The sequence below is a fragment of the Streptomyces sp. NPDC020996 genome (assembly GCF_040641355.1).
GTDB lineage: Bacteria > Actinomycetota > Actinomycetes > Streptomycetales > Streptomycetaceae > Streptomyces.
The window spans coordinates 1-55,377 of record NZ_JBFADM010000018.1; the positions used below are offsets into that span (position 1 = coordinate 1).

54 protein-coding genes, 2 tRNA genes and 2 pseudogenes (1 of these 58 only partly in view) are annotated in these 55,377 nt (G+C 71.8%); 39 read left to right on the forward strand and 19 right to left on the reverse strand.

Translation table 11 applies throughout. The features are described 5' to 3' along the window. Positions 1-161 precede the first annotated feature (161 nt). On the reverse strand, positions 162-1,502 hold the full coding sequence (gene murA, locus AB0G63_RS15365; protein ID WP_360749939.1) for a UDP-N-acetylglucosamine 1-carboxyvinyltransferase: 1,341 nt from the start codon (positions 1,500-1,502) through the stop codon (positions 162-164). A gap of 251 nt (positions 1,503-1,753) precedes the next feature. Here murA and AB0G63_RS15370 point away from each other — a divergent pair, with 251 nt between their 5' ends. The 6 genes from AB0G63_RS15370 to AB0G63_RS15395 all read left to right on the forward strand — a co-directional run bounded on the left by AB0G63_RS15370 (position 1,754) and on the right by AB0G63_RS15395 (position 10,058). Continuing rightward, positions 1,754-2,326: a YqgE/AlgH family protein gene (locus AB0G63_RS15370; RefSeq protein ID WP_360749942.1), complete on the forward strand. Its 573-nt coding sequence runs from the start codon at positions 1,754-1,756 to the stop codon at positions 2,324-2,326. A gap of 29 nt (positions 2,327-2,355) precedes the next feature. Beyond that, on the forward strand, positions 2,356-2,637 hold the full coding sequence (locus tag AB0G63_RS15375; protein WP_324784140.1) for a DUF3039 domain-containing protein: 282 nt from the start codon (positions 2,356-2,358) through the stop codon (positions 2,635-2,637). 284 nt (positions 2,638-2,921) lie between these two features. Further along, on the forward strand, positions 2,922-4,547 hold the full coding sequence (locus tag AB0G63_RS15380; RefSeq protein WP_360750182.1) for a beta-N-acetylhexosaminidase: 1,626 nt from the start codon (positions 2,922-2,924) through the stop codon (positions 4,545-4,547). Between the two features lie 254 nt (positions 4,548-4,801). After that, a complete protein-coding gene (locus tag AB0G63_RS15385; RefSeq protein ID WP_360749945.1) occupies positions 4,802-5,695 on the forward strand; it encodes an FAD binding domain-containing protein in 894 nt (297 codons plus the stop codon). Then, positions 5,692-7,752: a 2Fe-2S iron-sulfur cluster-binding protein gene (locus AB0G63_RS15390; RefSeq protein WP_360749948.1), complete on the forward strand. Its 2,061-nt coding sequence runs from the start codon at positions 5,692-5,694 to the stop codon at positions 7,750-7,752. The genes AB0G63_RS15385 and AB0G63_RS15390 overlap by 4 nt, the downstream gene beginning before the upstream one ends. After that, the gene (locus AB0G63_RS15395) at positions 7,749-10,058 is read left to right on the forward strand and encodes a molybdopterin cofactor-binding domain-containing protein (protein ID WP_360749951.1); all 2,310 of its coding nucleotides are present in this window, start codon (positions 7,749-7,751) and stop codon (positions 10,056-10,058) included. The genes AB0G63_RS15390 and AB0G63_RS15395 overlap by 4 nt, the downstream gene beginning before the upstream one ends. Positions 10,059-10,249: 191 nt before the next feature. Here the strand turns inward: AB0G63_RS15395 and AB0G63_RS15400 are convergent, their stop codons facing one another. Further along, positions 10,250-10,888, reverse strand: coding sequence for an RDD family protein (locus AB0G63_RS15400; protein WP_360749954.1), 639 nt, complete (start codon positions 10,886-10,888; stop codon positions 10,250-10,252). A gap of 349 nt (positions 10,889-11,237) precedes the next feature. On the opposite strand from AB0G63_RS15400, the gene AB0G63_RS15405 reads away from it, so the two are divergent. Then, entirely contained in the window at positions 11,238-11,870 is a 633-nt protein-coding gene (locus tag AB0G63_RS15405) for an SUKH-4 family immunity protein (RefSeq protein WP_360749957.1), read from the forward strand. Positions 11,871-11,946: 76 nt separating this feature from the next. Here AB0G63_RS15405 and AB0G63_RS15410 read toward each other — a convergent pair. From AB0G63_RS15410 to AB0G63_RS15420, 3 genes and pseudogenes are all read right to left on the reverse strand, one after another. Beyond that, positions 11,947-12,048 (reverse strand): annotated as a pseudogene (locus tag AB0G63_RS15410) (DUF397 domain-containing protein); the annotation flags it as partial. Beyond that, positions 12,047-12,421 (reverse strand): annotated as a pseudogene (locus AB0G63_RS15415) (helix-turn-helix transcriptional regulator); the annotation flags it as partial. The pseudogenes AB0G63_RS15410 and AB0G63_RS15415, both read right to left, overlap by 2 nt. Positions 12,422-12,705: 284 nt before the next feature. Continuing rightward, a tRNA-Cys gene (locus tag AB0G63_RS15420) sits at positions 12,706-12,780 on the reverse strand. 185 nt (positions 12,781-12,965) lie between these two features. Here AB0G63_RS15420 and AB0G63_RS15425 point away from each other — a divergent pair. The 6 genes from AB0G63_RS15425 (at position 12,966) to AB0G63_RS15450 (ending at position 18,961) form a co-directional block, all read left to right on the forward strand. After that, on the forward strand, positions 12,966-14,432 hold the full coding sequence (locus AB0G63_RS15425) for an MFS transporter (RefSeq protein ID WP_360749959.1): 1,467 nt from the start codon (positions 12,966-12,968) through the stop codon (positions 14,430-14,432). A 12-nt stretch (positions 14,433-14,444) separates the two neighbouring features. Continuing rightward, positions 14,445-14,642, forward strand: coding sequence for a hypothetical protein (locus tag AB0G63_RS15430; protein ID WP_360749962.1), 198 nt, complete (start codon positions 14,445-14,447; stop codon positions 14,640-14,642). Then, positions 14,642-15,010 carry a Fic family protein gene (locus AB0G63_RS15435; protein ID WP_360749965.1) on the forward strand — a complete coding sequence of 123 codons (369 nt, stop codon included), beginning with the start codon at positions 14,642-14,644 and terminating at the stop codon, positions 15,008-15,010. The genes AB0G63_RS15430 and AB0G63_RS15435 overlap by 1 nt, the downstream gene beginning before the upstream one ends. A 142-nt stretch (positions 15,011-15,152) precedes the next feature. After that, the gene (locus AB0G63_RS15440) at positions 15,153-16,958 is read left to right on the forward strand and encodes a DEAD/DEAH box helicase (protein WP_360749968.1); all 1,806 of its coding nucleotides are present in this window, start codon (positions 15,153-15,155) and stop codon (positions 16,956-16,958) included. Positions 16,959-17,303: 345 nt separating this feature from the next. Continuing rightward, positions 17,304-17,945 (forward strand): helix-turn-helix domain-containing protein, encoded by a 642-nt coding sequence (locus tag AB0G63_RS15445; RefSeq protein WP_351885781.1) that lies wholly within the window; start codon positions 17,304-17,306, stop codon positions 17,943-17,945. A 224-nt stretch (positions 17,946-18,169) separates the two neighbouring features. Continuing rightward, positions 18,170-18,961 carry a S16 family serine protease gene (locus AB0G63_RS15450; RefSeq protein ID WP_360749971.1) on the forward strand — a complete coding sequence of 264 codons (792 nt, stop codon included), beginning with the start codon at positions 18,170-18,172 and terminating at the stop codon, positions 18,959-18,961. 207 nt (positions 18,962-19,168) lie between these two features. Here the strand turns inward: AB0G63_RS15450 and AB0G63_RS15455 are convergent, their stop codons facing one another. After that, positions 19,169-19,639: an Lrp/AsnC family transcriptional regulator gene (locus tag AB0G63_RS15455; protein WP_360749974.1), complete on the reverse strand. Its 471-nt coding sequence runs from the start codon at positions 19,637-19,639 to the stop codon at positions 19,169-19,171. Positions 19,640-19,766: 127 nt separating this feature from the next. Between AB0G63_RS15455 and hppD the strand changes: the two genes are divergently transcribed. The 3 genes from hppD (at position 19,767) to AB0G63_RS15470 (ending at position 23,417) form a co-directional block, all read left to right on the forward strand. After that, positions 19,767-20,912, forward strand: coding sequence for a 4-hydroxyphenylpyruvate dioxygenase (gene hppD / locus AB0G63_RS15460; RefSeq protein WP_360749977.1), 1,146 nt, complete (start codon positions 19,767-19,769; stop codon positions 20,910-20,912). A 114-nt stretch (positions 20,913-21,026) separates the two neighbouring features. Continuing rightward, positions 21,027-21,896: a Teichoic acid biosynthesis protein C (Precursor) gene (locus tag AB0G63_RS15465; RefSeq protein WP_360749979.1), complete on the forward strand. Its 870-nt coding sequence runs from the start codon at positions 21,027-21,029 to the stop codon at positions 21,894-21,896. A gap of 114 nt (positions 21,897-22,010) precedes the next feature. Then, complete coding sequence (locus AB0G63_RS15470; protein ID WP_360749982.1) at positions 22,011-23,417, forward strand: FAD-linked oxidase C-terminal domain-containing protein; 1,407 nt, start codon at positions 22,011-22,013, stop codon at positions 23,415-23,417. A 161-nt stretch (positions 23,418-23,578) separates the two neighbouring features. Here the strand turns inward: AB0G63_RS15470 and AB0G63_RS15475 are convergent, their stop codons facing one another. Beyond that, entirely contained in the window at positions 23,579-23,992 is a 414-nt protein-coding gene (locus AB0G63_RS15475; protein WP_360749985.1) for an SsgA family sporulation/cell division regulator, read from the reverse strand. 241 nt (positions 23,993-24,233) lie between these two features. Between AB0G63_RS15475 and AB0G63_RS15480 the strand changes: the two genes are divergently transcribed. Both AB0G63_RS15480 and AB0G63_RS15485 read left to right on the forward strand, forming a co-directional pair. Continuing rightward, positions 24,234-25,907, forward strand: a complete 1,674-nt coding sequence (locus AB0G63_RS15480; protein ID WP_360749988.1) for an RDD family protein — start codon at positions 24,234-24,236, stop codon at positions 25,905-25,907. A 102-nt stretch (positions 25,908-26,009) separates the two neighbouring features. After that, complete coding sequence (locus tag AB0G63_RS15485; protein WP_360749991.1) at positions 26,010-26,684, forward strand: RDD family protein; 675 nt, start codon at positions 26,010-26,012, stop codon at positions 26,682-26,684. A gap of 66 nt (positions 26,685-26,750) precedes the next feature. Here the strand turns inward: AB0G63_RS15485 and AB0G63_RS15490 are convergent, their stop codons facing one another. After that, positions 26,751-27,077 (reverse strand): hypothetical protein, encoded by a 327-nt coding sequence (locus AB0G63_RS15490; protein WP_360749994.1) that lies wholly within the window; start codon positions 27,075-27,077, stop codon positions 26,751-26,753. Positions 27,078-27,475: 398 nt separating this feature from the next. Here AB0G63_RS15490 and AB0G63_RS15495 point away from each other — a divergent pair, with 398 nt between their 5' ends. Both AB0G63_RS15495 and AB0G63_RS15500 read left to right on the forward strand, forming a co-directional pair. After that, positions 27,476-29,815, forward strand: a complete 2,340-nt coding sequence (locus AB0G63_RS15495; RefSeq protein ID WP_360749997.1) for an immune inhibitor A domain-containing protein — start codon at positions 27,476-27,478, stop codon at positions 29,813-29,815. A 121-nt stretch (positions 29,816-29,936) separates the two neighbouring features. Further along, positions 29,937-30,269: a hypothetical protein gene (locus tag AB0G63_RS15500; protein ID WP_360750000.1), complete on the forward strand. Its 333-nt coding sequence runs from the start codon at positions 29,937-29,939 to the stop codon at positions 30,267-30,269. 58 nt (positions 30,270-30,327) lie between these two features. Here AB0G63_RS15500 and AB0G63_RS15505 read toward each other — a convergent pair whose 3' ends face one another. The 4 genes from AB0G63_RS15505 to AB0G63_RS15520 all read right to left on the reverse strand — a co-directional run bounded on the left by AB0G63_RS15505 (position 30,328) and on the right by AB0G63_RS15520 (position 33,983). Beyond that, positions 30,328-31,119 (reverse strand): hypothetical protein, encoded by a 792-nt coding sequence (locus AB0G63_RS15505; RefSeq protein ID WP_360750003.1) that lies wholly within the window; start codon positions 31,117-31,119, stop codon positions 30,328-30,330. Between the two features lie 30 nt (positions 31,120-31,149). Continuing rightward, positions 31,150-31,752, reverse strand: a complete 603-nt coding sequence (locus AB0G63_RS15510) for a hypothetical protein (RefSeq protein WP_360750005.1) — start codon at positions 31,750-31,752, stop codon at positions 31,150-31,152. 159 nt (positions 31,753-31,911) lie between these two features. Then, positions 31,912-32,505: a nicotinamidase gene (locus AB0G63_RS15515; protein ID WP_360750008.1), complete on the reverse strand. Its 594-nt coding sequence runs from the start codon at positions 32,503-32,505 to the stop codon at positions 31,912-31,914. Positions 32,506-32,645: 140 nt separating this feature from the next. Continuing rightward, positions 32,646-33,983, reverse strand: a complete 1,338-nt coding sequence (locus AB0G63_RS15520) for a nicotinate phosphoribosyltransferase (protein ID WP_360750011.1) — start codon at positions 33,981-33,983, stop codon at positions 32,646-32,648. Between the two features lie 90 nt (positions 33,984-34,073). Here AB0G63_RS15520 and clpS point away from each other — a divergent pair, with 90 nt between their 5' ends. The 7 genes from clpS to AB0G63_RS15555 all read left to right on the forward strand — a co-directional run bounded on the left by clpS (position 34,074) and on the right by AB0G63_RS15555 (position 39,064). Further along, positions 34,074-34,391, forward strand: coding sequence for an ATP-dependent Clp protease adapter ClpS (clpS, locus tag AB0G63_RS15525; RefSeq protein WP_200700717.1), 318 nt, complete (start codon positions 34,074-34,076; stop codon positions 34,389-34,391). Between the two features lie 191 nt (positions 34,392-34,582). Continuing rightward, entirely contained in the window at positions 34,583-35,185 is a 603-nt protein-coding gene (locus AB0G63_RS15530) for a DUF2017 domain-containing protein (RefSeq protein WP_360750015.1), read from the forward strand. A gap of 349 nt (positions 35,186-35,534) precedes the next feature. Further along, the gene (locus AB0G63_RS15535; RefSeq protein WP_360750017.1) at positions 35,535-36,959 is read left to right on the forward strand and encodes an amino acid permease; all 1,425 of its coding nucleotides are present in this window, start codon (positions 35,535-35,537) and stop codon (positions 36,957-36,959) included. A gap of 149 nt (positions 36,960-37,108) precedes the next feature. Beyond that, positions 37,109-37,531: a M67 family metallopeptidase gene (locus AB0G63_RS15540; RefSeq protein WP_360750020.1), complete on the forward strand. Its 423-nt coding sequence runs from the start codon at positions 37,109-37,111 to the stop codon at positions 37,529-37,531. 87 nt (positions 37,532-37,618) lie between these two features. Beyond that, entirely contained in the window at positions 37,619-37,714 is a 96-nt protein-coding gene (locus AB0G63_RS15545; protein WP_019759525.1) for a putative leader peptide, read from the forward strand. Positions 37,715-37,829: 115 nt separating this feature from the next. Next, positions 37,830-38,108, forward strand: coding sequence for a MoaD/ThiS family protein (locus AB0G63_RS15550; protein WP_324784107.1), 279 nt, complete (start codon positions 37,830-37,832; stop codon positions 38,106-38,108). A gap of 5 nt (positions 38,109-38,113) precedes the next feature. Continuing rightward, positions 38,114-39,064, forward strand: coding sequence for a cysteine synthase (locus AB0G63_RS15555; RefSeq protein WP_360750024.1), 951 nt, complete (start codon positions 38,114-38,116; stop codon positions 39,062-39,064). Positions 39,065-39,107: 43 nt separating this feature from the next. On the opposite strand, the gene AB0G63_RS15560 is transcribed toward AB0G63_RS15555, so the two are convergent. Beyond that, the gene (locus AB0G63_RS15560; RefSeq protein ID WP_360750027.1) at positions 39,108-39,629 is read right to left on the reverse strand and encodes a type II toxin-antitoxin system PemK/MazF family toxin; all 522 of its coding nucleotides are present in this window, start codon (positions 39,627-39,629) and stop codon (positions 39,108-39,110) included. A 204-nt stretch (positions 39,630-39,833) separates the two neighbouring features. Between AB0G63_RS15560 and AB0G63_RS15565 the strand changes: the two genes are divergently transcribed. Continuing rightward, a complete protein-coding gene (locus AB0G63_RS15565) occupies positions 39,834-40,586 on the forward strand; it encodes an MBL fold metallo-hydrolase (protein WP_360750030.1) in 753 nt (250 codons plus the stop codon). 167 nt (positions 40,587-40,753) lie between these two features. On the opposite strand, the gene AB0G63_RS15570 is transcribed toward AB0G63_RS15565, so the two are convergent. Further along, positions 40,754-42,007 carry a PTS transporter subunit EIIC gene (locus AB0G63_RS15570; RefSeq protein WP_360750033.1) on the reverse strand — a complete coding sequence of 418 codons (1,254 nt, stop codon included), beginning with the start codon at positions 42,005-42,007 and terminating at the stop codon, positions 40,754-40,756. Between the two features lie 219 nt (positions 42,008-42,226). Between AB0G63_RS15570 and AB0G63_RS15575 the strand changes: the two genes are divergently transcribed. From AB0G63_RS15575 to rdgB, 4 genes are all read left to right on the forward strand, one after another. Next, the gene (locus tag AB0G63_RS15575) at positions 42,227-42,460 is read left to right on the forward strand and encodes a PTS glucose/sucrose transporter subunit IIB (RefSeq protein WP_360750036.1); all 234 of its coding nucleotides are present in this window, start codon (positions 42,227-42,229) and stop codon (positions 42,458-42,460) included. Positions 42,461-42,534: 74 nt separating this feature from the next. Then, on the forward strand, positions 42,535-43,272 hold the full coding sequence (rph, locus tag AB0G63_RS15580; protein WP_360750039.1) for a ribonuclease PH: 738 nt from the start codon (positions 42,535-42,537) through the stop codon (positions 43,270-43,272). A 184-nt stretch (positions 43,273-43,456) separates the two neighbouring features. Continuing rightward, positions 43,457-43,864 carry a hypothetical protein gene (locus tag AB0G63_RS15585; RefSeq protein ID WP_360750042.1) on the forward strand — a complete coding sequence of 136 codons (408 nt, stop codon included), beginning with the start codon at positions 43,457-43,459 and terminating at the stop codon, positions 43,862-43,864. A 90-nt stretch (positions 43,865-43,954) separates the two neighbouring features. Beyond that, positions 43,955-44,557 carry an RdgB/HAM1 family non-canonical purine NTP pyrophosphatase gene (gene rdgB / locus AB0G63_RS15590; RefSeq protein WP_360750045.1) on the forward strand — a complete coding sequence of 201 codons (603 nt, stop codon included), beginning with the start codon at positions 43,955-43,957 and terminating at the stop codon, positions 44,555-44,557. 43 nt (positions 44,558-44,600) lie between these two features. Here the strand turns inward: rdgB and AB0G63_RS15595 are convergent. The 3 genes from AB0G63_RS15595 to bcp all read right to left on the reverse strand — a co-directional run bounded on the left by AB0G63_RS15595 (position 44,601) and on the right by bcp (position 46,405). Beyond that, positions 44,601-44,685: transfer RNA gene (locus AB0G63_RS15595), tRNA-Leu, on the reverse strand. A gap of 54 nt (positions 44,686-44,739) precedes the next feature. Beyond that, positions 44,740-45,792, reverse strand: coding sequence for an HNH endonuclease (locus AB0G63_RS15600; RefSeq protein ID WP_360750048.1), 1,053 nt, complete (start codon positions 45,790-45,792; stop codon positions 44,740-44,742). Between the two features lie 145 nt (positions 45,793-45,937). Beyond that, the gene (gene bcp, locus AB0G63_RS15605; protein ID WP_360750051.1) at positions 45,938-46,405 is read right to left on the reverse strand and encodes a thioredoxin-dependent thiol peroxidase; all 468 of its coding nucleotides are present in this window, start codon (positions 46,403-46,405) and stop codon (positions 45,938-45,940) included. Between the two features lie 94 nt (positions 46,406-46,499). Here bcp and AB0G63_RS15610 point away from each other — a divergent pair, with 94 nt between their 5' ends. Together AB0G63_RS15610 and AB0G63_RS15615 are read left to right on the forward strand one after the other, a co-directional pair. After that, positions 46,500-46,829, forward strand: a complete 330-nt coding sequence (locus tag AB0G63_RS15610; RefSeq protein WP_360750054.1) for a DUF3618 domain-containing protein — start codon at positions 46,500-46,502, stop codon at positions 46,827-46,829. Between the two features lie 55 nt (positions 46,830-46,884). Beyond that, the gene (locus AB0G63_RS15615; RefSeq protein ID WP_351885703.1) at positions 46,885-47,241 is read left to right on the forward strand and encodes a co-chaperone GroES; all 357 of its coding nucleotides are present in this window, start codon (positions 46,885-46,887) and stop codon (positions 47,239-47,241) included. A gap of 75 nt (positions 47,242-47,316) precedes the next feature. On the opposite strand, the gene AB0G63_RS15620 is transcribed toward AB0G63_RS15615, so the two are convergent. Then, positions 47,317-49,710 carry a transglycosylase domain-containing protein gene (locus AB0G63_RS15620; protein WP_360750058.1) on the reverse strand — a complete coding sequence of 798 codons (2,394 nt, stop codon included), beginning with the start codon at positions 49,708-49,710 and terminating at the stop codon, positions 47,317-47,319. A 202-nt stretch (positions 49,711-49,912) separates the two neighbouring features. Between AB0G63_RS15620 and AB0G63_RS15625 the strand changes: the two genes are divergently transcribed. From AB0G63_RS15625 to AB0G63_RS15640, 4 genes are all read left to right on the forward strand, one after another. Further along, on the forward strand, positions 49,913-50,713 hold the full coding sequence (locus tag AB0G63_RS15625) for an ABC-2 family transporter protein (RefSeq protein WP_360750061.1): 801 nt from the start codon (positions 49,913-49,915) through the stop codon (positions 50,711-50,713). Between the two features lie 145 nt (positions 50,714-50,858). Continuing rightward, a complete protein-coding gene (locus AB0G63_RS15630; protein WP_360750184.1) occupies positions 50,859-51,623 on the forward strand; it encodes an ABC transporter permease in 765 nt (254 codons plus the stop codon). Positions 51,624-51,625: 2 nt separating this feature from the next. Beyond that, on the forward strand, positions 51,626-52,591 hold the full coding sequence (locus AB0G63_RS15635) for an ABC transporter ATP-binding protein (protein ID WP_360750064.1): 966 nt from the start codon (positions 51,626-51,628) through the stop codon (positions 52,589-52,591). Between the two features lie 9 nt (positions 52,592-52,600). Beyond that, positions 52,601-53,461: a DUF1707 domain-containing protein gene (locus tag AB0G63_RS15640; RefSeq protein ID WP_360750067.1), complete on the forward strand. Its 861-nt coding sequence runs from the start codon at positions 52,601-52,603 to the stop codon at positions 53,459-53,461. Positions 53,462-53,506: 45 nt separating this feature from the next. Here the strand turns inward: AB0G63_RS15640 and AB0G63_RS15645 are convergent, their stop codons facing one another. Continuing rightward, a complete protein-coding gene (locus AB0G63_RS15645; protein WP_360750069.1) occupies positions 53,507-54,847 on the reverse strand; it encodes an SGNH/GDSL hydrolase family protein in 1,341 nt (446 codons plus the stop codon). Positions 54,848-55,034: 187 nt separating this feature from the next. Here AB0G63_RS15645 and AB0G63_RS15650 point away from each other — a divergent pair, with 187 nt between their 5' ends. Next, positions 55,035-55,377 carry the 5' end (the start) of a DUF445 domain-containing protein gene (locus AB0G63_RS15650; RefSeq protein ID WP_360750072.1) on the forward strand. It continues 1,088 nt past the right edge of the window, so 343 of the gene's 1,431 nt are visible here — the first part of the coding sequence; it begins with the start codon at positions 55,035-55,037; the stop codon falls past the right edge of the window.

A 55,377-nucleotide genomic window follows, 5' to 3' on the forward strand; every position in this document is an offset into this window, starting at 1 on the left:
GGCCGTCGTACGGCTGCTGCGCAAGGCCGGCAAGCCCGTCGTGCTGTGCGCCAACAAGGTCGACGGCCCCAGCGGCGAGGCCGACGCGGCCTACCCCACCGCACGCAGGTCTTCGCCGTGATCAAGCCCGGCAGCCGTCGGCCACGTCCGGGACCGAAGAACTAGCCGAGCGCCTTGCCCGGCAGTTCCACCTTCGCGCCGAGCTCGACGAGCTTCTCCATGAAGTTCTCGTAGCCGCGGTTGATCAGGTCGATGCCGTGGACGCGGGAGGTGCCCTGGGCCGCGAGCGCGGCGATCAGGTACGAGAACCCGCCGCGCAGGTCGGGGATGACCAGGTCGGCGCCCTGGAGCTTGGTGGGGCCCGAAACGACCGCGGAGTGCAGGAAGTTGCGCTGCCCGAAGCGGCAGTCGGAGCCGCCCAGGCACTCCCGGTAGAGCTGGATGTGCGCGCCCATCTGGTTGAGCGCGGAGGTGAAGCCGAGCCGGGACTCGTAGACCGTCTCGTGGATGATGGACAGGCCGGTCGCCTGGGTGAGGGCCACCACCAGCGGCTGCTGCCAGTCCGTCTGGAAACCGGGGTGCACGTCCGTCTCCAGGGCGATGGACTTCAACTGCCCGCCCGGGTGCCAGAAACGGATGCCCTCGTCGTCGATCTCGAAGGCGCCGCCCACCTTGCGGTAGGTGTTGAGGAACGTCATCATCGACCGCTGCTGGGCGCCGCGGACGTAGATGTCGCCCTCGGTCGCGAGTGCCGCGGACGCCCAGGAGGCGGCCTCCAGGCGGTCGGGCAGGGCGCCGTGGTTGTAGCCGCCGAGCCGGTCCACACCCGTGATGCGGATCGTGCGGTCGGTGTCCATCGCGATGATGGCGCCCATCTTCTGCAGGACGCAGATCAGGTCCTCGATCTCCGGCTCGACCGCGGCGTTCGACAGCTCCGTCACGCCCTCGGCGAGGACGGCCGTCAGCAGCACCTGCTCGGTCGTGCCGACGGACGGGTACGGCAGCCGGATCTTCGTGCCGCGCAGCCGCTGCGGCGCCTCCAGGTACTGCCCGTCGGCCCGCTTCTCGATCTTCGCGCCGAACTGCCGCAGCACGTCGAAGTGGAAGTCGATGGGCCGGCCGCCGATGTCGCAGCCGCCGAGGCCGGGGATGAACGCGTGCCCGAGCCGGTGCAGCAGCGGGCCGCAGAACAGGATCGGGATGCGGCTCGACCCCGCGTGGGCGTCGATGTCGGCCACGTTGGCGCTCTCGACGTGGGTCGGGTCGAGCACCAGCTCGCCCGGCTCCTCACCCGGACGGACCGTCACCCCGTGCAGCTGCAGCAGGCCGCGTACGACACGCACGTCACGGATGTCCGGCACGTTGCGCAGTCGACTCGGCCCACTGCCCAGCAGGGCGGCGACCATGGCCTTCGGCACGAGGTTCTTCGCACCGCGGACACGGATCTCGCCCTCCAGCGGGGTTCCGCCGTGGACAAGCAGGACATCGTCGTTGACGGTCATGTATCTCGCGTTCCGATGAGTGGGGCAGGGCCAGAAGGGAAAGGGTAATCGCCGCCCACCCCCCTTCAGTAAGCCCGAGAACGCCCCAGCCTTGTCATAGCTGTGTCACAACACGAACCGTTCCCCGCCGGGCACGCGCGGTCACCGCCCCGTTCGTGCGCCCGGCGTGCTCCGAACCGTCCTGAGGTGCGCTCACCCCCTTACCCGCATTGCCTCCCCACTCCGGCGGAAGATGCGGGATCATGTCTGGCATGACCGAGGTGTCCTCGCTCACAGGGCGGCTGCTCGTGGCAACGCCCGCCCTGGCGGACCCGAACTTCGACCGTGCGGTGGTGCTCCTTCTCGACCACGACGAGGAGGGCTCCCTCGGCGTCGTCCTCAACCGTCCGACCCCGGTGGACGTGGGCGACATCCTGGAGGGCTGGGCGGACCTCGCCGGCGAGCCCGGCGTCGTCTTCCAGGGCGGCCCGGTGTCGCTGGACTCGGCTCTCGGCGTGGCCGTCATCCCGGGCGGGGCGGCCGGGGAGCGGGCCCCGCTGGGCTGGCGCCGGGTGCACGGCGCGATCGGCCTGGTCGACCTGGAGGCGCCGCCGGAGCTGCTCGCCTCGGCCCTCGGCTCCCTGCGGATCTTCGCCGGGTACGCCGGCTGGGGCCCGGGCCAGCTGAAGGACGAGCTGGCGGAGGGCGCCTGGTACGTCGTCGAGTCCGAGCCCGGCGACGTCTCCTCGCCGTTCCCGGAGCGGCTCTGGCGCGAGGTGCTGCGCCGCCAGCGCAGCGAACTGGCGATGGTGGCCACGTACCCGGACGACCCTTCGCTCAACTGATGGGTGTGAGCTTCAGTACTCTTGGCGGCATGAGCACTCTCGAGCCCGAGCGCGGGACTGGTACGGGGACCCTCGTAGAGCCGACGCCGCAGGTGTCGCACGGCGACGGCGACCACGAGCGCTTCGCCCACTACGTCCAGAAGGACAAGATCATGGCGAGCGCTCTCGACGGCACCCCCGTCGTGGCGCTGTGCGGCAAGGTCTGGGTGCCGGGCCGTGACCCGAAGAAGTACCCCGTGTGCCCCATGTGCAAGGAGATCTACGAGTCCATGGGCAGCGGCGGCGACGACAAGGGCGACGGCGGCAAGTAGCCCGTACCGCCGGACGTTCGCGAGCCCCCCGGGGCGCGGTTCCGCGCGACCCGGGGGGCTTTCGCGTCTTCCGGCCATGAAGTGGTCGAGACCTCTTGTGGGCGCGTCGCCGGACTCCGTAGCCTCCGTTGAGCCTCCGTCGCGCAGAGCAGGCCTCGGTGGTGCCGAGCGAGCCTCCGTCGCGCGCAGCGAGCCTCCGTCGTACGCGGCGAGCCCCCGTCGCGCGCGGCGGCACGACGACGGCCGGTCTCCGGGCCGGGCGACAGCGGTGAAGGGCTGACGTGGTGGACCTGATTCCCGAACCCCGGCAGGCGACGGCCCGTGCGGACCGCTTCCTCGAACTCGGCCCGCGAACCGCGCTGGCCGCCGGGACCGGCACGGAGCGCACGGAACGCTGGCTGCGCGCGACGCTGGGCGCGGCCACCGGCCTGCCGCTTCCCCCCGGGGACCCGGGCGGGCCCGGCGTGCTCCGCCTGTCCGTCGACCCGCGGGTCACCGAGGACCTCGGCGCCGAGGGCTACCGGCTCGCCGTCACGCCGGACGGCGCGCACCTCGCGGGCGGCGGCCCCGCCGGAGTCTTCTGGGGCGCCCAGACGCTGCGGCAGCTGCTGGGTCCGGACGCCTTCCGGCGCGCCCCCCTCCCCGGCCGGCGGTGGCGCATCCCGCTCACCCGCGTCGAGGACTCGCCCCGTTTCGGCTGGCGCGGCCTCCTGCTCGACGTCGCCCGGCACTTCATGCCCAAGGACGACGTCCTGCGCTACCTCGACCTGATGGCCGCGCACAAACTCAACGTGCTGCACCTCCACCTGACGGACGACCAGGGCTGGCGCGTCGAGATCCTGCGGTACCCGAAGCTGACCGAGACCGGCGCCTGGCGGGCGCGCACGAGATTCGGCCACCGTGCCTCGCCGTTGTGGGAGCCGAAGCCGCACGGCGGTTTCTACTCGCAGGACGACATCCGGGAGATCGTCGCCTACGCGGCCGAGCGGCACATCACCGTCGTCCCCGAGATCGACGTGCCCGGCCACTCGCAGGCCGCCATCGCCGCGTACCCGGAACTCGGCAACACCGACGTCGTCGACACCGCCGCCCTCTCCGTCTGGGACGACTGGGGGATCTCCCCGAACGTACTCGCCCCCACCGACGACACCATCCGCTTCTACGAGGGCGTCTTCGAAGAACTGCTCGACCTCTTCCCCTCGCGGTTCGTCCACGTCGGAGGCGACGAATGCCTCAAGGACCAGTGGCGGCGGTCCCCGGCCGCGCAGGCGCGCATCAGGGAACTCGGACTCGCCGGCGAGGACGGGCTGCAGGCGTGGTTCATCGGGCACTTCGACGCGTGGCTGTCCGCGCGCGGGCGGCGGCTCATCGGCTGGGACGAGATCCTCCAGGGCGGCCTCGCCGAGGGCGCGGCGGTGTCGTCGTGGCGCGGCTACGCGGGCGGGGTGGCCGCCGCGCGGGCCGGCCACGACGTCGTCATGTGCCCCGAGCAGTACGTGTACCTGGATTACCGTCAGGCGCCGGGCGAGGACGAGCCGGTGCCGATCGGGTACGTGCGCACCCTGGAGGACGTCTACCGCTTCGAGCCGGTCCCGCCGCAGCTCACCGAGGAGGAGGCCCGCCATGTGCTGGGCGCCCAGGCGAACGTGTGGACCGAGGTGATGGAGGACCGCGCCCGCGTGGACTACCAGACGTTCCCGCGGCTCGCGGCCTTCGCCGAGGTGGCCTGGAGTCGCCTGCCGGCCCCCGGGCAGCGGGACCTGGCCGGCTTCGAGCGGCGAATGGCCGCGCATTATCGGCGACTTGACGCCCTGGGGGTCGCCTACCGGCCGCCCGCCGGACCACGGCCGTGGCAGCGGCGCCCCGGCGTGCCCGGGCGTCCGGTCGAGGGCACGCCCCCGAACAGGTAGCCGACCTCCCGAACGGAGGCGGGAAAAACATCGCAAGCATCACCGAAGGGCGCCAACCGGATTGCCCAGGTGATGCCGTGTGAAAACGGACCATCTCCCTGGTGAGGCGGGCGAATGCCTCCTAGCGGACCCCCGTCTTCGGGCCCTGCGAAGATGTGCCAGAGTTGCCACGTCCGCCCTGTCGGCACGTACCGTACGGCGCAACAGGCGGGACCAGCTGGGACCAGGTGGGGCAGCGGGAAGGGGCAGCCGGGTTGACCATGCACGCACCGCAGGCGGCGCAGGCCGTGACGCTGCCCGCGACGCTGGACGAGGCCGTGGCGGCGCTGACCGCCATGCCAGCCGCCGTGCCCGTCGCGGGTGGCACCGATCTCATGGCCGCCGTCAACTCCGGGCAGCTCAGACCCGCCGCGCTGGTCGGCCTCGGCCGGATCAGCGAGATCCGCGGCTGGCAGTACCAGGACGGCCACGCCCTGCTCGGCGCGGGCCTCACCCACGCGCGCATGGGCCGCCCCGACTTCGCCGCGCTCATCCCGGCGCTCGCCGCGTCCGCGCGCGCGGCGGGCCCGCCGCAGATCCGCAACGCCGGCACCCTCGGGGGCAACATCGCCTCCGCCGCGCCCACCGGGGACGCGCTTCCGGTGCTGGCCGCCCTGGAGGCGACGCTGATCATCGCGGGCCCGGGCGGAGCCCGCCGGGAGCTGCCGGTCTCGCACCTGCTGGCCGGCGTCGACATGCTGCGCGGCGGCGAACTCATCGGCTACGTACGGGTGCCGCTGCTGCACGCCCCGCAGGTCTTCCTCAAGGCCACCGGACGCACCGGCCCCGGGCGCGCCGTCGCGTCCGTCGCCCTGGTCCTCGACCCGGCCCGGCGCGGCGTCCGGTGCGCCGTCGGCGCCATAGCGCCGATGCCGCTGCGGCCCCTCGAGGCCGAGCACTGGGTCGCCCGGCTGATCGACTGGGACAACAACCGCGCGATCGTCCCGGAGGCGTTGGGCGCCTTCGGCGAGTACGTCGCCGCGGCCTGCATCCCCGACCCGGCCCCGGAGGCGGACGGCTCGGTGCCGCAGCTTCCGCCCGCCGTACTGCACCTGCGGCGCACCGTCGCCGCGCTGGCCCGACGAGCACTGGGGAGGGCGCTGTCGTGACCGACGACCAGCACGGACAGGACGCGCCCCAGGGCGGCGCGGGACGCTGGGACCCGCTGCCCCAGGGCGACTACGACGACGGCGCCACCGCCTTCGTGAAGCTCCCCGAGGGCGGCATCGACGAGCTGCTCGCCGCCTACGACACCCCCCTCGCCGCGCCGGGCCACGGCTACGTGCCCCCGCAGATAACGGCCACCCCCGCCCCCGGCGCCGGGGACCCCGCGGCGCCGGGCGCGTGGGCGGCGCCGGCCGACGGCGCCCCGTGGCCCGACCCGAACGCCGCCGCCCAGGGCGCGCCGGACGACCGGTTCACGTACCACCCGGGTGCCACGCAGCAGTGGAACTTCGGCGACAACGCCGGCCACGAGGCCCCGCCCGCCCCGCAGCCCGCGCCGGCGCCCGCGCCCGGCCAGGACGTGACCGGGGAGTGGTCGATCCCCGTCGCCGGGGGCGACCTGCCGGACGAGTCGGGCGAGTTCACCACGTCGTCGCTGGTCCAGCAGTGGGGCGGCACGCCCCCCGCCACCCTGCCCGGCGGCGCGCCCGCGCCGTGGGCGACCGAGGGGGCGGGCCAGGCGTGGGGCGCCGCCGTCGAGGGCGCGACGGACGAGCGGACGGCCCCGCACGCCGACCCCCGACGGCCGCACGAGCCGTACGAGCCGCACCGGCATCCGGGCCACGCACAACCGCCGGGCGCCGGGTACGCGCAGCCACCGGTGGACGCCGGGTACGCCTACGGGACGCCCGCACCGGGCCACGACGCCCAGCCGGCCGCGGACAGCCCGGCCGGGCACACTCCCGCCGGGCACGACTCCGCCGGGCACGACTCCGCCGGGCACGCTCCCGCCGGGCACGACGCCGCGGCGCCGGAGCACCCGGCGCACGAGCACCCGGCCGCGTCCGGCGAGCAGGAGCAGGACCCCGGGTCGCACGCGGCGGCGGAGGCGGCGCGTGCCGCCCAGGTCGCGGAGGCGGTCCAGAAAGCCGCACAGCGGGCTCAGGAGGCCGGCGAGGCCGCTGGGGCGGCTGAGGCCGCACAAGGCGCCGCCGCGGCCTCTGAAGGGGCCGTAGAGCCCTTCACGGAGCCCGCCGGAGAACAGCCGGCCGAGGAACCGCCGGCCGAGGAGCCGACGCCCGGAGAGCAGCCGGCCGAGGAACCGTCGGCCGGAGAGCAGGCCGGGCCGGCGGACGAACCCGCCGCGACCGCGCAGGAGAACCCGGAGGCCGACGGCCCCCCGCAGGCCCCCTCCGACCCCCGCCAGGCCGACTCCACGGACCAAGCGGACCAAGCGGACCACGCGGACGGCACGGTCGGCCCGGCCGGCCCGGCGGACGCCGCCGCCACGGACGACGGCCCGGCGCCCGTGCCCACCGGCGAGGAACACCCCCTCGCGTCCTACGTCCTTCGGGTGAACGGCGCCGACCGCCCCGTCGCCGACGCCTGGATCGGCGAGTCGCTGCTGTACGTGCTGCGCGAGCGGCTCGGTCTCGCGGGCGCCAAGGACGGCTGCTCGCAGGGCGAGTGCGGCGCGTGCAGCGTCCAGGTCGACGGACGGCTCGTCGCGTCCTGCCTGGTGCCCGCCGTGACGGCCGCCGGCAGCGAGGTCCGCACGGTCGAGGGGCTCGCCGTCGACGGGCAGCCCTCCGACGTGCAGCGGGCGCTGGCCCGGTGCGGCGCGGTGCAGTGCGGCTTCTGCGTGCCCGGCATGGCGATGACGGTGCACGACCTGCTGGAGGGCAACCCCGCGCCGACCGAGCTGGAGACGCGCCAGGCGCTGTGCGGCAACCTGTGCCGCTGCTCCGGCTACCGGGGCGTCGTCGACGCGGTCCAGGAGGTCGTCGCCGAACGCGAGGCGCACTCCGCGGCCGACGACGCGACGGACCACCAGGCGAAAGCCGAAACGCATGCCGGGACGCACGCCGACGAGGCGCGCATCCCGCACCAGGCGGGACCGGGCGCCGGCGGCGTCAACCCGTCGGCGTTCGAGTCACCCGGATCACCCGGATCACCCGGAACGCACGACCAGGCGTACGGACAGGACGGAGGCCAGGCGTGAGCAACGAAGCCGCCACCGCGACCACCGCCGCGGAGGCAGCACCCGCCCCGGAGCCGATCCCGCACGGCCTCGGCGCCTCCCTGCCGGCCGCCGACGCCCGGGCCAAGACCGAGGGCACGTTCCCCTACGCGGCCGACCTGTGGGCCGAGGGCCTGCTGTGGGCCGCCGTCCTGCGCTCACCGCACGCGCACGCGCGCATCGTGTCCATCGACACCTCCCACGCGCGCGAGATGCCCGGCGTGCGGGCCGTCGTCACGCACGAGGACGTCCCCGGCGCCCCGCTGCACGGCCGCGGCAAGGCCGACCGCCCGGTCTTCGCCTCCGAGGTCGTACGCCACCACGGCGAGCCCATCGCCGCCGTCGCCGCCGACCACCCCGACACCGCGCGCATGGCCGCCGCCGCCGTCATCGTCGAGTACGAGGTGCTCGACCCGGTGACCGACCCCGAGCAGGCCTTCGAGGCGGAGCCGCTGCACCCCGACGGCAACCTGATCCGGCACATCCCGCTGCGCCACGGCGACCCGGAGGCGGTCGGCGAGGTCGTCGCCGAGGGCCTGTACCGCATCGGCCGCCAGGATCCCGCCCCGATCGGCGCCGAGGCCGGCCTCGCCGTGCCGCGCCCCGACGGCGGCGTCGAGCTGTACCTGGCCTCCACCGACCCGCACGCCGACCGCGACGCGCTCGCCGCCTGCTACGGCCTGGCACCCGAACGCGTGAAGATCGTCGTCACCGGCGTGCCCGGCGCGACGGCCGACCGCGAGGACCAGGGCTTCCAACTCCCGCTGGGCCTGCTCGCCCTGAAGACCGGCTGCCCGGTGAAGCTGACGGCGACCCGCGAGGAGTCGTTCCTCGGCCACGCCCACCGGCACCCCACCCTGCTGCGCTACCGCCACCACGCCGACGCCGAGGGCCGGCTGGTGAAGGTCGAGGCGCAGATCCTGCTCGACGCGGGCGCGTACGCGGACACGTCGTCCGAGGCGCTGGCCGCCGCGGTGGCGTTCGCCTGCGGCCCGTACGTCGTGCCGAACGCCTTCATCGAGGGCTGGGCGGTACGCACCAACAACCCGCCCTCCGGGCACGTGCGCGGCGAGGGCGCGATGCAGGTGTGCGCCGCGTACGAGGCGCAGATGGACAAGCTGGCGAAGAAGCTCGGCGTCGACCCGGCGGAGCTGCGGATGCGCAACGTGCTGGCCACCGGGGACGTGCTCCCCACCGGCCAGACGGTGACCTGCCCGGCCCCCGTCGCCGAACTCCTCCAGGCGGTACGGGACTTCCCGCTGCCGCCGCTGCCCAAGGACACGCCGGAGGACGAGTGGCTGCTGCCCGGCGGCCCCGAGGGCGCCGGCGACCCGGGCGCGGTGCGCCGGGGCGTGGGCTACGGCCTGGGCATGGTGCACATGCTCGGCGCGGAGGGCGCCGACGAGGTCTCCACGGCGACCGTCCGCGTCCAGGACGGCGTAGCGACCGTGCTGTGCGCGGCCGTCGAGACCGGCCAGGGCTTCACCACGCTGGCCCGGCAGATCGTGCAGGAGACCCTGGGCGTCGACGAGGTGCACGTGGCTCCGGTGGACACCGACCAGCCCCCCGCGGGCGCCGGTTGCCGCGGCCGCCACACGTGGGTGTCCGGCGGCGCGGTGGAACGCGCGGCGAAGATGGTCCGCACCCAGCTCCTGCAGCCCCTGGCGCACAAGTTCGGCATGTCCACCGAACTGCTGCAGATCACCGACGGCAAGATCACGTCGTACGACGGCGTCCTGTCGACCACCGTCACCGAGGCCCTGGACGGCAAGGAGCTGTGGGCGACCGCCCAGTGCCGCCCGCACCCCACGGAGCCGCTGGACGACTCCGGCCAGGGCGACGCCTTCGTGGGCCTGGCGTTCTGCGCGATCCGCGCGGTCGTCGACGTCGACGTCGAGCTGGGCTCGGTGCGGGTGGTGGAGCTGGCGCTGGCGCAGGACGTGGGCCGGGTGCTGAATCCGGCGCAGTTGCACGCGCGCATCGAGGCGGGCGTCACCCAGGGCGTGGGCATCGCGCTCACCGAGAACCTCCGCACCGGCCGCGGCCTGATCCGCCACCCCGACCTGACCGGATACGCGCTCCCGACGGCCCTGGACGCGCCCGACATCCGCATCGTCAAGCTCGTCGAGGAGCGTGACGTGGTCGCGCCCTTCGGCGCGAAGGCGGTCAGCGCGGTCCCGGTCGTCACGTCCCCGGCGGCGATCGCCTCCGCGGTCCGCGCCGCCACGGGCCGCCCGGTCAACCGCCTCCCCATCCGCCCCCAGGCGGCGGTGGTGACGGGCCAGTGACCGCACCGGATCCCCACGAGCACGAACCGCCGCAGGCCCGGATCCTCGTCCGGATCCTCGCCGGTGCGGGACGCGCGCGGGTCGCCTGACGTCCTCCCCGGGCGCCGCACGGAACCCGAAGCCCGGTTGCCCCCGAGGATGATCGGGGCAACCGGGCTTCGTCGGACTCACAGGGGTCAACCGGAGACCGTTCAGGCCTCCTTGACCACCACGGTCTTCGCCGCCTTGTCATGGAAGCACTGCTGCAGCGGCTTGTCCCAGAGCAGCGACAGCACGTTCACCAGGGAGAACAACGAGCCAACCAGGTAGACCGCCTGGGGCAGGCCGAAGACCGCGCTGCGGATCCAGAGCTCGTTGTCGGAGGGACGGCCACCGTGCGCCGCTGAGACCACCCGCAGCTTCATCACCTTCTTGCCGATCGACTGCTGGTTCTGGGTGAGCATCATCACACCCTCGTAGCCGAAGACGAGTGCGGCGCCGATGACGCCGGCCACGATCGAGCCGACCGCGACCGCGATGGTGAATTGGACCAAGATCAACGGAATCAGCAGGATGCCGAAGTCGATCAGGCGGGCCAGGAAGCGGTCGCCGGGACTGGCCAGGGTAGGGGTGCCGGGCGGCGGCGGGCCGTACGGGCCGGCCTGGCCGAGCCACGGCGGGAGCTGGCCGGCGCCCTGCGGGTAACCGGGCGGCGGCGGGGGCGGGTAGCCCGGGCCGGGCTGCGAGTCGTACGGGCCCTGCGGGGCGCCGTAGCCGGGCGCAGGCTGCTGGCCATAGGGGTTCTGGTTCTGGTCTGACGGGTAGCCGTAGCCGGGAGGTTGGTTCGTCATCGTCCTGCTTGTCTCGTGTGTGACTTACCCCTGAGGTTTACGGCCCCGGCGATCGTTTAGGAATACTTTGAGACCGACTGTTACGTGAATACTGATGATTCGCGATCTCGTCACGACCGCTCCAGGCCGGCGATCGCACCGAGGCCGACAGCCGGCAGTGATCTCGGAGGTGCGTCCTCACGATGCACACCGCTCAATGGGCCGTTGGTCAATGGACCGTAAGTCGGTGGGGCGTTGTCAGTGGGGCGGCGTAGTGTTCTGGCAGTGGGGACGGCGGCCTCCGGCCGGAGACCGGACGGCGACGTGGCCGTTCCCCGCACGGGGACGAGCAAGCACATCCGGGGGAACCATGAGCACGACCGACACCGCCGTCGCGGCGACCGCGTCGATCGACGACCATACGAATCCGCAGGCGTTCGACGACCGCCTGAACCCGCAGGCGTTCGGGGGCCTGCTGCGCCCGGCCGGCCTGCGCGGCCGGCCCGGCGACGCGGACGCGCCCCGCCCGCTGACCCGGTCCGCCGTCACCCCCACCGTCTCCGGCCTCGCCCTCGACCTGCCCGCCCGTCTGCTGGACCGCGAGTTCGGCCCCGGCAGGCTGGTCCGCTTCGAGGACATCGACTTCCCGTCCACGCTCACCCACGAGCCGACCCGCCGCTTCCTGTGCGAGACCGGCCTGCCCGAGGACACGGCCCTCTTCCACCTGGACACGGACATCCCGCTGCCGACGCTGGCCGAGTACTACGCGGACGACCACCGCCCCGACGCGGGCCCCTCGCCCGACCGGCTTCCGCCGCGCCCGGCCCACCTGATACGCCTCGGCGACCTGGACGAGCAGCACGCCGTGCTGCTGGACGGCGCCACCGGCACGATCCTGACCTGGCGCGGCCCCGGCACGCCCCCGCACCCGCTGTCCACGGACGTCTCCACCTTCGCCTTCACCCTCTGCCTGCTCCACCACGACGGAGCCTGCCCGGAGTGAAGCGGACCCGCTCCAACTCCCTGCGGACGTGCGCAGGGCCCTGGGCGAGCACGCGCCGGCCCAGGGCCCTGCCTTGTCAGAGTGCCGCGAACTCGACGAACGCGGTCCACGCCGTGGGCTCCACGGCGAGTGCGGCGCGGGTCGTGTCCTTCGAGTCGCGGACGTGGACCCTGCCGGGGCGCGTAGTCTTCCGTCTGCAAGAGCCCTGGTACGGCCTTGGTGGCGTACACATGCAGGGCTGCTGCCTTGGCCTCCAGCCGCGCCGCATCGCGAAAGAAGGCGGGATACTGCGCGCGAGCCACTTCCTCCTTGCTCGCGCTCAACACCCGGCCCGCACCCAGCACTTCATCCGCCTGGTCGATGAATCTCGGCGGCGGGATACGCCTCCCCTGCTCGAACGACGCGATCGTCGACGCCGAGTAGCCGGTCAGCGACCCGGACGTCGCGCGGTCCATCCCCGCCCGCTCCCGGAACAGCTTCAAGTGCCGTCCGAACAGGCAGACAATGCCCGCCCCGACCTCGTACTCCGGCTGCTGAACCTCGTCGCCCACGTCGTGGCTCCTCCCGTACGACCCTCGCAGTCACCGGACTCCGCCCGCCCAACGCGCCGCCCGGGAACCGGTCACGCTCCGCGTCACAGACAAGCGCATCGCCTGCGCGTACAGCTCGCATCCGTCAGCGCGTCACTCCTGGTGAACGCTACGCAGAGTCCGCGCCCGTCGACCGCATGAAGTCGGCAGCTCCCCCGAACGGGTACTTGCCACAGCACCCCGCATGACCGGAGGGCGGCACCCCGCCTGGGGTGCCGCCCTCTCGTTCTGCCTGGTCGGGCAGGTGGAGGCCGTGGCGGGAATTGAACCCGCGTAACTCGCTTTGCAGGCGAGTCCCTGAACCACTCGGGCACACGGCCGTGTCGATGAGAAGACCGTAGGACGGGGCGGGGAAGGGACTCAAGGGAATCGCGGGGGCCGCAACGGGACTGCCATACGCCGTTCATGAACGGGCCGGAAGCGCGGGGGCGTAGGACCAAGGTCCCGGAGTCCGGGCGACCTTGGACAGGGGTCAAAGCGGGCTGCGGACCTTACCCTGGCGACCATGGCCGTCCATGAGCCGCGGGACACCGCGACCGAAACCGAACCCGCAGACAGAGCCGACAGAGCCGACAGAGCCGACGAGAGCGTGCTGGGGCGGTCCCATCGCGCGCTCAGCATCGGGATCGTGTCCGTCGTCCTGCTGATCGCCTTCGAGGCCACGGCGGTGGCCACGGCGATGCCGGTCGCGGCGCGGGAACTGCACGGGGTGTCGCTGTACGCGTTCGCGTTCTCCGGGTACTTCACCACCAGCCTGTTCGGGATGGTGCTCGCCGGGCAGTGGTCCGACCGGCGGGGGCCGCTCGGGTCGCTGACGACCGGCATCGCCGCCTTCGCCGCCGGGCTGCTGCTCGCCGGGACGGCCCAAGCGATGTGGGTGTTCGTCCTCGGGCGGGCCGTGCAGGGGTTCGGCGGCGGGCTGGTGATCGTCGCGCTGTACGTCGTCGTCGGCCGCGCCTATCCCGAGCGGCTGCGACCGGCGATCATGGCGGCGTTCGCGGCGGGCTGGGTGGTGCCGTCCGTGGTCGGCCCGCTCGCCGCGGGCGCGGTGACCGAACACCTCGGCTGGCGCTGGGTGTTCGTCGGCATCCCGGTGCTGGTGGTCTTCCCGCTGGCGCTCGCGCTGCCGCAGATACGGCGCCGGGCGTCCGGCCCGGTGGAGCGGGCGGCCGACGCCTCCCTCGACCGCCGCCGCATCCGGCTCGCCCTCGGCATCTCCCTCGGCGCCGGGCTGCTCCAGTACGCCGCCCAGGACCTGCGCTGGATCTCGCTGCTGCCCGGCGCCGCCGGCGCCGCGCTGCTCGTACCGGCCGTGCTCGGGCTGCTGCCGCGCGGCACGTACCGGGCGGCGCGCGGGCTGCCGTCCGTGGTGCTGCTGCGCGGCATCGCCGCCGGGTCGTTCATCGCCGCGGAGTCGTTCGTGCCGCTGATGCTCGTCACCCAGCGGGGGCTGTCCCCGACGCTCGCCGGGCTCTCGCTCGCGGCGGGCGGCGTGACGTGGGCGCTGGGATCGTGGGTGCAGTCGCGGGCGCGCGTGGAGCCGTACCGGGAGCGGCTGATGACGGTGGGGATGCTGCTGGCCGCGGCCGCCGTCGCGGCCGCGCCGAGCGTGCTGATCGACGCCGTGCCCGCCTGGACCGTGGCCGTCGCCTGGGGGTTCGGCTGCTTCGGGATGGGCCTGGTGATCTCCTCCACCAGCGTGCTCCTGCTCCAGCTCTCCGCCCCCGAGGAGGCCGGCGCCAACTCCGCCGCCCTGCAGATCTCCGACGCCCTGGCCAACGTGATCCTGCTCGCCGCCGGCGGCGCCGCCTTCGCGGCCCTCGGCGGCGGCTCGGTGACCCACGCGGCGACCCAGGCCACGGCGTCCCGTCCGGCCGCCTTCGCGGCGGTGTTCCTGCCGATGGCGGCGGTGGCGCTGGTGGGAGCGTGGGTGACGACGCGGCTACGGACGACACCGCGTGGTACCGGGTAGTACCATCGGTGCATGGCCGGACTGAACCTGCGATTCACGGACGAAGAGCTCGACGCCCTGCGTGAGCGTGCGGCGGCGGAAGGGCGCAGCATGCAGGCATTCGCTCACGACGCGGTCATCGCTGCCGTAAACGAGCGCTCGCGACTGTTCAACGAGGCGGCAGAGCATGTGCTCCAGGCCAGCGCCGAGTTGAACCGGAGGCTCGCCTGATGTACTACCTCACTCTGCCCGAGCTGCTGAACCTCGCGAAGCGGCTCGGGGCGGACGAGGTGCGCGACTACGGGCTGCTGGACTCGGCTCTGGCGCGTCCGCAGTCGAGCGTGTTCGGGCAGGACGCCTACCCGGACGTGTGGCAGAAGGCCGCAGCGCTGATGGAGTCCCTCGCCCGCAACCACGGCCTGGTGGACGGCAACAAGCGCCTCGCCTGGTATGCGACCTGGGTTTACCTGCACATCAACGGGCACCCCCTCGACGCGGAGTTCGACGTGGACGAGGCCGAGCGATTCGTGCTGGACGTCTGCCAGGGTGCCCTGGACGTACCCAAGATCGCGGCGCAACTGCCGCGCTTCGCGCGCTGACGGGCTGCGGCGAGCGACGCGTGTGACGTGAATCCCACCCGTGGCCGACCCGCGCTCGTCCGCGCATGGGCACCGCCGCGCCGCCGGTAGGGTGGCCCGGTCGTCGTACGCAGCCGAGCCGTCCCAACCCTCTCCGGAGACCGTGACTACCACCGCCGCTTCTGCCTCGCACGCCCACTCGCACCATCTGTCGCCCGCCTTCCCCGGCCGCGCCCCCTGGGGCACCGCCGGCAAGCTGCGCGCCTGGCAGCAGGCGGCGATGGACAAGTACATCCAGCAGCAGCCGCGCGACTTCCTCGCGGTCGCCACACCCGGCGCCGGAAAGACTACCTTCGCGCTGACGCTGGCCTCCTGGCTGCTGCACCACCACGTCGTGCAGCAGGTGACCGTGGTCGCGCCGACCGAGCACCTGAAGAAGCAGTGGGCGGAGGCCGCCGCCCGGATAGGGATCAAGCTCGATCCCGAGTACAGCGCGGGCCCGCTCGGCAAGGAGTACGACGGCGTCGCCGTGACGTACGCGGGCGTCGGCGTGCGGCCCATGCTGCACCGCAACCGCGTCGAGCAGCGCAAGACCCTCGTCATCCTCGACGAGATCCACCACGCCGGCGACTCCAAGTCCTGGGGCGAGGCGTGTCTGGAGGCCTTCGAACCGGCCACCCGGCGCCTCGCGCTCACCGGCACGCCGTTCCGGTCCGACACCAACCCCATCCCCTTCGTGACGTACGAGGAGGGCCAGGACGGGATCCGCCGGTCCGCCGCCGACTACACCTACGGCTACGGCAACGCGCTCGCCGACCACGTCGTGCGGCCCGTCATCTTCCTCTCCTACAGCGGCAACATGCGCTGGCGCACCAAGGCCGGCGACGAGGTGGCCGCCCGGCTCGGCGAGCCGATGACCAAGGACGCGATCAGCCAGGCCTGGCGTACCGCCCTGGACCCGCGCGGCGACTGGATGCCCAGCGTGCTGCGCGCCGCCGACCAGCGGCTGACCGAGGTCAGGAAGGCCATCCCGGACGCGGGCGCCCTCGTCATCGCCTCCGACCAGGACTCCGCGCGCGCCTACGCCAAGCTCATCCGGGAGATCACCGGCAGCAAGGCCACCCTCGTGCTGTCCGACGACGCCGGCGCGTCCGGCAGGATCGACGAGTTCAGCGGCAACCAGGACCGGTGGATGGTCGCCGTCCGCATGGTGTCCGAGGGCGTCGACGTGCCCCGGCTCGCCGTCGGGGTCTACGCCACCACCATCTCCACCCCCCTCTTCTTCGCGCAGGCCGTCGGCCGCTTCGTGCGTTCCCGGCGCCGCGGCGAGACCGCCTCCGTCTTCCTGCCGACCATCCCGGACCTGCTCACCTTCGCCAACGAGATGGAGGTCGAGCGCGACCACGCCCTCGACAAGCCGAAGAAGGAGGGCGAGGAGGACCCCTACGCCGAGTCCGAGAAGGAGATGGAGGAGGCGAACAAGGAGCAGGACGAGGACACCGGCGAACAGGACATGCTGCCCTTCGAGGCGCTGGAGTCCGACGCCGTCTTCGACCGGGTCCTCTACGACGGCGCCGAGTTCGGCATGCAGGCCCACCCGGGCAGCGAGGAGGAGCAGGACTACCTCGGCATCCCCGGGCTCCTCGAACCCGAGCAGGTGCAGCTGCTGCTGCAGAAGCGGCAGGCCCGGCAGATCGCGCACAGCCGCAAGAAGCCGGACGCCGAGGCCGACCTGCTGGAGCTGCCCGCCGAGCGGCGGCCCGTCGTCTCCCACAAGGAGATGATGGAGCTGCGCAAGAAGCTCAACACGATGGTCAGCGCCTACGTCCACCAGAGCGGCAAGCCGCACGGCGTGATCCACACCGAGCTGCGGCGCGTGTGCGGCGGCCCGCCGAGCGCCGAGGCCACGGCTGGGCAGCTGCGCCAGCGCATCGCCAAGGTGCAGGAGTGGGCCACCCGGATGCGGTGACGCCGGCCGCGTCGGCGTGGGCGTTCTCAGGGCGTGTGCGCAGCGCGGAGGTGGTGCGTGCCGGTTGCTGGCCCCCGTACAAATCAGGGCATAAGGGGGCAATCATTCCTTATCGGTGCCCGGATTCTGGACGGAGCCTTCCGCTGAGCGAACCTGCTTCGCTACTGTCCCGCTACGCACACGCCCCGTGGCAGCGCCGCCGCGGAGCGCAGCCGTGAAGCGACGCGGTCCGGGACATGCCGGGCCGCCGGCCGATCGGCGGCCTCTGAAGCGCGTCGCCGACGGGACTCGGTGACGCACGCCGCGAGAGGGCCGCCGACCTCACCACCTGGAGGAGTGGGCGTCGTGACCGCGGAGACCTCTCAGACGCTCGACCGGGGACTGCGCGTCCTCAAACTGCTGGCCGATACGGACCACGGGCTGACCGTCACCGAGCTGTCCAACCGACTCGGCGTGAACCGGACCGTCGTGTACCGGTTGCTCGCCACCCTCGAACAGCATGCGCTCGTACGGCGCGACCTGGGCGGACGTGCCCGGGTCGGGCTCGGTGTGCTGCGCCTGGGCCGGCAGGTGCATCCCCTGGTACGGGAGGCCGCGCTGCCCGCGCTCAGGTCGCTGGCCGAGGACATCGGGGCGACGGCGCACCTGACGCTGGTCGACGGGGCGGAAGCGCTGGCGGTGGCCGTCGTCGAGCCGACGTGGACGGACTATCACGTCGCCTACCGTGCCGGGTTCCGCCACCCGCTGGACCGCGGCGCCGCAGGCAAGGCGATCCTCTCCGCCCGGCGGCAGCCGTCGAAGGACCCCGGGTACGTCCTGACACACGGTGAACTCGAAACGGGCGCGTGCGGAGCCGCCGCACCGCTGATCGGTGTCACGGGGGTCGAGGGCAGCGTCGGTGTGGTCATGCTGGCCGACGTGGTGCCGGAGCGGGTGGGCCCCCGGGTGGTGGACGCGGCCCGCGAGGTGGCCGAGGCGCTGCGCTGACCCTCGCCGGAACACCCACCGGAACACCCACCACCGGAACACCCACCGCCGGAACACCCACCGCCGGAACACCACCGACGGAGCACCCTCGACGGAACACCCGTTGGAACCCGGCTCCCGGCCGCTCCCGGCCGCTCCCGGCCCCGCCTGGCGCCCCCGCGGCAGGCCGGTCGCCCCGGTCCACCGGCATCCGGCCGGAAGTCGCCGTCCCGTAGATTGATCCCGTGCTCTCTCGCCTCACGCGTCCTCAGGCCCTCGCCGTCTGTGCCCTGCCCGCGGCGGCTCTGGTCGCCACGGCCGTCTTCGCGCCGCTGCCGTTCTCGCTCGCGCAGCCCGGGATGACGGCCGACGTGCTCGGTCAGAACAAGGGCACCGCGGTGATCACGGTCTCCGGCGCGCCCACCCGCAGGACCAGCGGTCAGCTGCGGATGACGACGATCGAGGCGACCAACCCGGACACGCACGTCTCGCTCGGCCAGGTGATCGACGCGTGGTTCGCCACGGACCGCGCGGTCATGCCGCGCGACTCGGTCTACCCCAGCGGCGAGAGCACCGAGGAGATCCAGAAGCACAACACCGAGCAGATGAAGCAGTCCCAGGACGCGGCGACCGAGGCCGCGCTGGACTACCTGCACATGAACGACAAGGGCGTCAAGGTCACCCTGCGGCTCGCCGACGTCGGCGGCCCCAGCGCCGGGCTCCTGTTCACCCTCGGCATCATCGACAAGCTGCACGGCGACGGCAGCGGCGGCGACCTCACGGGCGGCCGCACCGTCGCCGGCACGGGCACCATCGCCGCCGACGGGACCGTCGGCGCGGTCGGCGGGGTCGCGCTGAAGACGCAGGCCGCGCGCCGGGACGGGGCGACGGTGTTCCTCGTCCCGAAGGCCGAGTGCTCCGACGCCCGGGCGCAGCTGCCCAAGGGGCTGCGGCTGATCCCGGTGACCACCCTGAAGGGCGCGGTGAACGCCCTGACCGCGCTGCGCAAGGGCACGGGGGCCGTCCCCGCCTGCTGAGCACTCCGTCGGACGTGCCCCTGCTGAGCGCTCGGCCGGACGTGCCCCTGCTGAGCGCTCGGCCGGACGTGCCCCTGCTGAGCGCTCGGCCGGACGTGCCCCTGCTGCGCGCTGCGCCGGACCTGCCGCGCCATGCCGCCGACCGGCTGCGGCGCCGTCGTGGCCGGTCGCGCAGTTCCCCGCGCCCCTTTCGGGGCGCCGAGGCGGTCACTCGTCCCGTGCCGCCTGCTCCACCAGGGGTATGGTCCGCAGCGGGACGGGGTTCTCCATCACGATCGCGGTCGAGGCCCGCACGATGCCGTCGAAACCGACGACCAGGTCGATCACCCGTTGCAGGTCGGCGTTGGAGCGGGCCACCAGCCGGCACAGCATGTCCCCGCTGCCGGTGGTGGTGTGCAGCTCCAGCACCTCCGGGACGGACGCCAGGTGCGCCCGCACGTCGGCCCCCTGCCCCTGGCGGATCTGGAGCGTGGCGAAGGCGGTGACCGGATAGCCGAGGGCCGCCGGATCCACCTGCGGCCCGAACCCGCGGACGACCCCGCTCGACTGGAGCCGGTCCAGCCGTGCCTGCACCGTCCCCCGGGCCACCCCCAGCCGCCGGGACATCTCCAGCACCCCGATCCGCGGCTCCCGCGCCAGCAGCACGATGATCCGTCCGTCCAGCTGGTCGATCGCCACGGCAGCCTCCCGCGTGAAGTGGTCATCCTGTACAGAAAGCCTGGAGGAATGGGCATCCGGCTGGGCAGATTGCCCAGCGAATACGCAAACTATTGCGCACCTTGCCGTCCGCCACCAGGCTTCCGGTATGACCCAGACCACACACCACGTTCCCGACACCGCCCGGCAGGCCGACCCCTTCCCGGTCAAGGGGATGGACGCGGTCGTCTTCGCCGTGGGCAACGCCAAGCAGGCGGCGCACTACTACTCCACCGCCTTCGGCATGCGGCTGGTCGCCTACTCCGGACCGGAGAACGGCAGCCGCGAGACCGCCAGCTACGTGCTGGAGAGCGGCTCGGCGCGGTTCGTCCTCACCTCGGTGATCAAGCCCGTCACCACCTGGGGCCACTTCCTCGACCGGCACGTGGCCGAGCACGGCGACGGCGTCGTCGACCTCGCCATCGAGGTCCCGGACGCGCGCGCCGCGTACGCCTACGCGATCGAGCACGGCGCCCGCTCCGTCGCCGAGCCGTACGAGCTGAAGGACGAGCACGGCACGGTCGTCCTCGCCGCGATCGCCACCTACGGCGAGACCCGCCACACCCTCGTCGAACGCACCGGCTACGACGGCCCGTACCTCCCCGGCTACGTCGCCGCGAAGCCGATCGTCGAACCGCCCGCCGACCGTACCTTCCAGGCGGTCGACCACTGCGTCGGCAACGTCGAACTCGGCCGCATGAACGAGTGGGTGGAGTTCTACAACAAGGTCATGGGCTTCACGAACATGAAGGAGTTCGTGGGCGACGACATCGCCACCGAGTACAGCGCGCTGATGTCGAAGGTCGTGGCCGACGGCACGCTCAAGGTCAAGTTCCCGATCAACGAGCCCGCCGTCGCGAAGAAGAAGTCCCAGATCGACGAGTACCTGGAGTTCTACGGCGGCGCCGGTGTCCAGCACATCGCGCTCAACACCAACGACATCGTGCGGACCGTACGGACCATGCGCGCGGCCGGTGTCGAGTTCCTCGACACCCCCGACTCCTACTACGACACCCTCGGCGAGTGGGTCGGCGACACCCGCGTCCCCGTTGACACCCTGCGCGAGCTGAAGATCCTCGCCGACCGCGACGAGGACGGCTACCTGCTGCAGATCTTCACCAAGCCGGTCCAGGACCGCCCGACCGTCTTCTTCGAACTCATCGAGCGGCACGGCTCGATGGGCTTCGGCAAGGGCAACTTCAAGGCGCTGTTCGAGGCGATCGAGCGGGAGCAGGCCAAGCGCGGCAACCTGTGAGCCTGTGAGCCTGTGAGTCTGTGAGCCGAAATCCTTGCGACCGGTGAACGGCAGTTGACACCCTCGAGTCCCGCGGCCGCCGTACGGGCGTCCGCAGGACTCGCGGGAGCCCGTGTGGAGACACGCATCGACCTGGCCGTACCGTCCGCTGGTTGGCTGTCGCGGAAGGCGACGCTGAAGGAGCCGACGGTGCTCCAGTCGTTCGCCTTCGACGACGTGCGCGGGCACCTGTACGTCCTCCAGGTCACCGCCCACGGCCACGCGGCCGGCGACCTGTGCCTGAACCGGCTCGACCACCAGGGCAAGCGGCTGGGCCACATGTACCTCAAGGGCTTCGGCCACGGCGTCAGCATGGGCGTGCAGCACGACGCCTCCGACGGCTCCACCTGGATCTGGACCGAGGCCGACGCGAAGAACGGCTACGGCCAGGGCGTCACCCGCTTCCACTTCGCCGCCGGAGCGGTCCGCACCGCCGCGAACGTCAAGGTGCGCCACCCCGTACCCGGCTCCGCCAACAACCAGCCGTCCGTCTGCCCGGAGTCCGGCCGCATCGCCGTCCGCTACCGGGACAAGGCAGGCCGGCCCCGCTACCGCGTCTGGGACCTCGACGCCTTCGTCGCCCGCGACTACGCGAACCCGGTCGCGGACATCGCGCAGACCGGTGCCCACCCCGACCCGAAGGTCCCCTTCCAGGGCTACGCCCTCTACCGGGACGGCATCTACCAGCTGGCCGGCTCCCCCTACGACGAGCGCACCAACCCCCGCGCCTCCCGCGGCAACACCTACGTCTCCTGCCTCGACATCCGCACCGGCGAACTGCTCCAGCAGGAGCGCACCGTCGCCGGGTACGGCCTGGAGCACCGCGAGCCGGAGGGCCTCGCCGTGCGCGGCGGGACCGACCCGCGGATCTACATCGGCTTCGCCTCCGGCCCCCTCGGCGCCCGCCGCTTCTCCCTCTACGTCAAGGACGGCGCGGCGGCATAGCGCCTCAGCCGTCCTGCTCCTGCTCCCGCTGGCTGGGCGGGGGAGCGTCCGGGGCCCGGGCATCCGACGGCTGCCGTACTCGGGGTTCACACCGATGGCCGCCGGTGCGACGCTGTGATCATGAGCCGTATCGAAGCGCCCCGCGACGAGGTCACCGGCAACCTGATCGACCGGCTGCGCGGCGGGCTGCCCGCCGACGCGGTCCTCACCGACCCCGACGTCACGGCGTCCTACGCCAACGACATGGCCAGCTTCTGCCCGGCCGGCGCCCCCGCGGCCGTCGTGCTGCCGCGCACCGTCGAACAGGTCCAGCACGTCATGCGCACCGCCACCGAGCTGCGCGTCCCGGTCGTCCCGCAGGGCGCCCGCACCGGCCTGTCGGGCGCCGCCAACGCCACCGACGGCTGCATCGTGCTGTCGCTGACCAGGATGGACCGCATCCTGGAGATCAACCCGGTCGACCGCATCGCGGTGGTCGAGCCGGGCGTGGTCAACGCCGCCCTCTCCCGCGCGGTGGGCGAGCACGGCCTCCACTACCCGCCGGACCCCTCCAGCTGGGAGACGTGCACGATCGGCGGCAACATCGGCACCGCCTCCGGCGGCCTGTGCTGCGTGAAGTACGGGGTGACCGCCGAGTACGTCCTGGGCCTCGACGTCGTCCTCGCCGACGGCCGCCTGATGACCACCGGCCGCCGCACCGCGAAGGGCGTCGCCGGGTACGACCTCACCCGCCTGTTCGTCGGCTCCGAGGGCTCGCTCGGCGTGGTCGTACGGGCGGTCCTGGCGCTGCGGCCGAAGCCGCCGCGGCAGCTGGTGCTGGCGGCCGAGTTCGCCTCCACGGCCGCCGCCTGCGACGCGGTGTGCCGGATCATGGCGGGAGGGCATGTGCCGGCCCTGCTGGAACTGATGGACCGCACGACGGTGAAGGCGGTCAACGACCTGGCCCACATGGGCCTGCCGGAGACCACCGAGGCCCTCCTGCTGGCCGCCTTCGACACCCCCGACCCGGCCGCCGACCTCGCCGCCCTCGGCGCGCTGTGCGAGGCGGCCGGCGCCACCGCGGTCGTCCCGGCCGACGACGTGGCCGAGTCGGAGCTGCTGCTGCAGGCGCGGCGGCTGTCGCTCCCCGCGCTGGACGCGGTCAGGGGCACGACGATGATCGACGACGTGTGCGTGCCCCGCTCCCGGCTCGGCGACCTGATCGACGGGGTCGAGCGGATCGCCGGCAAGCACGGACTGACCATCGGCGTCGTCGCCCACGCCGGCGACGGCAACACCCACCCGACGGTCTGCTTCGACGCGCAGGACGCCGACGAGTGCCGGCGCGCCCGTGAGTCCTTCGACGAGATCATGGCCCTCGGCCTGGAGCTGGGCGGCACGATCACCGGCGAGCACGGCGTGGGGGTGCTGAAGAAGGAGTGGCTGGCGCGCGAGATCGGCCCGGTGGGGCTGGAGATGCAGCGGCAGATCAAGCAGGTCTTCGATCCGCTGGGCATCCTGAACCCGGGCAAGCTCTTCTGACGCCCGCGGCCCGTCAACGGGCGGGTGACTGGTCGGATCCTGCCGTCCGTCACGGGGCGGGTGACTGGTCGGATCCTGCCGTCCGTCACCGGGCGGGCAGGTGGTCGGGCCCCGGCGTCCGCCACCGGGCGGGTAGGCGGTAGGCCCCTGCCGTCCGTCCGTCACCGGGCGAGCAGTTCGTCGAGCGCGTCGTCGAGGCCGAGCTGGTCCGCCTCCGTCCCCGGGGGCACCGCCCGCAGCGTCCGCTCCAGCCAGGCGGACACGATGTCGGCCGGCGCCTGGAGCAGGGCGTCGCCGGCGGGGGAGTCCAGCGCCACCAGCACGACGCCGCGCCCGTCGGCCTTGCTCGGCCACACCCGCACGTCCCCGTGCCCGCACGGCCGGAACACCCCCTCCACCAGCAGGTCGCGGGAGAACGTCCAGTCCACCTGGTGCTCGGAGCCGACGTGAAAACTGACATGGACGGCGTACGGGTCGTCGGTGCGGTAGCCGAGCCTGGCCGGGACCGGAATGCTGCGCTCCGGCGACAGGATCAGCCTCAGTTCCAGTTCGCGTTCCACCACGGTGTGGCGCATGGCGTGCGTTCCTCTCTCTGGCAGGTGTACGGGGCCCGATGGGCGAGCCCGTACGGGTGAGAGGGGGGTGACAGTCATTCCTTACGCGAGTCGGACGGATTTTTTTACGAAACGTGCGAACCCGGTGCCCGTCATTGCCCGGAAAGTGGTGGGTCCGGCGGGACTTGCCGTGCCGGGGCGGCCGGTCTGGTAGATGTGGAGCCCCCCATACCCACCCCCGAGCAGATACGGGACGACGGACATGAGCGCCCCAACGCCGGCACCCGGTGACGACAGGCCCCGCGAAGGGTATTACCCGGACCCGTCCATTCCTGGATACGTCCGGTACTGGAACGGTGCCGCCTGGGTGCCGGGCACCAGCCGTCCGGCGCCGACGGACGGCGAGCGGCTCGTCCCGCCGCCCGGCGCGGGCCCCGCGCCCGCCCCGGTCGAGGAGACCGGCCCGCACTTCTTCGACGAGGACCCCCAGCCGCAGGCGTCCCCGGCCGACGCGGGGCACGGCAGCCGTCCCGAACCCGCCTCCGCGTGGGGCGCCGACAGCTCGCACCAGACCGGCTTCGGCGGCGGCCAGGACCGACGGGTCTCCTGGGGCGCTCCGCAGGGCGCCGACCCGCGCCTACCCGCCGGGCCCGCGCCCCAGCCCGCCGGGCCCCAGTCCCAGTCGGCCGGGTTCTCCGCCTCCACGGACGGTACGGCGACGATCCCGCCGACGGACGAGACCTCCGGGCAGGCGCCCGCCGGGCAGCACGCCGCCGGTGAGGTGTCCTCGGACGGCACGTTCGTCTTCCGCCGCCCGACCGGGACGGCCCAGGGAAGCCCCCACGGGGCGGGCACGCCCGGGGGCCCCGGCGTGGGGACGGCGCCTTCCGCGGGGCCTGCCGCTCCCGGCGCCCAGGGCCCAGGAGGCCCTGTCGGCGACGACGGCACCATGATCTTCCGTACGCCGTCCCAGCGCGCGCAGCGGCAGGGCTCGGGTCCCGGCTTCGGCGCCGGCAAGGCCGCCGCCGAGCGGGCGGCCGCGGCGCAGGCGCAGGGGCAGGGGCCGGCGCAGGCGCGGGCAGCCGCCCCGCAGGCGGCTCCCGGGACTCCGGCTCCCGCTGCCCCGGCGGCTCCCGTGCCCCCTGCGGCCCCCTCGGCCCCGGCACCCGTGACACCGTCTCCGGCCGCCCCTTCCGGCCCCCAGCAGGTCCCTACGGCGGCCGCTCAGCCGCCCGCGGCTCAGCCCGCCCCGGCCCCCGCCGCCCCGGTCCCTTCCCCCGCCCCCGCTCCTGCCCCCGCCCCCGCCCCGGTGACCACGGGCCCCGGCGGCGGGCAGCCCTCCTGGGCGCAGCAGGTGCACCGGCTCGCCGGGGCCACCGGCGACGAACAGCCCGTGGCGCCCTGGAAGCCGCCGGTCGAGGACGTTTTCCAGGCCGCCGCCCGGCGTCAGGCCGCCGCCCGCCCCGCGGGCCTCGGCAAGCGGCTCGTCGCCCGGCTGCTGGACACCGTCGTGGTCGCGGGTGTCACCGCCGTGGCCGCCGTACCCCTCGGCACCAGGGCGCTCGACCACGTCGACGACAAGATCGACGCGGCCAAGCTGTCCGGAGAGACCGTCACCGTCTGGCTGCTCGACGGGACGACGTCGGCCTGCCTCGGCGCCGTCCTCGCCGTGCTGCTCCTGACCGGCGTGCTGTACGAGGCGCTGCCCACCGCCAAGTGGGGCCGCACGCTGGGCAAGAAGCTGCTGGGCCTGGAGGTGCGCGACATCGAGGCGCACGAGCCCCCGTCCTTCGGCGCGGCGCTGCGCCGCTGGCTCGTCTACAGCGTGCCCGGCGTCCTGGTGATCGGGGTCGTGGGCGTCCTGTGGTGCCTGTTCGACCGTCCGTGGCGCCAGTGCTGGCACGACAAGGCCGCGCACACGTTCGTGGCGGGCTGACCGCACACGCCGACCGCGTTCGTCGAACGGACGCCCGGATCCCGTACTCCGGACGGCCGCTCGCCGGATGCGGACGGCGGGCGTTCGCGGTCGACTCGGGCCATGAGCACCGAACCGCCCCCCGGCTCCGGCCGGCAACCGGATGACGACCCGTTCAGGAAGCAGCCTCCGCCCGGAGAGCCCGGGGCGGGCTCGGGCTCCCCGTACGACGCCCCGCACGGCGGCGGCGACCAGCCGCCTCCCCACGGCGGCGGTCCCACCGGCGGTGGCCCCTACGGCGGCGGTCCTGCGGGCGGTGGCCCGTACCCCGGCGATCCGCTGGCCGGCATGCCCCCGCTCGCCGACAGCGGCCGGCGCACGCTGGCCCGGATCATCGACATGATCCTCGTCGGCATCGTGGTCTGGCTGATCACCTGGGCGCTCGGCACGCACCGGTACACCGTCGCGGCGGCCGACGTGCAGTCCGCCAGGTCGTTCATCCAGGCCCTGGTCGCCGCCGTGCTCTACATGGGCTACGACACCGTCATGATCAGCAGGTCGGGCCAGACGCTCGGCAAGAAGTGGCTGAAGATGCGGGTGGCCAACCTCGCCGACGGCGCCACGCCGTCCGTGCAGACGTCCCTGATCCGCGCGGCGGTGCTGTGGATCCCGTTCGCGTTCTGCTGCGCCTGCGCCTGGACCGCGATCGCGGGCGGCTGGAGCTTCTTCGACAAGCCCTACAAGCAGGGCCTGCACGACAAGGCGGCCAAGACGGTGGTGGTCAGCACAGCCGGCTGACCAGGATCAGGGCCGGCCGAAGCGGATCAAGGTCGGCTGAAGCGGATCAGGACCGGCTGCCGGGCGTCAGGCGGAAGCCGACCGGCCGGAGGCCGCGACCGGCACGGGCTGCCCGCCCTGCCCGCCCTGCCCGCCCTGTCCGCCCTTTCCGGCCTGCCCCGCAGGCTGCTCGCCCTGGCGCTCGGCCCGTGCCGCGGGTTCGGGCGCCGGCACGGTCCTGGGCCTGGACGGCGTGACCGTCAGGGCGACGAGGAGCCCCAGCGCGATCGCCGAGACGGCGATGACCGCGATGCCCGTGACCGAACTCGTCCCGGACAGCAGCAGCATGGCGAGCGTCGAGAAGATCACGGTGCACGAACCGTAGGCGAGTTGTGCGACGGTCGGACGAGGCATGGCAATCGTGTCCTCGGAAGTGGGGGTCCACGGGGGTGTCGGCCTGGCTTTCCGCCGTATTCAGGGCGTTCCGCAGCCGACTCTAACCGCGTGCATGCCCGAGTGGAACGAAGAGTAAGCGTGACCTAACCAACAGTGCAGGTGCACGGGGGGCGCACGGAGTCATGACGTCCACCAAGTGGACGGACTCGCGCGCCTGTCGGACGGCCGAGCGGACGTTCGCAAAACGAACTCCAGGTCCGCATAGTGCAGTTGACCTGTCCAAGTCAAGGTCTGTTTTTTCTTACCAACCTCTAGTCAAATGACGTCACTTGACAACACGCGTACCCCACGCGCGCGGCCCTCCCCTGTCCGGGACCACTTTCCGCGCGTGTCCCGGACGCGGGGGAGGAACTCAAGTGACCCACAGATCATGGACGTTCAGAGCGGCCGCGGTCGGTGTCGCGCTCGCGGCGGCGACCGCCACGTTCTCGACGTCCGCCGTGGCGCAGGCCGACAAGGCCGCGGGCGCCACCGTCGACCGGCACGACCCGGCGGCGGTCAAGAGCATGGAGCAGCACGACCTCGACGGCCCGCTGTCCAAGACGCAGGACGCGCAGCGGCAGGAGGCCCTCGACCAGGTCATCTCCGGCAAGGCCAAGGTCAAGGACCGCAACGGTTCGCAGGTCGTCCAGCTCAAGAGCAAGAAGGGCGACAGCAAGTACGTCGAACTCGGCCGCGAGAAGACCGACAAGATCTTCACGATCCTGGTCGAGTTCGGCGACCAGGTCGACAGCACCTACGGCGGCACGGCCGGCCCGGCGCACAACCAGATAGCCGCGCCCGACCGCACCAAGGACAACTCGACCGACTGGCAGGCCGATTACAACCAGCAGCACTACCAGGACCTCTACTTCGGCACCGGCGCCGGCGTCGAGTCGCTGAAGAAGTACTACGAGAAGCAGTCCTCGGGCCGCTACTCGGTCGACGGCGAGGTCACCGACTGGGTCAAGGTCCCCTACAACGAGGCCCGTTACGGCTCCAACAGCTGCGGCAACTGCGCCTGGTACGCGGTGCGCGACGGGGTCACCGCCTGGGTCGCCCAGCGCGAGGCGGCCGGCGAGACCGCCGCCCAGATCCGCGCCGAACTCGCCGAGTTCGACCAGTGGGACCGCTACGACCACGACGGCGACGGCGACTTCAACGAGCCCGACGGCTACATCGACCACTTCCAGATCGTGCACGCCGGCGAGGACGAGTCCGCGGGCGGCGGCGCGCAGGGCGAGGACGCCATCTGGGCGCACCGCTGGTACGCCTTCGGCACCGACGCCGGCGCCACCGGCCCCGAGGACAACAAGCTCGGCGGCACGCAGATCGGCGACACGGGCATCTGGGTCGGCGACTACACCATCCAGCCGGAGAACGGCGGCCTGGGCGTCTTCGCCCACGAGTACGGCCACGACCTCGGCCTGCCGGACGAGTACGACACCAACGGCGGCGAGAACTCCACCGGTTTCTGGACCCTGATGTCGTCCGGTTCCTGGCTCGGCACCGGCAAGGACGCCATCGGCGACCTGCCCGGCGACATGAACGCCTGGGACAAGCTCCAGCTGGGCTGGCTCGACTACGACGTGGCCCGGGCGGCCACCCGCTCCACGCACAAGCTGGGCGTCGCCGAGTACAACACGAAGAACGCGCAGGCGCTCGTCGTCGAGCTGCCGCGCAAGGAGGTCACCACCGAGGTCGTCGCCCCGGCCCAGGGCGCGAGCCAGTGGTGGAGCGGCAGCGGCAACGACCTGCGGAACACGCTGACCCGTTCCGTGGACCTCACCGGCAGGACGTCGGCCGCGCTGACCCTCGACGGCTGGTACGACATCGAGGCCGACTACGACTACCTCTACACCGAGGTCTCGACCGACGGCGGCGCCAACTGGACCGCCCTGGACGGCACCGTGGACGGCCGGCCGATCCCGCGTGACGGCAGCGACAAGCCCGCGCTCACCGGCTCCGTCGACGCCTACGCGAAGCTCGCGTACCCGCTGGACGCCTACGCGGGCAAGAAGATCGACCTGCGCTTCCGCTACCAGACCGACGGCGGCGTGGCGTTGAAGGGCTTCGCGGCGGACGAGATCACGGTCACCGCCGACGGCGCCGCCGTCTTCTCGGACGACGCCGAGTCCGCGGACGCGGCCTGGACGGCGAACGGCTTCTCCCGCATCGGCGCCTCCATCACGGACGACTACGCGCAGTACTACGTCGCGGAGAACCGCCAGTACGTGTCGTACGACAAGACCCTGAAGGTCGGCCCGTACAACTTCGGCTTCTTGACGACCCGTCCGGACTGGGTGGAGCACTACCCGTACCAGAACGGCCTGTTGATCTGGAAGTGGGACACCTCCCAGCCGGACAACAACACCGGCGACCACCCGGGCACCGGTCTGATCCTCCCGATCGACGCGCACCCGACGCCGCTGAAGTGGTCCGACGGCACGCTGATGCGCAACCGCATCCAGGCCTACGACTCGCCGTTCAGCTGGTACCGCACGGACGGCGTCACGCTGCACAAGGCGGGCGTCGCGACGAAGATCCCGTCGTTGCGGGGCGTGCCGGTCTTCAACGACCACAAGCACACCTACTACGACGAGGCGAACCCGGCCGCGGGTGTCAAGATCACTGACACCAACACCAAGATCAGGATCGTCCAGGAGCCGCTGAGCGGCTCGACGATCTCGCTCGAGGTCGGCCCCGCGGTGAAGTAGTCCGCATTCTCGCAGGTCAGGCACGTACCGGCGGCGACCCCTTGGCGGGTCGCCGCCGCTCGTGCTTAGGTGCGTCCTATGGCTTTCTTATTGACACCGACGCGCACGGGGGTGTGACCGCATGGCCGCAGGAGGGTTCTGCAAGCTGCCGGACGGCAGGGTGGTGGTGGCGCTGAACCTGCCCAGTCCGACCACCGCGGACAGCCCGGCCGCGGTCCGGGTACTGGTCCACGCCCAGAACCGCGCCCGAGCCCTGACCAGGCTCCGCAACCTGGGCATGCGTGCGGTCTACCTGCGGGGCAACGCCGCCCCGCCGACCCCGGACGAGATCACGGCGGTACTGCACCACCCCGACGGCCTGATATGGCGCACTGTCCCCGACAACGCTGTCGCCTCCCTCGAGCTGTGGCGCCCGATCAGGGCCCTGCTGAGCCGCCCGGCGGCCCGGACCTGACGCACGGAGGCCCGCGCCGTACGCACGGCGCGGGCCTTCTGGGCGGCGGGTACCGCGGTCACTTCTTCCTGTTCTTGTGGGACGCGGCGCGCTCCTTGGCGGCGGCCACCGCGGCGGCCTTCCTGAGCCCCTTGACGGTGAACGACGGGCGCCGCGAGGGCGCATCCGAGTTCGCGTTGACCTTCTCGGCGTCCGCCGCGGTCAGCGCCACGATGTTGGCCGAGGCCGGCTGGACGCTGCCCTTGGCGAGAACGAAGATGCCCTGGTTGCCGCCGACCGGGATCCAGAACTCGGGCACCGAGGTGATGCCGGGGTGGTCGCCCGCGGCCAGCTGGGTGAGGTAGAGGGCGTACTGCTTGCCGACGGTGAGCGGCGTGGTCCCCTCCATCGACACGGCGTCCGTGTCGATGTTGCCGACGACGATCTCGTCGCCTTCGCTGACTCCGAAGCCGCGCTTCATCATTGTGTTGACGCGCACCTTCAGGAAGACCATCGGCATGCAGGTGGGGTCTCCTGGGCCGTCTCCGGCGACCCCGGACGGCGTCGACGTCGGGGCGGGTGAGCTGGTGGCAGACGGATCGGGGCTGGGGTCGGTGCTGTCAGGGGCGGTCGGGTCGACGGTCGGCTCGGTCGTGGGTTCGCCGCCCTCGTCGCACTCCTTGGTCTGCACGCTCAGGATCGGGCCGGTGACGGCGATGTCCGAGGCTGTGGTGACCTCCTCGGCGCTGGCGTACTGGGTGTAGTCCGCGTCCGCGTGGAGCCGGCCGTCGCCGCCCTCGGCGGACGAGCCGGGGCCCGAGCAGGCCGTGAGGCAGGCGAGGGCAACGCCGGCAGCGACGGGAAAACGCATGCTCTTCTTCACAACTGTCCTCCGCGTCGCTCAGTACTTGGCCTTGACGCCCTGGACGTCGTCGTACCAGGGCCCGTCGCTACCGCATCCGAACTTCCCCTCACCCTGACGCATGACGGCCGGGCCGGGGTTCGCGCACGTGTGGTACTCGTGATCGAGTCCGTAGGCGTGGCCCAGCTCGTGCTCGGCGACGATCTTCTTCTCCCGCGCGGTGAGGCCGCCCATGGTGCGGGTGTTGAAGGTGATGTAGACCTCGTCGTACGACCAGTAGCCGAAGGTGCAGCCCTGCCACGAGGTGCGCGCCCAGTCGCTCCAGCTGTAGGACCTGTCGCGGACCTCGATCTCGGGGTCGCCGTTGCTCTTCTCGTACCGGAAGTAGCCGGTCGCGCTGGTGGCGTCCCAGCGTCCCTGGGCGCCGTTGAAGGCGTTGTAGTACGAGGTGCCGATGTCGTAGTAGCGGTACGAGATGGGGTCGTTGCCGCTGACCCCGTAGAACTTCCCGCACAGGTGGTGGTATGCCTGGGCCGGCGGCGCGGTGGTGAGGTGTACCGCGACGAAGGCGACGCAGATCAGGAAGACCGGGACGACTCGTGTGAGGACGCTGGATCTGCGACGGCGCGGCGGTTCCGACATCGATGTGACTCCCCGGGAAAGACGATGTGCGCCCCGGGTCACGGGGCGCACAAGGGGAGCTCTCCACCCCCCTTGGCGTGAACATTACACAACGCGCGCACGGGGTGAAGGCTTGGTGATCAAATTCGGGATCTTCGGTTGTTCCGGCGAGCGCCCAGGTCAGGCGGAGACCACCGGCTTGCCGGTCAGCTCCACGCCCGCCTCGCGCATCTCCTCGACCGCCCGCTCGGTGGTCTCCGCGGCCACCCCGGCGGTCAGGTCGAGGAGGACCTGCGTGCGGAAGCCCTCCCGCACGGCGTCCAGGGCGGTGGCCCGCACGCAGTGGTCCGTCGCGATGCCCACCACGTCCACCTCGCCGACCTCCCTGGCGCGCAGCCAGTCGGCCAGCTTCACGCCGTTCTCGTCGGTCCCCTCGAAGCCGCTGTAGGCCGCCGCGTAGGCGCCCTTGTCGAAGACGGCGTCGATGGCGCCGGAGGCGACGGCGGGCGCGAAGTTCGGGTGGAAGCCGACCCCCTCCGTCCCGGCGACGCAGTGGGCGGGCCAGGAGCGGACGAAGTCGGGGTTGTCGGCGAAGTGGCCGCCGGGCGCGATGTGGTGGTCCCGGGTGGCCACCACGTGCTGGTAGCCGGAGCCGGCCGCCTGCCCGATCAGCTCGGTCACGGCGGCGGCCACGTCGGCACCCCCGGACACCGCGAGGCTGCCCCCCTCGCAGAAGTCGTTCTGCACGTCTACGACGATCAAGGCGCGGCGCATGGTGGTGTGTCCTTCGGCTAGGGGGTCGGGTAGGGGTGCGGGCCCGGCCGTTGAACTTCCGAGCCTAGAGACTTCGGGGGCGGGGCGGGAGGGGGGCGTCGCGGAACGTGACCGCGCGTCCCGCCGGCCGCCCCGGGACCTCAGCGCGGATGGACGTACTCCGTCGGGATGACGGCCTCTCCGCGGGAGAGCTGGGTCGCGGACAGCGGCAGCCCGGCCCGCGCCGCCGCGTGCCGGTCGCGCACCACGTCCAGCGGCTCCCGGGCGACCACCGCACCGCCCTTTATCAGCTCCACCAGCAGCTGCCGGTCGGCCAGCTCGGCCGGGACCGGCCCGGTGCCGACGACCTCGGCCTCGGCGACCCCGTCCGCGTCCAGCCGCCGCGCGGCCCACTTGCGGCCCCCGACCGACGTCTTGCCGCCGCTGGACCGCTTCGCCACCGGCACCAGCGGCGCCCTGGGGTCGTCGGACTCCGCGCGGGCGACCAGCTTGTAGACCATCGAAGCCGTCGGGTGCCCGGACCCGGTCACCAGCTGGGTGCCGACGCCGTACGCGTCCACCGGCGCGGCCGCCAGCGAGGCGATGGCGTACTCGTCCAGGTCCGAGGTCACGACGATCTTCGTGTCCCGGGCGCCCAGGGCGTCCAGCTGCTGCCGCACCCGGTGCGCGACGAGCAGCAGGTCGCCGGAGTCGATGCGCACCGCGCCCAGCTCGGGGCCGGCGATCTCGACGGCCGTGCGGACGGCCTCGGCGACGTCGTAGGTGTCGACGAGCAGCGTCGTGCCCCGGCCCAGCGAGACGACCTGGGCGCGGAAGGCGTCCCGCTCGCTGTCGTGCAGGAGGGTGAAGGCGTGCGCGGAGGTGCCCACGGTCGGGATGCCGTAGCGGAAGCCGGCCGCCAGGTCGGAGGTGGAGGCGAAACCGCCTATGTAGGCGGCGCGGGAGGCGGCGACGGCCGCCAGCTCGTGGGTGCGGCGGGCGCCCATCTCGATCAGCGGCCTGTCGCCCGCCGCCGAGGCCATGCGGGAGGCGGCCGCGGCGATCGCTGAGTCGTGGTTGAGGATGGACAGGATCACGGTCTCCAGCAGCACGCACTCGGCGAAGGAGCCCTCCACCCGCAGCACCGGCGAGCCCGGGAAGTACACCTCCCCCTCGGGGTAGCCCCAGATGTCGCCGGAGAAGCGGTAGCCGGCGAGCCACCGCAGCGTCTCCTCGTCGACGATCCGCCGCTCCCGCAGGAAGCCGAGGACGCCCGCGTCGAAGCGGAAGTTCTCGACGGCGTCCAGTACGCGTCCGGTGCCCGCCACGACGCCGTAGCGCCGCCCCTCGGGCAGCCGCCGGGTGAAGATCTCGAACACCGACCGCCGTCCGGCGGTGCCCGCCTCCAGGGCGGCCTGCAGCATCGTCAGCTCGTAGTGGTCCGTGAAGAGCGCCGTCGACGGGACGTCCACCGGCAGCCCAAGGTCCGCTGTGTTCATGGCAGGCGATGGTACCCCCATTTCGTCAGTTTGACGATTTACGGACGCGGCTCCGGGTCGTTTGTGCGACCACCCCCCTCGGGTGGCAGCATGGGCCTTGTGACGTCACCCGCTCCCGTAGAGATCGAACGCACCGAATCGGCGGAGGAGGTATTCGCCGTACCCGAGCCGGACGTCCCCTGGGTCACGATCGTCCACAACGACCCGGTCAACCTCATGAGCTACGTGACGTACGTCTTCCAGACGTACTTCGGCTACAGCAAGGACAAGGCCACCAAGCTCATGCTCGACGTCCACCACAAGGGCCGGGCGGTGGTCTCCAGCGGCTCGCGCGAGGAGATGGAGCGCGACGTGCAGGCCATGCACGGCTACGGCCTGTGGGCCACCCTCCAGCAGGACCGGAAATGACCCGCCCCCGGGCCGCAGCAGCGGCAATGACCCGCCCCCGGGCCGCAGGACCGGAAATGACCAGCCCCCGGGCCGCAGCAGCGGCAATGACCCGCCGACGGACCGCAGGACCCGAAACAGCCCGCCCGTCGGCCGCAGGACCGGACACGACCCGCCCCCGCCCGCAGGACCGGAAGTAGCGAATCGCCTTCATGCCCGGACACTTCGAACCGCTCCCCGGCGGCGGCGCGGCCGTCGCCCTCGACGACGTCGAGATCTCCATCATCCGGTCGCTGGCCGTCCAGCTCCTGGAGCTGATCGGCCCCGGCCCCGCCGAGGACGCCCCCGCCGACCCGCTCGCCGAGCTGTTCGCCGACGGCCCCAGCGAACCGCCGAAGGACCCCGTCCTCAAACGGCTGTTCCCCGACGCCTACAGCGACCCGGAACAGGCCCCCGGCACGGCGGCCGACGCGGAGGAACGGCGGGCGCACTCCGCCGAGTTCCGCCGCTACACCGAGAACGACCTGCGCGCCGGCAAGCGGGAGAACGCCCTCGCGGTGGTCCGCTCGCTGGACGCGCTCGCGCCGGCCGGCAGCGGGGCGGTGCTGAAACTGTCGGCCGGGGAGTCCCGGCAGTGGCTGGGCGCCCTCAACGACCTGCGCCTGGCGATCGGCGCCCGGCTGGAGATCACCGACGAGGACGACACCGACGCCCTCTACGGCCTGCCCGACGACGACCCGCGCAAGCCGATGGTGATGGCGTACCTGTGGCTGGGCGGCCTCCAGGAGACCCTCGTCGCCACCCTCATGCCCTGACCCGCCCGCACCGGCGGCGGCCCGGCGTTCGCTCAGACGACGCTCAAATCGGGATAACGATCACATAACCGCGGCGGCCGGGTATGCGCCTGACGGGTGTTCTTTGTCCGCTTCTCCCCGTGGCGTGCCTCACTTTCCGCGCCGGTGACGACCATTGCGGCCGTGATAAATCTTCACGACCGCCCGGCGAACACCACCCACGTTCGCCGGGTGCGCCACCGAGCCGGCGACCGCCGGCCAGGCACGAGCGGGCTGCGAAGCCCGCTCGACTCCATTCATCCGGGGGGATCGAGAGCCGGTCCGCGGCCGACGAGAGGCCGGGCTCGGCATGGAGAAAGGCGCACGACACATGACCTCCGCCCAGGTCGACACGGAGAACACCTCCGAAGAGGGGTACGAGCGCGGACTCGGCAGCCGCCAGGTCCAGATGATCGCCATCGGCGGCGCCATCGGCGTCGGACTGTTCCTGATGGCCGGAGCGAACATCGCCAAGGCCGGCCCCAGCCTCATCCTGATGTACGCCCTCGCCGGCGCCATCGTCTTCTTCATCATGCGAGCGCTCGGCGAACTGCTGCTGTACCGCCCGGTCTCGGGCTCCTTCGCCGAATACTCGCGCGAATTCCTCGGCCCGTTCTTCGGCTACTTCACCGGCTGGACGTACTGGCTGATGTGGGTCGTCACCGGCATGTCGGAGCTGACGGCCACCGCGATCTACGTCCACTACTGGTTCCCGGCCGTGCCGCAGTGGGTGACCGCCCTGGTCTTCCTGGTGATCCTCTTCGGGGTCAACCTCATCTCGGTGAAGGTCTTCGGCGAGCTCGAGTTCTGGTTCTCGATGGTCAAGGTCACCGCCCTGATCGGCATGATCGTCATCGGTCTCGGCGTGCTCACCTTCGGCGTCAGCTCGGCCGGCGACACCGCCGCGGTCTCCAACCTCTGGGCCTTCGACGGCTTCTTCCCCAAGGGCATCGGCTCGTCCCTGATGACGCTGCAGGGCGTGATGTTCGCCTACCTCGCCGTCGAACTGGTCGGCGTCACCGCCGGCGAGTCGGAGAACCCCGAGAAGACCCTGCCCAAGGCCATCAACACGCTGCCCTGGCGCATCGCGCTGTTCTACGTCGGCGCCCTCGCCGTCATCCTGTGCGTGGTGAAGTGGACCGAGTTCGCGCCGGGCGTGAGCCCCTTCGTCGCCGCCTTCGCGAAGATCGGCATCCCGGCGGGCGCCGGCATCGTCAACTTCGTCGTGCTGACCGCCGCCCTGTCCTCCTGCAACTCCGGCATGTACTCCACCGGCCGGATGCTGCGCACCCTGGCCGACAACGGCGAGGCGCCCAAGGGCTTCCAGCGGCTGTCCGCCGCCAAGGCCCCGGCGCTCGGCATCACCGTCTCCGTCCTGTTCATGGGCATCGGCGTGGTCCTGAACTACGTCGTCCCGGAGAAGGCGTTCGGCTACGTCACCTCGGTGGCCACCGCGGCCGGCATCTGGACCTGGCTGATGATCCTGATCAGCCACGTCCGCTACCGCCGCGCGGTCGTCGCGGGCCGGCTGCCCGCCTCCGCCTTCCCCGCCCCGGGCGGCTCGGTGTGCAGCTGGATCGCCATCGTCTTCCTGCTGTTCGTCACCGGCCTGATCGCCTACGACGCCGACTCCCGCGTCTGCCTGTACGTGATGGCCGGCTGGGCCGCCGCCCTCGGCGTCGGCTGGGCGGTGCTCAGGAGCCGCAACCCGCGGATCACCGAGCGCCGCGAGCCGGAGCTGGAAAAGGTGGGCTGACCCGCCAGGTCACCACACCGGCACCAGACCGTCCGGCATATGGGCCGCCCCGTACCACCCTCCGGTACGGTGCGGCCCACCCGTCGCCCACCACCGCCCTACCTGACGCGCTGCGCGCGACCCCTTCCGCCCTGCTTATCCTGGCCACCATGCTGACCATCACCCAGGCCCTGTACGACCAGATCGTCGCCCACGCGCGCGAGGACCACCCCGACGAGGCGTGCGGCGTCGTCGCGGGCCCGGTGGGCAGCGGCCGCCCCGAGCGCTTCGTCCCGATGCTGAACGCGGCCCGCTCGCCCACGTTCTACGAGTTCGACTCGCACGACCTGCTGAAGCTCTACCGCGAGATGGACGACCGCGACGAGGAGCCGGTGATCATCTACCACTCCCACACCGCGACCGAGGCCTACCCCTCCCGCACCGACATCTCCTACGCCAACGAACCCGGCGCCCACTACGTCCTGGTCTCCACGGCGGACACCGACGGCGCCGGCGACTTCCAGTTCCGCTCCTTCCGCATCGTGGAAGGAAAGATCACGGAAGAGGAAGTCAAGGTGGTGGAGGCCTACTGACCTCCCCATCTCAAACTCCGGATGAATTCCGTCCGCAATCTGAGATCACACTCGGGGTACCCGGCGGGGAATCGATACGATGAGTCCATGGTTTCCCATGACGTGAGCGAAAAGACGCCGGGCATGCTGCTCGTGGCGCGGCTGCACGTCGACCTGTGCAGGCTCGCCAGCGCCATCTGTTGACGCTGCCCTGCCGCCGTACGGCCGTGAGCCGCGGTGCCTCACACACGCACGACCTGCTGTACAGCGCTGCCGCGCGCCCACCGACCCGAACACCATCCGACAGGAGCCCGCAACCATGGCCATCGAGGTCCGCATCCCCACCATCCTCCGCCAGTACACCGACGGTCAGAAGGCGGTGGAGGGCCAGGGTGACACCCTCGCCGAACTCTTCGCCGACCTCGAGACCCGGCACACCGGCATCCAGGCCCGGATCGTCGACGGCGGCGAGCTGCGCCGGTTCGTCAACGTCTACCTCAACGACGAGGACGTGCGCTTCCTCGACGGCATCAACACCAAGGTCGCCGACGGCGACAACGTGACGATCCTGCCGGCCGTGGCCGGCGGTATGGCCTGATCCACATGCGCTACGACTCGCCGATCGCCGCGGTGGGCAACACGCCCCTGGTCCGTCTGCCGCGCCTGTCGCCGTCCGACGACGTCCGCATCTGGGCCAAGCTGGAGGACCGCAACCCCACCGGCTCGATCAAGGACCGCCCCGCGCTGTTCATGATCGAGCAGGCGGAGAAGGAGGGCCGGCTCACCCCGGGCTGCACCATCCTGGAGCCGACCTCCGGCAACACCGGCATCTCCCTGGCCATGGCGGCCAAGCTCAAGGGCTACCGCATGGTCTGCGTGATGCCCGAGAACACCTCGCAGGAGCGCCGGGACCTGCTCGGCATGTGGGGCGCGACGATCATCTCCTCCCCGGCAGCGGGCGGCTCCAACACCGCCGTGCGAGTCGCCAAGGAACTGGCCGCCGAGCACCCCGACTGGGTGATGCTCTACCAGTACGGAAACCCGGACAACGCGGGCGCCCACTACGCCACGACCGGCCCGGAGATCCTCGCCGACCTGCCCTCCATCACCCACTTCGTGGCGGGTCTGGGCACCACCGGCACGCTCATGGGCGTCGGCCGCTACCTGCGCGAGCACAAGCCGGACGTCAAGATCGTCGCCGCCGAGCCGCGCTACGACGACCTGGTCTACGGCCTGCGCAACCTCGACGAGGGCTTCGTCCCGGAGCTGTACGACGCCTCCGTCCTCACCACCCGCTTCTCGGTCGGCTCCGCCGACGCGGTCACCCGCACCCGCGAACTCCTCCAGCAGGAAGGCATCTTCGCGGGCGTCTCCACGGGCGCCGCGCTGCACGCGGCGATCGGCGTCGGCCGCAAGGCGCTGAAGGCCGGCGAGCACGCCGACATCGTCTTCGTGGTGGCCGACGGCGGCTGGAAGTACCTCTCCACCGGCGTCTACACGGCCGCCACCACCGAAGAGGCGATCGAGACCCTGCACGGCCAGCTCTGGGCGTGAGCCCCCGGTGAGGGACCCTCGGCGAGGGGCCCTCGGTGAGGGCTCAGCCGGCCAGATGACGGACCTGGTCCCACAGGACCGGGTCCACCACGCCCACCCGGCGCCGGAAGTCCCCCACCGGCACCTCGCGCAGCTCGGCCGTCTCCAGAAAGCTCGCGCGTCCCCGGGCGTCGCCCACGGCGCCCGGCGGCAGCGCGATCACTCCGGGCCGCCCGTCGCGGTACCGGCTGGTGATCTTCGCGACGGTCGCCCGCTCGCCGTGCACCACCAGCACCAGACAGGGCCGGTCCTTCGCCCGCCCGTCCCGCCCCTTCGCTCCGCCCGCCGCGCCGCGCGCGGCCCCTCCCGGTCCCGGACCGTCCTCGAACGGGACGTACGCCCACCAGATCTCCGCCGGCCTCGGCCGCACCCGAGGCCGCGCGCCCGGCCGCCCCGGCGGGCGCGTCCGCCGTCCTGCGGGCCGCCGCCCGGCCGGCCGCCGCCCGCGCCCCCACCCGTCGACGAGCGTCGCGACGAGCGCGAGGAGCACCACCGCGGCGAGGGCCGGCCACCAGGACGTGTCCATGAGGACGACGTTACCGGCGCGCACCCGGCGTCGCGCGCTGCCTCGCACCCCCTGTCCGCCCCGCTTCCAGCCGAACCGGTGACACCACAGGTGAGTTCGCCCACAACAGCCCTTGCCGGAGGAGCGACCGGGGGTTTTGCGTCTTACGCTCGACGGACCGCACGACCCCCGTCTTCACATCCCGCCAGCGGAGGTTTCTGCTCCATGAAGCTCACCGTCGTCGGCTGCTCGGGGTCGTTCCCGTCCGCGGAATCGGCCTGCTCGAGCTACCTCGTCGAGGCCGACGGCTTCCGGCTGCTTCTCGACATGGGCAACGGCGCCCTCGGTGAGTTGCAGCGCCACTGCGGTCTCTACGACCTCGACGCGATCTTCCTCAGCCATCTGCACGCCGACCACTGCATCGACATGTGCGCGTACTTCGTCGCGCGCTACTACCGCCACGACGGCGGCCGTTGCGAACCGATCCCCGTCTACGGCCCCGAGGGCACCGAACACCGGCTGACCACCGCCTACGCGGACACCCCCACCGCCTCCTCCATGAGCGAGGTCTTCGACTTCCACACGGTCAAGCCCTCCACGTTCGACCTCGGCCCCTTCACGGTGCACACGGAACGCGTCGCCCACCCGGTGGAGGCGTACGGCATCCGCATCGAGCACGGCGGGAAGGCCCTGACGTACTCCGGCGACACCGGCGTGACCCGGGTCCTGGACGAACTCGCCCGCGACAGCGACCTGTTCCTGTGCGAGGCCGCCTTCACGCACGGCAAGGAGGACATCCCCGACCTGCACCTCAACGGCCGCGAGGCCGGGGAGTCGGCGGCCCGGGCGGGCGCCCGGCGCCTGGTCCTCACCCACATCCCGCCGTGGACCGACCCGCAGATCAACCTGGCCGACGCGCGCGCGGTATTCGACGGCCCGGTGGAACTGGCGACGCCCGGGACGACGTACGAGATCTGACGCCCGGATCCGACGCCCGAATCCGACGCCCGGATCCGACGCCCGCATCCGACGCCCGCATCCGACGCCCGGATCCGACGCGCACGGCACGGCGAAGGCCCCCTCGCGCCGGAACTCAAGCTCAAGCTCAAGCTCGCCGCTCGGGGGCCTTCGTCGTGCCGTTCGGCTCACGCCTTCGTGAGGTCCTCGACCTCCTCCTCGGGCTCGCGGCCCGGCGTGGGCAGGTCGAACCTGGTGATGGCGAAGCGGAAGACCGTGTAGTAGACCGCCGCGAACACCAGGCCGACCGGGACGATCAGCCAGGGCTTGGTGGCCAGGCCCCAGTTGAGGAAGTAGTCGATGGCGCCGGCCGAGAAGCTGAAGCCGTGGTGCACGCCCAGCGACCAGGTGACCGCCATGGAGACCGCGGTCAGCAGCGCGTGGATGACGTACAGCAGCGGCGCGATGAACATGAACGCGAACTCGATCGGCTCGGTGATGCCGGTCACGAACGACGTCAGCGCCAGCGACAGCATCATTCCGCCGACGGCCTTGCGGCGCTCCGGACGGGCGCAGTGGGTGATCGCCAGGGCGGCGGCCGGCAGCGCGAACATCATGATCGGGAAGAAGCCGGTCATGAACTGGCCTGCGGTCGGGTCGCCGTGGAAGAAGCGCGGCAGGTCACCGTGCCAGACGGCGCCGGAGCCGTCCTTGAAGGAGCCGATCTCCTGCCAGGCCACCGTGTTGACGAACTGGTGCATGCCGACCGGCAGCAGCGCCCGGTTGATGGCGCCGAAGACGGCCGCGCCGAGGGAACCGAGGCCCGTCATCCACTCGCCGAAGTCCGTGATGACGCCGCCGACGGGCTCCCACACCAGGCCGAACACGACGCCGACGCCGGTGCCGATGAACGCCATCAGGATGGGGACCAGGCGGCGGCCGTTGAAGAAGCCCAGCCAGTCGGGCAGCTTGGTGCGGTGGAACCGCTGCCAGGTGACGGCGGCGATCAGACCCATGATGATGCCGCCGAGGACCTTGGGGTCGTTGTAGGTGGCGGCGACGTCCGCGCCCTTGGTCACCTTGGCCTCGGTGATCGGGAACGCGGTCAGCACGTTCTTGTACACCAGGAAGCCGACCAGCGCCGCCAGCGCGGTCGAGCCGTCGGACTTCTTGGCGAAACCGATGGCGATGCCGACGCAGAACAGCAGCGGCAGATTGCTGAAGACGGCGTCGCCGGCGGTGGCGAACACGGCCGCCACCTTGTTCCAGCCGAGGCCGTCCTTGCCGAACACGTCGTCCTGGCCGAGCCGCAGCAGGATGCCCGCCGCGGGCAGCACGGCGATCGGGAGCTGGAGGCTGCGGCCGACCTTCTGCAGGCCCTGCAACAGGCCCGATCCCCACTTCTTCGAGGGGGCCGCCGTCGGCGCGGTGGCGGTGCTCATAGACTTCCTCCATCGGGTGGTGGTCTACACCACTCAGTGGTGTAGACCTGTTGTAGCACGATGAAGGCAGCGCGAGGAACCCTCCGGAACCGGAACCGGAACGCAGCACTCCAGTACCGGGAACCGGCTGTAGGTTACTGCGACAAATCGGTCCACAGAACGGTCTGCGAAACGGTCCGAAAACGGTCCACGAGACAGTTCGAATCAGGGGAGAAGGACATGGCCAGCAAGGCTGAGAAGATCGTCGCCGGGCTCGGCGGCATCGACAACATCGAGGAGATCGAGGGCTGCATCACCCGGCTGCGCACCGAGGTGTCCGACGCCTCACTGGTCGACGAGGCCGCCCTCAAGGCCGCCGGCGCCCACGGCGTCGTCAGGATGGGAACCGCCATCCAGGTCGTCATCGGCACCGACGCCGACCCGATCGCGGCGGAGATCGAGGACATGATGTGAACCCCGCGCTCCACCGACCGGGCCCTTCCCGCCGGGGGAGGGCCCTTCGCGCCGGTACGGCTAGGCTCAGCGCCATGTCTCGAATCGACGGCCGTACCCCCCGACAGCTCCGCCCGGTCACCATCGAGCGCGGCTGGAGCAAGCACGCCGAGGGCTCCGTCCTCGTCTCCTTCGGCGACACGAAGGTCCTCTGCACCGCCTCCGTCACCGAAGGAGTCCCCCGCTGGCGCAAGGGCAGCGGCGAGGGCTGGGTCACCGCGGAGTACGCCATGCTGCCCCGCGCCACCAACACCCGCGGCGACCGCGAGTCCGTCCGGGGCCGGATCGGCGGCCGCACCCACGAGATCAGCCGCCTCATCGGCCGCTCCCTGCGCGCCGTCATCGACTACAAGGCACTCGGCGAGAACACCGTCGTCCTCGACTGCGACGTCCTCCAGGCCGACGGCGGCACCCGCACCGCCGCCATCACCGGCGCCTACGTCGCCCTCGCCGACGCCGTCGCCTGGGCCCAGGGCAGGAAACTCATCAAGGGCGGCCGCCAGCCGCTGACCGGCACCGTCTCCGCCGTCTCCGTCGGCATCGTCGGCGGCGTCCCGCTCCTCGACCTCTGCTACGAGGAGGACGTCAAGGCCGAGACCGACATGAACGTCGTCTGCACCGGCGACGGCCGCTTCGTCGAGGTCCAGGGCACCGCCGAGGCCGAACCCTTCGCCCGCGAGGAACTCGACGCCCTGCTCGACCTCGCCGTCGCCGGCTGCACGGAACTCGCCGCCCTCCAGCGCACCACCCTCGACACGGTCCTCGACAGGTGACGGGCGCACCAGGTAAAAGGACCAGGTAGAAGCACCGGGTAAAAGGAACGCCAAGGAAAGCGGGCGCCGGGGGCAACCCCCGACGCCCGCCCGCGCGTCCGTACGATTGCGGGCGCACGACACACCGTCGTGCGCCCGACCAGCACGGGGGGCCTACGGGCCTGGACACGGAGGGACACCCAGCATGGCCGCGAGCCGACGCCGGCACAGCCGTCGCACCGCCGCAGTCGCCGCCGCGGCGGCGGCCGTCGCGCTGACCGCCGCACTCACCACCGGCTGCGACGCCGTCAACAAGGCGCTGGACTGCGTCCAGACCGCGGACGCCATCGCCGACAGCGTCACCGACCTCCAGCAGGCCGTCGAGAACGCCGCCGACAACCCCGCCCAGCTCGACCAGTCCCTCGCCTCCATCGACAAGAACCTCGACAAGATCGGCGACAAGACCGACAACGCCGACGTCAACAAGGCCGTCGACGACCTGCAAAAGGCCGTGCAGAACGTCCGCACCGCCGTCCACAACGGCGACACCACCCCCGACATCAGCCCGGTCACCGACGCGGCAGGCGAACTGACCAAGGTCTGCACCTCGTAACCGGGGCGACCCGGCAACCCGGCAACCCGGCAACCCGGCAACGCGGCGACCCGGCGAACGCACGCCGCCGGGCCCGCGATACTGAGGGACATGACCCGCCTGATCCTCGCCACCCGCAACGCCGGAAAAATCGCCGAACTCAGGGCCATCCTCGCCGAAGCAGGCCTGCCCCACGACCTGATCGGCGCGGAGGCCTACCCCGACGTGCCCGACGTCAAGGAGACCGGCGTCACCTTCGCCGAGAACGCCCTCCTCAAGGCCTACGCCCTCGCCCAGGCGACAGGCCTGCCCGCGGTGGCCGACGACTCGGGCCTGTGCGTCGACGTCCTGGGCGGCGCCCCCGGCATCTTCTCGGCCCGCTGGTCCGGCCGCCACGGCGACGACAAGGCCAACCTCGACCTCCTCCTCGCCCAGCTCGCCGACATCGACGACACCCACCGCGCCGCCCACTTCGCCTGCGCTGCCGCCCTCGCCCTCCCGGACGGCCGCGAACGCGTGGTCGAGGGCCGGCTCCGCGGCACCCTCCGCCACGCCCCCACCGGCACGAACGGCTTCGGCTACGACCCGATCCTCCAGCCGGACGGCGAAACCCGCACCTGCGCCGAACTGACCCCGGCGGAGAAAAACGCCATCAGCCACCGAGGCAAGGCCTTCCGGGCCCTGGTACCGGCGGTACGCGAGCTGCTGGGCTGACCCAGAAGGGGGCCGTCCAGCCTGGACGGCCCCTCTGCATGTGTGCGGCCGGTGGGACTCGAACCCACACGGGTGTGAACCCACTGGGATCTAAACCCAGCATGTCTGCCTAATTCCATCACGGCCGCTCAAAAACGGTCATCGTGCTCAACCGGCAGCGCTCAGTGTACGGGTAGAGCGAGTCACGCGGCGAGGGGAGCCCTGACCTTCTGCCGACACCAGGTTGCTGTCAGCGCATGACAGTTGGGGCACAGGTATCGCAGGTTTTCTCGACGGTTGTCGCGCCAGTCCCCATTGATGTGGTCGATCTGCAGGGTGATGGGCCGCCCGAGCCACTCGCCTGTGTTACCGCAGGTTTCGCACGCGTATGGCACCCCGATCTCGGTCAGCGCCCGGTGAAGCTGAGATCTGTTGGTGCGTCCTGACTCCGGGGGCAGGACGTTCAGCACCCGCTGGGGGACGAACTCAGGGGCGGGGCGCTCCTGACGTGCCCACGACCGGCGTTTGAAGTGTTTAGTGTCCAGGCCGAGCCGATTCGCTGCGCGCCGGACTCGCCGGTGATTGGTGTCGTTCACCTCCAGGCCGAGGCCCCGCATCACCTCGGCGTAGCTCGTGGAGTGCGGTACGAGGTCGCGAAGCTTGTCCTCGGGGATGGGCAGGCGTTGGTGGGAGAAATGTGCTGTATCGATGCGGTCGGCGCGCAACATGCGGCTCAGGGTCGCGCGGGAGCGGCTGTCATCCGGTACGCCCAGAGCACGAGCCACGCCTCGCACGCTGGTCGCCGTTGCCACAGCCGCCCTGAGTTCGTCGGTGGTGAAGGGCAGATCCAGGTCGGGCCGGTCCATACCGGGGAAGTGGCTGATGTCAATGCCAGCCGCGTGAATGCGGCGGCGAATGTGCGACAGGGTGCCGGTGGCCGGAGTGGCGCCCAGTTTCAGTGCGACTTCGCGCAATGACGACGATGAGGCGGCGGCTTCGGCAATGGCGGAGTCCGGATACTTGCGCCACGGGCTGCGCTTGACGAAGTGGCTCGTGTCGAGGCCGTGCGCGGCCACTTTCTCCTGCAGCACGCGCCGTTGACCTCCGCTCGCCCTGAGCCCGAGCCGGCGCATCAGGTCGGCCCAGTTGCGGGCCTCCGCAACGGCCGGTGCGAGCTGTGCCCTGTCGTACGGGTCGACCCGCTGTGCGCTGGGCTTGCTGGTGCTGCTCGTCGCGGATTCCGGTGTGCTCTGCACGTCTCTCGCCCCTCCTGTATCGGCCGCGTGTTCGTGGCCTCGTACGGAGTAACGAAACGGTTGTCAGGTGGTTACGCCTGGTGACGTGAGAGCGGCCCGCGCCGGGGAATGCCGGCGCGGGCCGATGGGCGGCAGCCAACGGGCGTCAGATGCCGAGGTCCTTGATGATCTTGGCGACGTGGCCGGTGGCGCGGACGTTGTAGAGGGCGCGTTCCACCTTGCCCTCCTCGTCCACGACGATCGTGGAGCGGATGACGCCCAGGTAGGTCTTGCCGTAGTTCTTCTTCTCGCCGTAGGCGCCGTAGGCCTCGGTGGTGGTCTTCTCGGGGTCCGCGAGCAGGGTGACCTTCAGGTTCTCCTTCTCGCGGAAGCGGGCCAGCTTCTCCGGGGCGTCCGGTGAGATGCCGATCACGTCGTAGCCCGCGCCGGCCAGGAGTTCCAGGTTGTCCGTGAAGTCGCAGGCCTGCTTGGTGCAGCCGGGGGTCAGGGCGGCCGGGTAGAAGTAGACGATGACCTTGCGGCCCCTGTGGTCCGACAGGGACACCTCGTTGCCGTCGGCGTCGGGCAGGGTGAAGTCGGGGGCAACGTCCCCGGGCTGGAGTCGCTCACTCATCGACCTAGCGTAACCGGGGGTCCTGACAGTGCGGCGGCACGCGGAGCTGACAGACTGTCTTGGACAGCATCAGCAGACTTCCGGAGGCCGTACGGTGGCGGACACGTCGGACACGAGAACGCCGGCGCAGATCGAGGCGGACATCAAGCGCCGCCGCGATGTGCTGGCCGAGACCCTCGACGAGATCGGGGTGCGGGTGCACCCGAAGACGATCGTCGGGGACGCCAAGGCCAAGGTGGCCGCCAACGTCGATCACACGCTCGGACGGGCCTACGTGGAGGTCAACCGGGTCGTCAGCGACGTGCGGGCCAAGTTCGTGGACGAGGAGGGCGCCCCCCGGCTCGAGCGGATCGTGCCCGTCGCCCTCGTCGCCGTCGGACTCGTGGGCCTGTTCGCCCTGAGCACCCGGCGGCGCAAGGGCTGACCAAGGGCTGACCCACCGGCGCACGGACGCGGCAAAGGCAGGTAGGTTCGAAGGCGTGAGCGCCAAGAGAAACGAGCAGAGCACCCAGCACGACAAGCTGCCCATCCGGATGCTGCACGACCGTGTGCTGGTGCGGCAGGAGACCGGTGAGGGCGAGCGGCGGTCGGGCGGGGGCATTCTGATCCCCGCCACCGCGGCGGTGGGGCGGCGGCTGGCCTGGGCCGAGGTCGTGGCCGTCGGGCAGAACGTCCGTACCGTGGAGCCGGGCGACCGGGTCCTGTTCGACCCGGAGGACCGGGCCGAGGTGGAGGTGCGGGGCGTGGCGTACGTGCTGATGCGCGAGCGTGACCTGCACGCCGTGGCCGCCGACCGTTTCGAGGGAGCCGAGGACTCGACCGGGCTCTACCTCTGAGGAAGACGTAGGACAGACAACGGCGAAGGGGGCCGGTGACAACCGTCACCGGCCCCCTTCGCCTTCTGTCGTCCGTCACTGTCTGCGGCTGGTGGTGAACAGGCCCGCGGTGGTTCCGCCGGTGTCGGTTCCGGTCGTGCCGCCGTTGGTGCCGCCGTTCGTGCCGCCGTTCGTGCCGCCGGTGGTTCCGCCGTTCGTCGTGCCGCCGGTGGTGGTGGTGCCGCCGTTGGTGCCGCCCGTGGTGGTCGTCCCGCCGCCGGTCGTGGTGGTGCCGCCGGTCGTGCCGTCCGTGGTGCCGCCGGTGGTGCCGCCGGTCGTGGTGCCGTCGGTCGGCGTGGCCGTGCCGCCGGTGGTGCCGCCGGTGTCCTGGCCGCCGTTGTCGGTGCCGCCGTCCTGGCCGCCCGTGTCCGGCTTCTGGGTGGGGGAGGCGCTGGGCGGCTGCTGGACCACGTCGGCGCCCGGCTGGAGCTGCAGGTGGAAGTCGGCGGCCGGCTTCCCCTTGAGGGCGGTCTTGGTGTACTGGGCCCAGATCTCGGCGGGCGGGCCGCCGCCGTTGACGCGGGGCAGGCCCATCGCGCCGTACAGCGACTTGTGCTGGGCGGTGACGGGGTCCTGGCCCATCACGGCGACGACGGTGGCGAGGTCGGGGGTGTAGCCGGCGAACCAGGCGGCCCGGTCCTCCTCGGCGGTGCCGGTCTTGCCTGCGGCGGGCCGGCCGGCGGCCTGCGCGGCGGTGGCGGTGCCGTTCTGGACGACGGACCGCAGGATCGACGTGGTGGTGTCGGCGGCCTCCCGGCTGACCGCCTGGGAGCTGGTGTTCTTCGGCAGGTCCATCACGTCCTTGCCGTCCTTGGTGATGGACTCGATGATCGTGTAGACGCCGTGCTTGCCGTGGTTGGCGAGGGTCGCGTACGCCTGTGTCATGTCCAGCACGCTGGCGGTGGCGGTGCCCAGCGCGATCGACGGGTAGGGGTTGAGGTCCTTGGTGTCGGACGGGATGCCGAGGGCGAGCGCGGTCTGCTTGACCTTGTCGGGGCCGACGTCCACGGCCATCTGCGCGTACACCGAGTTCACGGACTTGTCGGTGGCGGTGCGGACGGTGATGTCGCCGTAGGAGACGCTGTCCTCGTTCTCGGGGGCGTAGGTGCCGCCGCTCCAGCCCTGCACGGGGCGCCTGTTGGTGCCGTCGTAGTAGGTGTTGGGCGTGATGGGGTTGCCGCCCTGGGTCTCGGACTCGTTCTGGACGGCGGAGGTGAACACGAACGGCTTGAAGGTGGAGCCGACCTGGAAGTCACCGCGGGTCGCGCCGTTGGTGTACTGCTTGACGTAGTCGATGCCGCCGTACATCGCCACGACCTTGCCGGTCTTGGGGTCGATGGAGGCGCCGCCCGCGCGGACGTAGGTGTCGACCTTGCGGTGCTTCTTGTCGAGCCGGGAGATCACCTTGTCGTTCACCGCCTTCACGAAGGCGTCCTGCTTGCTCTTCTGCAGGGTGGTGGTGATGCGGTAGCCGCCGGCCTCCAGCTCGTCCTTGTCGACGATCTTGTTCTCGGTGAGGTAGTCCTTGACGGCCTCGACGAGGTAGCCGCGCTGCCCGGACATGCCGGTGGAGACGGTCTGCTCCCTCGGCATGGGGAACTTCAGCCCGGCGCGCACCGACTGGGTCAGCCAGCCCTTCTTGACCATGCCGTCGAGGACGTAGTTCCAGCGGGCGACGGCGGCGGGCCTGTTCTGCGGGTGGGCGACGACGTCGTACTCGCTGGGCGCGTTGACGAGCGCGGCGAGGTAGGCGGCGTGGGCCGGGTCGAGGTCGGCGGCGTCCTGGCCGTAGTAGGCCTGCGCGGCGGCCTGGATGCCGTAGGCGTTGCGGCCGAAGTAGCTGGTGTTGAGGTAGCCCTCGAGGATCTGGTCCTTGGACTGGGTGCGGTCCAGTTTGATCGAGATGAAGAACTCCTTCACCTTGCGGGTGACGGTCTGCTCCTGGGCCAGGTAGTAGTTCTTCACGTACTGCTGGGTGATCGTCGAGCCGGACTGCTTGCCCTTGCCGGTGGCGGTGTTCCAGCCGGCCCGCAGCATCGCCTTGGGGTCGATGGCGGACTCGGTGTAGAAGTCGCGGTCCTCGGCGGCCAGCACCGCGTGCTGGGCGTCCTTGGAGACCTGCGCGAGGGTGACGTTCTCCCGGTTGATCTCGCCGTCGCGGGCGAGCTGGGAGCCGTCGGCATACAGGTAGACGTTCGCCTGCTTGGTGGCGAGCGCGTTGGCCGGCGGGATCTTCACCATCGAGTAGCCGAGGAAGAACAGGCCGACGAGCAGCAGGACGCCGATCACGAAGGTGCCGAGCATCATGCGCCAGGTCGGGATCAGCCGGCGCCAGCCGGTGCGCCGGGGCCGCTTGGGTTTCGTCCCCTCGCCCTGTTCACCCCCTTGCTGACTGCCCTGGTCGGCCGGCTGCTGCGCCTCGTCACTCATGTGTTGCACGGACTCCTGTTTCGCGTCGTACGTTCCCGTACGACCTCGTTCGCCTTCTGCGCCCCCTGTTGAAGACTCTCGCACCCGTCGTTCCGTTCCCGGATCCTGGCACGCGTCCGGTCCGGAAAACCCGTGGCGTGCGTCACGGTCCGCGCACTAGGCTCCTGCGCTTCGGTGCCGGTCGGCTGAGGAGGTCTGTGGCGTGGGTTCGGGGCGGTTGTACGCGGCCGTCGCGGCAGGGGGGTTCAGACGGTACGCGACGTACCGGACGGCCACGGCGGCCGGGGTGTTCACGAACACCGTCTTCGGGGTGATCCTCGTCTACACCTACCTGGCGCTGTGGGACGTGAAGCCGCATCTGGGCGGTTACGACCGGGCGCAGGCGGTCACCTACGTGTGGCTGGGGCAGGCGATGTTCTCCACGCTGGCCATCCAGGGCGGGGGTGTGGAGCGGGAGTTGATGGACCGCATCCGCACGGGTGCGATCGCCGTCGACCTGTACCGGCCGGCCGATCTGCAACTGTGGTGGCTGGCGAGCGACATGGGGCGGGCGGTGTTCCAGTTGCTGGGGAGGGGCGTGGTGCCGTTCGCGTTCGGGGCGCTGTTCTTCCCGTTGGCGTTGCCGGGTGACGTCGTCACCTGGGCGTCTTTCGGTGTCGCGCTGGTGCTGGCGATGGCGGTCAGTTTCGGGATCCGCTACCTGGCGGCGCTGAGCGTGTTCTGGCTGCTGGACGGCATCGGCGTCGGGCAGGCCCTGATGGTGACGGGGGTGTTCTGCTCGGGTCTGACGCTGCCGTTGAACGTCTTCCCGGGCGGCCTCGGCGATGTGGTGCGGGTGCTGCCGTGGGCGGCGCAGTTGCAGGTGCCGGCGGACGTGCTGATGGGGGAGACCGCGCCGCTGTCGGCGTTCGCCTTCCAGGCGGCGTGGGCGGTGGTGCTGCTGGCGGCGGGGCGGCTGGTGCAGTCGGCGGCGACGCGGCGGGTGGTGGTGCAGGGTGGGTGAGGTCTCCGGGGCGGGGGAGGCGGCCGGAGCAGCCGTCGGGGCTGGCGTGACCTGTGAGGCCGGCGGGGCCACAGGGCTGGGGGAGGCTCGCGGGGCGGCTTCCCGGGTGGTGGACGGCCTGCGGGCCTACCGGCTGATCGCGGGCATGTGGATCCGTTCCACGATGACCTACCGCACGTCCTTCGCGCTGACGGTGGTGGGCAATCTGCTGCTGACCGGGATGGACTTCGTCGCGATCCTGCTGATGTTCTCCCGGGTGGATTCGCTGGCCGGCTGGACGCTGCCCGAGGTCGCCTTCCTGTACGGGCTGTCGGTGACGGCGTTCGGGATCGCGGATCTGCTGCTCGGTTCGGCGGAAGCGCTGGGTGCCCGGATGCGTGACGGTTCCTTCGACACGCTGTTGGTGCGGCCGGTTCCGGTGCTCGCCCAGGTCGGCGCGGACCGTTTCGCGCTGCGGCGGCTGGGCCGGATCACGCAGGGCGTGCTGGTGCTGGGGTGGGCGCTGGCTTCCGTGGACGTCGCCTGGAGCGTGGGGAAGGTGCTGCTGGTGCCGGTGACGGTGGTCAGCGGGGCGGCGGTGTTCGGCGCGGTGTTCGTGGCGGGCGCTGCGTTCCAGTTCGTGGCGCAGGACGCGGCGGAGGTGCAGAACGCGTTCACCTACGGCGGCACCACGCTGTTGCAGTATCCGCCGACGGTGTTCGGCCGGGACCTGGTGCGGGGGGTGACGTTCGTGCTGCCGCTCGCCTTCGTCAACTGGGTGCCTGCCGCTCATGTGCTGGGGCGGCCGTATCCGCTGGGCCTGCCCGGGTGGACGGCGTTCGCGTCGCCGCTGGTGGCGGTGGTGTGCTGTGCGGCTGCGGGTCTGGTCTGGCGGGCCGGGCTGCGGTCCTATCGGAGTACGGGGAGTTGACGGTGGACGGTGCCCTGATCGAACTCGACGGCGTCGAGAAGGTCTTCGACGTGCGCAGGAAGACCGGTTTCCTGAAACGGGAGCGGCGGCGGGTGCGGGCGGTCGACGCGCTGTCCTTCACCGTGGCGCGCGGTGAGATGGTCGGCTACATCGGGCCGAACGGCGCCGGCAAGTCGACGACGGTCAAGATGCTGACGGGCATCCTGACGCCGAGCGGCGGCCGGCTGAGGGTGGCGGGTCTCGACCCGTCGCGGGAGCGGACCCGGCTGGCGCACCGGATCGGGGTGGTGTTCGGGCAGCGTACGACGCTGTGGTGGGACCTGCCGCTGATCGAGTCGTACCGGCTGATGCACCGCATGTACCGCATCCCGGACGCCCGTTACCGGGAGAACCTCGACCGCTGTGTCGAACTGCTGGAGCTGGGCCAGCTGTTGGACGTGCCGGTGCGGCAGCTGTCGCTGGGGCAGCGGATGCGCGGTGACATCGCGGCGGCGCTGCTGCACGATCCGGAGGTGCTGTACCTGGACGAGCCGACGATCGGCCTGGACGTGATCTCCAAGACCAAGGTGCGGGGTTTCCTGCGGGAGCTGAACGCCGAGCGCGGCACGACGGTGCTGCTGACCACACACGACCTCCAGGACATCGAGCAGTTGTGCTCGCGGGTGATGGTCATCGACCACGGCCGTCTGATGTACGACGGTCCGCTCGCGGGGCTGCACGAGGCGGGGGAGAGCGAGCGGACCCTGGTGGTGGACCTGGAGCGGGAGCTCGCGCCGATCGAGGTGCCGGGCGCGCGGGCGGTGCGGGTGGAGGGGCCGCGGCAGTGGCTGGCGTTCCCGGCGGGGCAGTCGGCGGCGCCGCTGGTGGCGCGGATCGCGGCGGAGTACCCGCTGGTGGACCTGTCGGTGCGGGAGCCGGACATCGAGGCCGTCATCGCGAAGATGTACGCCGGGAAAGCGGTCTCGTAGGCTGCTGTCATGACCGACGACGCAGTCCCGGATCTCCGCGCGTCCGATGCCGACCGTGAACGGGTCGCCGAGGCCCTGCGGGACGCCCTCGCGGAGGGCCGCCTCGACATGACGGAGTTCGAGGAGCGCCTGGAGGCGACGTACCGGGCGCGGACGTACGGCGAACTCGCGCCGATCACCCGGGACCTGCCGGTGCCGGGCGTGACCCCGCCGGCGCCCGTCTCCTTCGCCAAGGAGGGCGCCGGGAGCGGGGAGTGGGCCGGGCGGATCGTCGGCGGCGAGGGGTCGTCGACGTGGGCGGTGGCGGTGATGTCCGGCTTCCAGCGCAAGGGCCGCTGGACCGTGCCCCGGCGGTTCACCTGCTTCGCCTTCTGGGGCGGCGGCGAGCTGGACCTGCGCGAGGCGGACTTCGCCGACCGCGAGGTCGTGATCAACTGCGTCGCGATCATGGGCGGGGTGAACGTGATCGTGCCGCCCGGCGTCGAGGTCGTCGTGCGCGGGATCGGCGTCATGGGCGGGTTCGACCAGCGTGCGGAGGGTGCGCCCGGTCAGCCGGGGGCGCCGCGGGTGATCGTGACCGGCTTCGCCTTCTGGGGCGGCGTGGGCGTGGAGCGCAAGCCGACCCGGGCGGAGCGGCGCCGGCTGAAGGAGGAGCGCCGCCGGGAGCGGCTGGAGCGCGGCCGGCGGGAGTCCCTGCCGGAGGGGCGGGAGCGGGAGTCCCTGCCGGAGGGGCGGGACGAGGAGTACGACGAGTACGGGGCCCACCGCCGGATGTTCGACGACCACCACCGGATGCTCGACGCGCACCGCGAGCGGCGGCAGGAGCAGCGCGAGGAGCGCCGGGAGCGGCGCCGCTCCGACGACTACTGACCTCTTACCGGCCTTCTGAGCCCCCTGCCGCCCGGCTACAGCCGGCTACAGCTCGGCCGGCGCCGACCCGCTCAGGTCGTTCAGGTCGAAGACCTCCGCCATCCGGGCGTAGCCCTTGTCGCTGGGGTGGAGGTGGTCGCCGGAGTCGTAGTCCGAGCGCAGCCTGCGCGGGTTGTACGGGTCCCGGAGCGCCTTGTCGAAGTCGACGACGGCGTCGTAGAGCCGGCCCGCGCGGATCTCGGCGTTGACCTGCTGCCGTACCCCTTCGCGTGCGGGGGTGTAGCCGCGGTGGCCCTGGAAGGGCATGAGGGTGGCGCCGACGACCTTGATGCCGCGGGCGTGGGCCTGGCGGACCAGGGTGCGCAGGCCGTCGAGGATCTCGTCGGGGTCGGCGAGCCGGGGGTTGCGCAGGATGTCGTTGACGCCGAGGTCGATGACGACGACCTTGACGTTGGTCCGTGCCAGCGCGTCGCGGGAGAAGCGGAGCAGGCCGCTCTGGTTGTCGGCGGGGCGGCCCAGCCCGCTGGCCAGGACCTGGTTGCCGCTGATGCCCTCGTTGACGACGCTGTAGCGCGGCACCTTCCGGCCGGCGGCGAGCGCGGTGCGCAGCCGTCCGGACAGCACGTCCGGCCAGCGGTGGTTGGCGCCCTCGGTGGAGGTGATGCCGTCGGTGAGGGAGTCGCCGAAGGCGACGACCGTGCCGTCCGACTCGTTGCTCAGCACGTCCAGCGCGGTCAGGTAGCGCCAGTACGCCACCTGTTCGGTGTACGCCGTACCGGTGACGTCCTCGGTGGCGTCCCCGTCGGCGACGTAGGAGATCTGGCGGGCGTGCGGGTGGTAGGTGACCGGGCCGGAGGGGGTGGGCGAGTAGGTGGTGACCAGGACGTCGCTGTCGTGCGGGACGGCGACGCGGACGGCGTCGCTGAGCACCTGGCGGCCGGCCGGGACGACGACGGCGGTGCTGCCGTTGAACGTCAGCCGCCGCATGGTGCGGGCCGTGGCGGCCGCGGTGCCGTCGCCTGCGGCCACGGCGATCGAGGCGTGCGTGATCGTCAGCGGCGACTGGCCGTAGAGGTTGGACAGGGTGATGCGGGCGCTGGTGCCGCCCACGGAGACGTGGACGACGTTGCGCACCGAGCGGCCCGCCAGGCCTTCGGTCTCGGTGCCGGGCTCGGCGCCGGCCGGGGAGGCCGCCCAGGCGCCGACCCAGATGCCGGTGGAGGCGGGGGCGGCGGAGTTGTGCGGGCGGCTGCCCTTGGCCGGCGTGCTGTTGCCGGCGGTGGTGGTGCCGTCGTCGGCCGCGACACCGACGTAGAGGGCCGTCGCCAGGCCCACGATCAGGGCGATGATCGCGGAAAGCAGGGCATAACCGTGACGCCTGGTCATGCGGTGCGCGTCTCCTCGGGAGCGTGGGAGCCCGAGGCTCCGAAGTGATCATCCCAATGATGAGGCATGGGATGAGGGGTAGTTGAACAGGACCCCCCATTGGGCCGCCGGAGTTCTCCGTGAATTCCCCCTCCGGACAGACGCCGGGAACTTCAGTTCCGTTCCAGGAGTCGGTCAGGAAGGGACAATGTGTGCGAGGGATCACGAACGGGTGGAGCTGGTGGAACGGGTGGAGCGCGTGAAGCGGGTGGAACGGATGGAACCCACTGAACCGGACAATGCGACGGACGACGCGGTACGGCACGCCCGCCCGGACGCCGCCGGCCGGACCGTCCCCCCTGCGGCCGTACGCGCGATGACGACCTTCAGCGCCGCCGACGTGGAGAAGCAGCGCGGCGTGCGCCGGATGAAGCTCACCGCGACCGGCATGCTGCTGTTCGTCGCGCTCGTGTACGTCCTCGCCAAGTGGGCGGAGAACGCGGGCGCCGGCGCCTGGGCGGGCTACGTCGCCGCCGCCACCGAGGCCGGTA

What these genes read in the sequence shown, in the direction of transcription:
- AB0G63_RS15540 (WP_360750020.1), top strand. Translation starts at nt 37,109, where the DNA reads ATGCTGACCATCACCCAGGCCCTGTACGACCAGATCGTCGCCCACGCG.
- AB0G63_RS15530 (WP_360750015.1), top strand. Translation starts at nt 34,583, where the DNA reads ATGCCCGGACACTTCGAACCGCTCCCCGGCGGCGGCGCGGCCGTCGCC.
- AB0G63_RS15375 (WP_324784140.1), top strand. Translation starts at nt 2,356, where the DNA reads ATGAGCACTCTCGAGCCCGAGCGCGGGACTGGTACGGGGACCCTCGTA.
- rdgB (WP_360750045.1), top strand. Translation starts at nt 43,955, where the DNA reads ATGACCCGCCTGATCCTCGCCACCCGCAACGCCGGAAAAATCGCCGAA.
- AB0G63_RS15545 (WP_019759525.1), top strand. Translation starts at nt 37,619, where the DNA reads ATGGTTTCCCATGACGTGAGCGAAAAGACGCCGGGCATGCTGCTCGTG.
- AB0G63_RS15630 (WP_360750184.1), top strand. Translation starts at nt 50,859, where the DNA reads ATGTGGATCCGTTCCACGATGACCTACCGCACGTCCTTCGCGCTGACG.
- clpS (WP_200700717.1), top strand. Translation starts at nt 34,074, where the DNA reads ATGGGCCTTGTGACGTCACCCGCTCCCGTAGAGATCGAACGCACCGAA.
- AB0G63_RS15475 (WP_360749985.1), bottom strand. Translation starts at nt 23,992, where the DNA reads ATGCGCCACACCGTGGTGGAACGCGAACTGGAACTGAGGCTGATCCTG.
- hppD (WP_360749977.1), top strand. Translation starts at nt 19,767, where the DNA reads ATGACCCAGACCACACACCACGTTCCCGACACCGCCCGGCAGGCCGAC.
- AB0G63_RS15640 (WP_360750067.1), top strand. Translation starts at nt 52,601, where the DNA reads ATGACCGACGACGCAGTCCCGGATCTCCGCGCGTCCGATGCCGACCGT.
- AB0G63_RS15485 (WP_360749991.1), top strand. Translation starts at nt 26,010, where the DNA reads ATGAGCACCGAACCGCCCCCCGGCTCCGGCCGGCAACCGGATGACGAC.
- AB0G63_RS15620 (WP_360750058.1), bottom strand. Translation starts at nt 49,710, where the DNA reads ATGAGTGACGAGGCGCAGCAGCCGGCCGACCAGGGCAGTCAGCAAGGG.
- AB0G63_RS15400 (WP_360749954.1), bottom strand. Translation starts at nt 10,888, where the DNA reads ATGACGAACCAACCTCCCGGCTACGGCTACCCGTCAGACCAGAACCAG.
- AB0G63_RS15585 (WP_360750042.1), top strand. Translation starts at nt 43,457, where the DNA reads ATGGCCGCGAGCCGACGCCGGCACAGCCGTCGCACCGCCGCAGTCGCC.
- AB0G63_RS15425 (WP_360749959.1), top strand. Translation starts at nt 12,966, where the DNA reads ATGGCCGTCCATGAGCCGCGGGACACCGCGACCGAAACCGAACCCGCA.
- AB0G63_RS15575 (WP_360750036.1), top strand. Translation starts at nt 42,227, where the DNA reads ATGGCCAGCAAGGCTGAGAAGATCGTCGCCGGGCTCGGCGGCATCGAC.
- AB0G63_RS15570 (WP_360750033.1), bottom strand. Translation starts at nt 42,007, where the DNA reads ATGAGCACCGCCACCGCGCCGACGGCGGCCCCCTCGAAGAAGTGGGGA.
- AB0G63_RS15520 (WP_360750011.1), bottom strand. Translation starts at nt 33,983, where the DNA reads ATGAACACAGCGGACCTTGGGCTGCCGGTGGACGTCCCGTCGACGGCG.
- AB0G63_RS15435 (WP_360749965.1), top strand. Translation starts at nt 14,642, where the DNA reads ATGTACTACCTCACTCTGCCCGAGCTGCTGAACCTCGCGAAGCGGCTC.
- AB0G63_RS15505 (WP_360750003.1), bottom strand. Translation starts at nt 31,119, where the DNA reads ATGCGTTTTCCCGTCGCTGCCGGCGTTGCCCTCGCCTGCCTCACGGCC.
- AB0G63_RS15490 (WP_360749994.1), bottom strand. Translation starts at nt 27,077, where the DNA reads ATGCCTCGTCCGACCGTCGCACAACTCGCCTACGGTTCGTGCACCGTG.
- AB0G63_RS15515 (WP_360750008.1), bottom strand. Translation starts at nt 32,505, where the DNA reads ATGCGCCGCGCCTTGATCGTCGTAGACGTGCAGAACGACTTCTGCGAG.
- murA (WP_360749939.1), bottom strand. Translation starts at nt 1,502, where the DNA reads ATGACCGTCAACGACGATGTCCTGCTTGTCCACGGCGGAACCCCGCTG.
- AB0G63_RS15430 (WP_360749962.1), top strand. Translation starts at nt 14,445, where the DNA reads ATGGCCGGACTGAACCTGCGATTCACGGACGAAGAGCTCGACGCCCTG.
- AB0G63_RS15645 (WP_360750069.1), bottom strand. Translation starts at nt 54,847, where the DNA reads ATGACCAGGCGTCACGGTTATGCCCTGCTTTCCGCGATCATCGCCCTG.
- AB0G63_RS15500 (WP_360750000.1), top strand. Translation starts at nt 29,937, where the DNA reads ATGGCCGCAGGAGGGTTCTGCAAGCTGCCGGACGGCAGGGTGGTGGTG.
- AB0G63_RS15510 (WP_360750005.1), bottom strand. Translation starts at nt 31,752, where the DNA reads ATGTCGGAACCGCCGCGCCGTCGCAGATCCAGCGTCCTCACACGAGTC.
- rph (WP_360750039.1), top strand. Translation starts at nt 42,535, where the DNA reads ATGTCTCGAATCGACGGCCGTACCCCCCGACAGCTCCGCCCGGTCACC.
- bcp (WP_360750051.1), bottom strand. Translation starts at nt 46,405, where the DNA reads ATGAGTGAGCGACTCCAGCCCGGGGACGTTGCCCCCGACTTCACCCTG.
- AB0G63_RS15555 (WP_360750024.1), top strand. Translation starts at nt 38,114, where the DNA reads ATGCGCTACGACTCGCCGATCGCCGCGGTGGGCAACACGCCCCTGGTC.
- AB0G63_RS15480 (WP_360749988.1), top strand. Translation starts at nt 24,234, where the DNA reads ATGAGCGCCCCAACGCCGGCACCCGGTGACGACAGGCCCCGCGAAGGG.
- AB0G63_RS15370 (WP_360749942.1), top strand. Translation starts at nt 1,754, where the DNA reads ATGACCGAGGTGTCCTCGCTCACAGGGCGGCTGCTCGTGGCAACGCCC.
- AB0G63_RS15565 (WP_360750030.1), top strand. Translation starts at nt 39,834, where the DNA reads ATGAAGCTCACCGTCGTCGGCTGCTCGGGGTCGTTCCCGTCCGCGGAA.
- AB0G63_RS15560 (WP_360750027.1), bottom strand. Translation starts at nt 39,629, where the DNA reads ATGGACACGTCCTGGTGGCCGGCCCTCGCCGCGGTGGTGCTCCTCGCG.
- AB0G63_RS15550 (WP_324784107.1), top strand. Translation starts at nt 37,830, where the DNA reads ATGGCCATCGAGGTCCGCATCCCCACCATCCTCCGCCAGTACACCGAC.
- AB0G63_RS15535 (WP_360750017.1), top strand. Translation starts at nt 35,535, where the DNA reads ATGACCTCCGCCCAGGTCGACACGGAGAACACCTCCGAAGAGGGGTAC.
- AB0G63_RS15405 (WP_360749957.1), top strand. Translation starts at nt 11,238, where the DNA reads ATGAGCACGACCGACACCGCCGTCGCGGCGACCGCGTCGATCGACGAC.